Origin of the sequence: Paenibacillus sp. 37 (assembly GCF_008386395.1) — a bacterium.
Lineage (GTDB): Bacteria > Bacillota > Bacilli > Paenibacillales > Paenibacillaceae > Paenibacillus > Paenibacillus amylolyticus_B.
In genome coordinates this window covers 230,686-288,356 of the sequence record NZ_CP043762.1, presented here as the reverse complement: position 1 = coordinate 288,356, position 57,671 = coordinate 230,686, and the positions used below count along the sequence as shown (strand labels likewise).

At 36.4% G+C, this 57,671-nt stretch carries 32 protein-coding genes (1 of these 32 running past the window's edge); 10 read left to right on the top strand and 22 right to left on the bottom strand.

The features are described from left to right. Positions 1 to 450 precede the first annotated feature (450 nt). From F0220_RS31270 to F0220_RS31185, 18 genes are all read right to left on the bottom strand, one after another. Positions 451 to 1,728: a hypothetical protein gene (locus F0220_RS31270; protein WP_223200029.1), complete on the bottom strand. Its 1,278-nt coding sequence runs from the start codon at positions 1,726 to 1,728 to the stop codon at positions 451 to 453. 733 nt (positions 1,729 to 2,461) lie between these two features. Beyond that, positions 2,462 to 3,886 (bottom strand): hypothetical protein, encoded by a 1,425-nt coding sequence (locus F0220_RS31265; RefSeq protein WP_223200063.1) that lies wholly within the window; start codon positions 3,884 to 3,886, stop codon positions 2,462 to 2,464. An 814-nt stretch (positions 3,887 to 4,700) separates the two neighbouring features. After that, entirely contained in the window at positions 4,701 to 5,012 is a 312-nt protein-coding gene (locus F0220_RS31260) for a hypothetical protein (protein WP_100526647.1), read from the bottom strand. A gap of 434 nt (positions 5,013 to 5,446) precedes the next feature. Beyond that, positions 5,447 to 5,794 carry a DUF4257 domain-containing protein gene (locus F0220_RS31255; RefSeq protein WP_188310565.1) on the bottom strand — a complete coding sequence of 116 codons (348 nt, stop codon included), beginning with the start codon at positions 5,792 to 5,794 and terminating at the stop codon, positions 5,447 to 5,449. A 976-nt stretch (positions 5,795 to 6,770) separates the two neighbouring features. Beyond that, the gene (locus tag F0220_RS31250) at positions 6,771 to 7,808 is read right to left on the bottom strand and encodes a hypothetical protein (protein ID WP_149847067.1); all 1,038 of its coding nucleotides are present in this window, start codon (positions 7,806 to 7,808) and stop codon (positions 6,771 to 6,773) included. A gap of 135 nt (positions 7,809 to 7,943) precedes the next feature. After that, the gene (locus F0220_RS31245) at positions 7,944 to 11,327 is read right to left on the bottom strand and encodes a DUF5704 domain-containing protein (RefSeq protein WP_223200028.1); all 3,384 of its coding nucleotides are present in this window, start codon (positions 11,325 to 11,327) and stop codon (positions 7,944 to 7,946) included. 12 nt (positions 11,328 to 11,339) lie between these two features. After that, positions 11,340 to 12,617 carry an S-layer homology domain-containing protein gene (locus F0220_RS31240; RefSeq protein ID WP_149847066.1) on the bottom strand — a complete coding sequence of 426 codons (1,278 nt, stop codon included), beginning with the start codon at positions 12,615 to 12,617 and terminating at the stop codon, positions 11,340 to 11,342. A gap of 1,047 nt (positions 12,618 to 13,664) precedes the next feature. Continuing rightward, positions 13,665 to 14,657, bottom strand: a complete 993-nt coding sequence (locus tag F0220_RS31235; RefSeq protein WP_091036726.1) for a hypothetical protein — start codon at positions 14,655 to 14,657, stop codon at positions 13,665 to 13,667. Beyond that, positions 14,641 to 15,192, bottom strand: a complete 552-nt coding sequence (locus tag F0220_RS31230) for a hypothetical protein (protein WP_149847065.1) — start codon at positions 15,190 to 15,192, stop codon at positions 14,641 to 14,643. Before F0220_RS31230 ends, F0220_RS31235 begins: the two co-directional genes overlap by 17 nt. A 16-nt stretch (positions 15,193 to 15,208) precedes the next feature. Continuing rightward, positions 15,209 to 15,595: a hypothetical protein gene (locus tag F0220_RS31225; RefSeq protein WP_091036730.1), complete on the bottom strand. Its 387-nt coding sequence runs from the start codon at positions 15,593 to 15,595 to the stop codon at positions 15,209 to 15,211. Positions 15,596 to 15,661: 66 nt separating this feature from the next. Continuing rightward, entirely contained in the window at positions 15,662 to 16,144 is a 483-nt protein-coding gene (locus F0220_RS31220; protein WP_091036734.1) for an ABC transporter permease, read from the bottom strand. Between the two features lie 20 nt (positions 16,145 to 16,164). Continuing rightward, positions 16,165 to 18,255 (bottom strand): hypothetical protein, encoded by a 2,091-nt coding sequence (locus F0220_RS31215; protein ID WP_149847064.1) that lies wholly within the window; start codon positions 18,253 to 18,255, stop codon positions 16,165 to 16,167. A gap of 5 nt (positions 18,256 to 18,260) precedes the next feature. Beyond that, positions 18,261 to 20,141, bottom strand: coding sequence for a Flp pilus assembly complex ATPase component TadA (locus F0220_RS31210; protein WP_100526653.1), 1,881 nt, complete (start codon positions 20,139 to 20,141; stop codon positions 18,261 to 18,263). Between the two features lie 3 nt (positions 20,142 to 20,144). Continuing rightward, on the bottom strand, positions 20,145 to 20,966 hold the full coding sequence (locus F0220_RS31205) for a chromosome partitioning protein ParA (RefSeq protein ID WP_100526654.1): 822 nt from the start codon (positions 20,964 to 20,966) through the stop codon (positions 20,145 to 20,147). After that, positions 20,954 to 21,679, bottom strand: coding sequence for a hypothetical protein (locus F0220_RS31200; RefSeq protein ID WP_149847063.1), 726 nt, complete (start codon positions 21,677 to 21,679; stop codon positions 20,954 to 20,956). The genes F0220_RS31205 and F0220_RS31200 overlap by 13 nt, the downstream gene beginning before the upstream one ends. Before the next feature lie 14 nt (positions 21,680 to 21,693). Next, the gene (locus F0220_RS31195) at positions 21,694 to 22,800 is read right to left on the bottom strand and encodes an SAF domain-containing protein (protein WP_149847062.1); all 1,107 of its coding nucleotides are present in this window, start codon (positions 22,798 to 22,800) and stop codon (positions 21,694 to 21,696) included. 13 nt (positions 22,801 to 22,813) lie between these two features. Then, positions 22,814 to 24,274 (bottom strand): hypothetical protein, encoded by a 1,461-nt coding sequence (locus F0220_RS31190; protein WP_101314355.1) that lies wholly within the window; start codon positions 24,272 to 24,274, stop codon positions 22,814 to 22,816. Beyond that, entirely contained in the window at positions 24,264 to 24,482 is a 219-nt protein-coding gene (locus tag F0220_RS31185; RefSeq protein ID WP_100526658.1) for a helix-turn-helix domain-containing protein, read from the bottom strand. Before F0220_RS31185 ends, F0220_RS31190 begins: the two co-directional genes overlap by 11 nt. A 399-nt stretch (positions 24,483 to 24,881) precedes the next feature. Between F0220_RS31185 and F0220_RS31180 the strand changes: the two genes are divergently transcribed. Then, positions 24,882 to 25,658 (top strand): ParA family protein, encoded by a 777-nt coding sequence (locus F0220_RS31180; RefSeq protein WP_091036754.1) that lies wholly within the window; start codon positions 24,882 to 24,884, stop codon positions 25,656 to 25,658. Continuing rightward, positions 25,636 to 26,244: a hypothetical protein gene (locus tag F0220_RS31175; protein ID WP_149847061.1), complete on the top strand. Its 609-nt coding sequence runs from the start codon at positions 25,636 to 25,638 to the stop codon at positions 26,242 to 26,244. Before F0220_RS31180 ends, F0220_RS31175 begins: the two co-directional genes overlap by 23 nt. A 115-nt stretch (positions 26,245 to 26,359) precedes the next feature. Here the strand turns inward: F0220_RS31175 and F0220_RS31170 are convergent, their stop codons facing one another. Beyond that, positions 26,360 to 27,820: an FtsZ/tubulin family protein gene (locus F0220_RS31170; protein WP_180361806.1), complete on the bottom strand. Its 1,461-nt coding sequence runs from the start codon at positions 27,818 to 27,820 to the stop codon at positions 26,360 to 26,362. Then, positions 27,807 to 28,118 (bottom strand): hypothetical protein, encoded by a 312-nt coding sequence (locus tag F0220_RS31165; protein WP_091036763.1) that lies wholly within the window; start codon positions 28,116 to 28,118, stop codon positions 27,807 to 27,809. The genes F0220_RS31170 and F0220_RS31165 overlap by 14 nt, the downstream gene beginning before the upstream one ends. A 750-nt stretch (positions 28,119 to 28,868) precedes the next feature. Between F0220_RS31165 and F0220_RS31160 the strand changes: the two genes are divergently transcribed. Further along, complete coding sequence (locus tag F0220_RS31160; protein ID WP_149847060.1) at positions 28,869 to 30,173, top strand: replication-relaxation family protein; 1,305 nt, start codon at positions 28,869 to 28,871, stop codon at positions 30,171 to 30,173. A gap of 9,264 nt (positions 30,174 to 39,437) precedes the next feature. Next, positions 39,438 to 39,977, top strand: a complete 540-nt coding sequence (locus F0220_RS31155; RefSeq protein ID WP_091036767.1) for a hypothetical protein — start codon at positions 39,438 to 39,440, stop codon at positions 39,975 to 39,977. A 422-nt stretch (positions 39,978 to 40,399) separates the two neighbouring features. Here the strand turns inward: F0220_RS31155 and F0220_RS31150 are convergent, their stop codons facing one another. Continuing rightward, entirely contained in the window at positions 40,400 to 41,545 is a 1,146-nt protein-coding gene (locus F0220_RS31150; RefSeq protein ID WP_149847059.1) for a PDZ domain-containing protein, read from the bottom strand. A 186-nt stretch (positions 41,546 to 41,731) separates the two neighbouring features. Between F0220_RS31150 and F0220_RS31145 the strand changes: the two genes are divergently transcribed. From F0220_RS31145 to F0220_RS31130, 4 genes are all read left to right on the top strand, one after another. After that, positions 41,732 to 42,778, top strand: coding sequence for a hypothetical protein (locus F0220_RS31145; RefSeq protein WP_133120410.1), 1,047 nt, complete (start codon positions 41,732 to 41,734; stop codon positions 42,776 to 42,778). An 873-nt stretch (positions 42,779 to 43,651) separates the two neighbouring features. Beyond that, a complete protein-coding gene (locus F0220_RS31140) occupies positions 43,652 to 51,094 on the top strand; it encodes a fibronectin type III domain-containing protein (protein WP_149847058.1) in 7,443 nt (2,480 codons plus the stop codon). Between the two features lie 135 nt (positions 51,095 to 51,229). After that, positions 51,230 to 51,475, top strand: a complete 246-nt coding sequence (locus F0220_RS31135; RefSeq protein WP_101314347.1) for a hypothetical protein — start codon at positions 51,230 to 51,232, stop codon at positions 51,473 to 51,475. A gap of 315 nt (positions 51,476 to 51,790) precedes the next feature. Then, complete coding sequence (locus F0220_RS31130; RefSeq protein ID WP_149847057.1) at positions 51,791 to 53,173, top strand: helix-turn-helix domain-containing protein; 1,383 nt, start codon at positions 51,791 to 51,793, stop codon at positions 53,171 to 53,173. A gap of 132 nt (positions 53,174 to 53,305) precedes the next feature. Here F0220_RS31130 and F0220_RS31125 read toward each other — a convergent pair whose 3' ends face one another. Next, positions 53,306 to 53,659: a hypothetical protein gene (locus F0220_RS31125; RefSeq protein ID WP_100526668.1), complete on the bottom strand. Its 354-nt coding sequence runs from the start codon at positions 53,657 to 53,659 to the stop codon at positions 53,306 to 53,308. A gap of 255 nt (positions 53,660 to 53,914) precedes the next feature. Here F0220_RS31125 and F0220_RS31120 point away from each other — a divergent pair, with 255 nt between their 5' ends. Next, positions 53,915 to 57,043 carry a type IV secretory system conjugative DNA transfer family protein gene (locus tag F0220_RS31120; RefSeq protein ID WP_149847056.1) on the top strand — a complete coding sequence of 1,043 codons (3,129 nt, stop codon included), beginning with the start codon at positions 53,915 to 53,917 and terminating at the stop codon, positions 57,041 to 57,043. Between the two features lie 169 nt (positions 57,044 to 57,212). Continuing rightward, positions 57,213 to 57,671: the 5' portion of a S1 RNA-binding domain-containing protein gene (locus F0220_RS31115; protein WP_149847055.1), read on the top strand. Its footprint extends 420 nt past the window's final position; only the first 459 of its 879 coding nucleotides appear in the window; its start codon is at positions 57,213 to 57,215; the stop codon falls past the right edge of the window.

Sequence of the window (57,671 nt, the reverse complement as noted above, 5' to 3'; positions counted from 1 at the left end):
GCCAAAAAAAACGAATGAAACCCTTGATATATAAGGCTTCTAACATAAGCTTCATTTTCGAAAGAATAGACTAAAAGCTGAATACACTCTGCTGTAAGCTATGTCCACGAACCAACAAAACTTATCAACGTTTAGCCTAAAGTAATCCCTACTCTAATAAACGATATACCATTTGAAGAATTCATAATCAACAACGAGTATCACTTTATCAAAGATGATAAACACGTTATCCACAGGTATTTTATACAGTTAGTATTTAATTAGATGAAATATTTAGGATTGATTACTCTCTCGAAAGAAAACTCCTTAATGATTGTAAGTATTATTCATTTTATCTCATGACAAATAGCAGTCACTCTACGATTTGTAGAAGTCACTGCATTAAAATTTAGATGAATTAGGATTCAAAACAACTTAAAGAAGCCTAACTTTGGTTTCAAATTAGACCAATTAAACTACATTATTTTTTTGTTTTGAGATGAATTTTTCGATCTCAAGTTTTATCTCTAGAATAGGTGCGGGTAAGGTTTTTATCTGATAATAACGTTGAGCGAACCATTCAGGGTTTTGTCTAAAGCGACTAAGCCAGCAGTTATGTAGCAGACGAAGCTTATCCCAAATCTCGCGTTGTTGTTCCTCTGCTGTGACAATCAGATCTTGATTCAACTCTGAGAGTGCATCATTAACAAAAAGCTGAGTTTCTGCCATGTGTTTCTTCTGGTGTACTACTTCAAGGTCCATGGATAGCTGTACTGCATACTTCAGCTCGGCTGATTCCATCACAGACCGAAAGTAGGCACTGATCTCATCTAATTCATTCTTATCATCATTAACAATATACTCAGAGTCTTCTCGGTATATCATATTGAAGAAGGTTTGAGAGCGCATCTTATTTAGCTGAATATTAAACAGAGCTGTGTCAAAGATCTCAGTGGCATATTCATAGCCAAATTTAGCATAGTAGTCTTCCATAACTTTTGCGATCTGCCACACTGCTTTGCGTGATAGAAAGTCACAACAAAAACGATGCTTTTTAAGCTGTTTAAAGACCCACAGCTCAGCACCCTCAGAATAGACTTCCCCCATATCGATCCATTTTTGATGAACATGGAGTACTTGATAGTTTTCTGTATGTATTTTAATTTTCAGATACTTGGAAGCTTGGATAAGAATGTTTTTCGCTTCCTTAGGCGTTCGAATATTAAGAAGCCCAGTTGGACCATAAAGATCATTAATATAACCCCAGCGAAAGTTTCCGGGGATGTAGATCAATTCTTTACCGACATAATGGAGAACAAACCGTTGAACATTGCGATCTTCAGATAGGAACTCATCGCAATTGAAAAATGCAAAGTTCTTCGCATAGAGGTTTTCTTGGGAAGGCTCTGCTTGATCTCGAACAAAGACGTATCGATTAAAGAACAGGTTTCCAGAATCATTGTAGTGAACAATGCCCTCAAACTCTAACTTATTAAGAAGGATTCGGATACGGTATGTGGAGGTGCCCATACGTTTTGCAAGTGCTGTTATGGGAAGCGGAACTTCCCCACCATATGCACAAATTGTACCGAGCAGCAATTTAAGTTTGAATAACAAACGAGTATCATTGTGGAGTGTCCGTGCATCAAATAGATCAGGATGGTGTTTCATAGTGTGCCGCTCCTTAAATCCAACCGAAAAATGGTATGGGAAATAAGAGGTTTTGGCTTTTTTTTCTGAAAAAGACATGCTATAATTGAGGCATATCCATTTAAGAAGCAAGACCAAGACCCGATTTCTCGAATTCTATCTAAATGCCAGGTCGCCAAACTTAGCCATTTAGTAGAACTTTGTGGTTGGGTTCTTTTTTTATGCTGATTTTTATTTCGACAGTTAATTTCGAGCAATTCGTTTATGTATTAATAGATCTTCTAAGCTTTAAGCAATTATAGCACCGAAAAAATTGATGGTAAATAGAGGTAAGTTGAGCGGAGATTTGGGGGATTTATGGAATATCCCTTGAAGTATAAGGTCTATCAATAGAGCGGAGATTTGGAGAATTATTTCTGAACCCCTACTCAAACAGTGTTTTTTGGGAATAATAGATAAAAAAAATTATTTTCTCATCTATACAGCGGAAATTTGGAGAAGTTTATCTAACTATTTAACACCATTAGCGATTTATATATTGAATTATCCAAGTTAAGCGGAGATTTGGGGAATTATTCACTGTTTTACACTTCAAAAACTAGTTTTTTTCCCCCAACTGTCTTTAAAATAAAGATAGAAATGCGAACTTCGCTTATATTGAGCGGAGATTTAGGTAAGAAACCTTTTTCCAGCGGAGATATGGGGATTTTTTTAGGATCGAGCGGAGATTTGGAGTAATTTTTGTACCATTTTAAAAAATTCCCCCAAGTTTTGAGCGGAGATTTGGGGGAAATAAAAATAGAGTTAGTTATCTAACTCTATTGAGTGAATATTAGAAGGGTAAGGTCAGTTGCTCTGGCTCATTCATAAAATGATTGATTTGTTGATTCCCTAGCAAATCCTCAGCTTCGTAAGGTTTGACCGGGAGAAAAGTAATGTGAAAAACATCTTTCTTTCGTACATATGACTCAACGGTGACTCCATGGTTAACAAAGTCATTTAAACACTCTTCAATAAATGAGAGATTGATATCTTTCCTTTTACTGCGAAATTGTATTTTGTGGATAAAGTATGTGTAATCGAATTCAGCAGTATATCCTTGCTGGCGTAAGTAACAAAGAAATCTTTCCTTCTGCAAAGGGAAGATTAAATGCTCCGACATCCGATTTTCGAAATGAATTAACTTATCACTGTACGCACGAACGACCTGGCCCATCATGTAATTTTGGTGAATATCCTCTGCGATAGTGATCTCTGCCATTTCCCCGTCACCGAATTCAGTAATATGCAATCGATCGAAAATACCAAATACGAGTGTTTCATTATCCGAGATAACATTAAATTTAACGTTAGCGAGTTTAGTCAAACGGCTCTTTACGGAAAGATAGTTACTTTTATTATCAGAACCATGAGTTCTTCTCACTAAATCCCCGATCGTTACGTATATTTTGCGCTCTTCGAAAAATAGTTTACGATCTCGCATAGAGAGTACAGCTCTAAACAATTTTGAATCTGTTTCATCGATGGCACGTAAAATTTGGTCTTCATTAATGATTTCTTGATTCACAAGTGTCAGTAATGAATAATTCTCATCAGGTTGATATTCACTGATATAATGTAACTTGTTATCTATGATTACACTTTTCTTGGTTAATTTCATACGTGACCATCCTGGATTTACAGCGGCATGATCCGTATATACCAGAGGTTGATCAATGATAATTTTGTTGATGTTCCCGTCGAAATTTTTTATAAGTATGTCTGCGATGATTACAATCGTATCTGATTTAATTGCCTTTTTTATTTGTAAAGGCGTCTTGTCTTTAATATATAGGTAATCAATGAGTCTTGACGTTTTGTCATTTGCCCATGTTTTGACTTCTTGGACTCGTTTTGCATTTAACTCCTCTAGCGTATTAACTTCATAAATTTTTATGAATTGCTCCATGCCATACATCTCAATGAGTTCATTGGCAAGGTCAAGTTCCTTGACGACTTCAACACGCTTGTTTTTTACTTTAGATATATTTGAAAGCTCTTGAAGAGACTTGAGCCATCGTTTCTTTGTTTTTTGAAGTTCTTTAAATGTATTCCTTCTTACCTCATGTATGTTGGCAGGTGTGAGCTCAGAAGAAATGATGTCATGCAGGAAATCCCTGATGTTTCCTTCATTAAGTTTATTATAGAGCTCTTCACATCTAAGGCCTAACTCATCAACAACTTGATTGATAAAATATTGCGGTATATGCTCTTCCATCAAAGCTACTCACCTCCAGCACTATCATAACATAGAAACTCTTGGATTATATATTGGAATAAAAATCAATATAGTTCCCAGTTTTTGGTTCCAAAATACGATTCGATGTAGTCAAAGAGCCTCACAGACACTCAATGTTTGAATATAATAGCTATTCACACTTTGGGTCCTTTCTGAAAAGTAGTTTCTTTGAACTTACCGCTGTAACTGTCACTAATTTTCATCATATCGATCCATAAAAAATCAATATAAATCCTAAGGGAACCAAAGCTGAAAGACACCTTCTATTGTAGTTGCGAGAAGAGATTGGAGTTATGGAAGTACTAATCAAAAAGTAAAGGAAAACGGTATAACGTCTTATTTCTAATTGATTGCTCCACCTATATTTGTACAATCACTTTCAATTTTTTATTTTACTAATAATATATAATCTTAGATGAATTAACCCATATAGAAACTCTTTTTAGGAGAACAAATAAATCATACTGACATGGCTATAGGAAGAGAATATATTGGACACTTCATATATGTCTTGCACGTTTTATTGCCTTTAGTCCAGATAACTGAGAGTTTAGAAATAAGAGGCGACCAACAAATTGGTCGCCCCTCCTACAAATTTTGCTATGTAACCGCATGTAAATCCTCTTTAGTGCGACTTCAAATGGTATTGCATTATGGTGTGTGAATCGTATATCAAACTCAAATACCTTAACCTGGTTTTGTTTTATGAGTAGTGAACACTCCTAACAAAACAATCTACTTCATTCTTAGAATAGTTGCATCTACTAGGGTATTGGATGTCTCCAAAGCAACGTTACTTATTAACCTCATCATTAGCCTCAATATTCTTGAAAACTTCTTCAATCTCAGCCTTCCGAACAATACTACTTGTTGTTTGGTACTCTTCATAGAGTTCAGTATAGTGATTTAATCGTTCTAGCTGAGCCTTCTCTATTTCAGACAACGACTCTTCGTTATATTGCTGATATTGTGTTTCCAACTCAGTATACTTCAATTGCAATTCTTCTTTTTCAACAATACTATCCGTTAGATAATATAGTCGAAGTATCTTTGCCATTAGTGTTTTTGTTTCAATTAGTTTGTTAACAGATGAGCTATTTTCCATGTGAATCCCTCCTATATTAATATCATATCACAGACTAATTTCTCCCACAAAAACAAAAAAAGCCTAAGCAAATTTGCTTAGGCTTCTTCTTAATTAGTAAACGGTCCTACCTTCAGTAATGCTCGATAGACGCATGGTTTCTGACTCGATGTCTTTTTTTTTTTTCGTGCAATATAGTGTACTGCCATAACTAAATGCTCAAGTTCACTTTTATGTATAAACAATTTTTGCAATCGTTCTTCACATTCAGCCTTAATGACTATATTCGTAGAATTTATATATAGATAGTATGTTCTGTATATTAATTCTTTAAGTTCATCTATTTCTCTCGTAATTGATTTAGTTTCATTCATTATATGCACACCTCGGAAAAGTTATTGGTGAGACGTATTGGGCGTATGTACCTTAATGCACACACGCCATAAAGAAACCATTCACTTCTTCTCATCTTTGCCACCAACAAGTTTTTGGTATTCCTCATCAATGGCTTTTAAGTCAGTATCTGTTGCTTTGCTTAGAGCATTTTTTGCCAAATACGTTAAACCGTTAAACCCTGCAAGCACAGAGGTACCGACAATTTTAGCATAACCAGCTGGTTCAAAGAAGGAGAATGCTGCAAGTGCTGCTGCTCCACCGATGAAAAAATCAACTAGCAGGCCAGGAACAAAAAAACGTTTTTTACCCACCTTTTTAACGTAGGGTAGTAAAGTACCACCTTCCATTTTAGACGCAACAGCCAGATTCGTCATACCTCCGACGAGAAAAGCAATTAATAATTCCATCAGAATCTCTCCTTTATAATTGGATAAATAAAAAAACCACCAAAATGTAGTGTGATTTACACTCATCCTGGTGGGATACATTTAAAAGTCTCAACAAAAAAGGCCAGAACAACAACCGATTCTAAAATTAAGACACAAGTAAAAAACTCGAGTCAATAGATCCAATAGATCTTTAGAATGCGGATAGTCGCCTGACCTTCCGAAAGTTTTTAAGATATAAGTAAATGATATACCTCTATTATACTTCATATGATAAATAATTTCTACATAAAAATAACGTGTTATTAAACTTTAGACCTTGTCCCAACTGCTATGATTGTCAACAACTTTTAATCTGGTTAGTATCTTCATTAGCAATAAAATAATAGAAAAATTTAGTAAGGGTTACTTGATTATAGGTCGTGATCTAGTATTCTTTAGACAGATCCTAATATTTCATACTTATACTAACCGTCTAAAAATCTTTTATAAATACTCAACTGCAAAAAAGCCGCCAATATTGACGACTTAATTGCTATACTAAGGTGTTCTTACTCGTTTTCATCAGATTCCCTAATTAGTATAGGTTCAATGGACTCCCATTCACAGGCCAATGACATATACATGAATCTCCAGTGAATGAGCATCAGCACAAGAGTTGATTTGTATGAGAGCATAGATCTTGTTCTCTAAGTGAGTGTACACTTGTTCAACCTTTGCACACGAAATGGTCAACACATAGATTTTGTATCAATTATTCTGTTTGACAAAAGGCTTAAAAGTGAGACTCCCCCAGCAACATGTGGTTAACTGCAGAGTGACTTTTGCATACAGTCCTGTGGAGGCAAAGTAATCAAAAAGATTAAGAAATTCATTGTACTCTTCCGTTATTGTATAACAATAACACCTTAAGGATGAATTGCTACATTTAAGCTCTATCCCATCACGTAATGAAGGTCAAAAACTAGAATAGAGGTCAGGAATAACCTGTTCAAGGTTATTCATAATCATCCCAGAAAAATGGTCTCTGATCTCCTACTTTTACAACGACTCTAGTGTCATCGGGATTACTGGTGACGTCATCCATCCATAAACCCACGTTAGGATTTCCATTCTTCCATTCTTGAAGTAACTCAGGATCAATTACATTCTTTACGCTCTCGTGATTAAGATCGATATCAGAGTCCTCTGTCTGAAAAAACAACTTGAAGCGTAGCTTCAATTCAGGTGCAGGATACAACATTTCTGATGAGAGAATAATAGAAGTTGTGGTGACGATCGAAACATATTTCAAAATTTTCAAAGTTTCTATGACTATCTTTTCAATTACTGGATCTACATCATGACGAAGTAATTCTTTTGGTAACTCAACGACTAGTAACATTTGTTGAGGATCATCCATTTGACAGGTCATGCTCCAGAAAGACCAAGCAGCAGTTAGAAAGGATAGTGCCTGTTCATAAACACTCCCCGTAGCTTCAATGTAATATCTTTTTCCGTGATCCTTCAATTGAACCCAAGGGATCTTTCCGATCTTTAACTGGTGATCCATAAGCAATTCTTTATAGATCACATCATCGCTAAGAGACTCAATAGCTCTCTTGTAACCTTGTAGTGGTCCCTCAATATGCGGTTTAAAACTAATGGGTGGCAATAGTTGGCTTCGTGGGACATCTAGTATCTTTGCCAACAGGTTGAAATAAGAGTTCGAAAAAAAGTGTCTGGTTTCAATAAATACACTTCGATCCTCGAAGAATTCAGGTGGATCGGGATAGCCTTCCACCCATGGAATAGACTCAATTGTACATGCCTCGCCAAGCTGAGGAGCCTCTGTTGAAATCATAAAAACTGCCTGAGGATCTCGCTTGCTAATTTCATTCGTGATATGGGAAACAAGCTGCCTACGTGGTGAGAGTGTTTTATCGCCTATAATTGCTAGTTCAGCTTGATTATATTGCCACCATGCCCAAGCCATTTCTCCATCTCCATAGTAGTAATTTCCCATGACTAAAGGTTTTTGAATGCTTTTATTCATAAATGCCTCCTACAATAAAAAAACACCGCCAATCCATAAGGGTATCCTTAAGATGACGGTGCTTCCGTTTAATTGTGTATTTGATTAACTTCATTATAAATGATACAAAACTGTTTCACAATGCAGACAGATCTTCTAATGTGTACCGTTAGGAGTATAGTCATCATATGAGCTCTTACTCGCGTCGTAGTACATTACATCTCCATCCTCTAGAAGGAATTGAACTCCATACGGATCAGTGATCTTGTGGTCACGCGAACCATCTGTACCGTCATAACCCTCCATGTCCCACCATTGGTTGTTCAATGGACCATGAATATATTGAAGATATGGATTATTCAAATCTGCATTTCGAATGGTCTCAATGTTGAAGTTGACCGTGATATAACCGTTTTTTAAGAAGATAGGTGACTTTTCATCCAATCTATTCTTTTTACCATACGTTGCTAAATCGGTTCCAGCCGGTACAACATATACAGCAGCAGGTAAACTATATTCACCATACCATTGTTGAACCGATGCATTTACTCGCGCTGGTGTGGCGTTTGCATTGTTTGGGCGGTCAAATGTATTAATGAAGGTCCGAAGTGGCGAAGGCAGGACCTGAACATCATATCCTCCAACATACGTGGCTTCTTTAGCACGTTTTAGATATGAATTCAAATACTGATTTCGCGTCACTGACCAGCCTGTATTCAGATCATAAACGGATCCGGCAGAATTCACGATATCTGCATAAGGTACATTTCGAAGTCTAGTGTTAAGTGTAATGTTCCTACGCTCTACATCTGCACTCGATCCGATCTTAACAAATTTCTGTTTGTCTGAATGATAATACAGATCAACAGGTATCCGTTTAGCGGTTGTACTCGCATTATTATCCTGGAAGTAGAATGTTGGTGTGATTCGGATAGCATCCTTATCTCCATACATATTTCCCTTCGTCTTCAGATCAAACTTGAAATGGTAACCGGTCTTTACCGCAACGCTTTTAAAGTTCGCTAATGGATGACTTCCTCTCCGAATAGGCAATTGATAAGGAGAGAATGAACCGTTCGATCCCCCATCAATCCCTTTAATGCCGACCCAATAGGATGTCCCTTTTGAAGTACTGCTGCCTTTTGCTGTCCGGAATACAGTTTCCCAATTCGGGTCCGCAATATCAGTTACTCTGAAATCATACACACGTCCAATAACCTGTACAGGAACTGTATTTACAGCAACATGATTCACAAGGTTAAGGTTAGCCTTGTCCTCCCATGTAAATCCGGTGGCTGGTGAATTTTCAGCAAAGGATCTATAGGACACAGTATAATTTCCTTCTTCTACCCATAAGGGTAAATAGAATGCTTTCTCGATCTGACTTACAGGGACATCAATCCATGTGTTCGCAGGATAGAATGTAGATTTGTCAGCTGTATACACATCGAATTCAAAGAGAACCTGCTTGAGTTTGATGTACTTTGCGTAATCCCTGTTGCCATAACCAAGTATGTTTCGGTGCTGCCCACTTGTAGGAAGACTTACAGTGAATGGACGATCTAAAATAAAGGCACGACGTGACGCATCGGGCTTTGTCCGCTGATTGTGCTCTTTGTCGTCTGATGCATTGGAATAGATAACTGTTGGAGTATGTACTGTAACAGTGTTGATTCCATTGATCGGTAACACTTTGTTTGCACCACCGTTGATGTTGCCAGGCAACAAGTCGTAGTAGATGTCACCGGAACTAGTGGTATTTAGATCATTAAGCAATGTTTTACTAATCATGTTATTTGGCTTATACAGAACATCTCGTCCAATGGTTGTTGGATTAGGGATGTTTGATGGAGTTGGACCATCTTTAGTAGCTTCAGCATCGTCCATAACCTTAGTACTGTTAAAATTCACAAGGTCATTGTTTACTTTACTTTGTGGCGTGTTTGATTCAGCCATTCCTTTTAAACGTCCCGTGTCATCAGGTACATCTGGTGGAGAATTCAATCCCCCTGTTAATTTTGGTGGTGTATACGAAATTGCAGCTGTTGGTGCTGGTCGTACATGACTTTCCACTGCTTCATCATTTTTAGATTCAAGCGTCGGTGGTGTGTAGCCAGCAGGTGTCATGGTTACCTTTTTACCTGGAAGAGCGTAATTCTCCATGGTTGCTTTAGCAATTTTGTATACTTCAAGATTGTTGATCTTCCAGTAAGAATAGTCTCTTGTAATCTGGAAGTTGTAAGGTTTAGGTACTGTATCCCCTGTTTTCACCGGAGGTCCTGGTGAACAAGCTCCTCTAGGTGGACAAATTTCTGGACCAGGTATAGTCCATTCTCTTACATAGGATATCGTTACGTTACAATCATACGTTGTTTTACCACTCATTTTTGCCCAAGCTTGTTTGAACAGATAGTTGTCTGCGAATGCATTAGTGTAAAGTGATTCAGATGTCGGGATCCCTTTTAGCACATCGAATTTCTCAGCGTCCCTATTGTCTGCTTTAATTACTCCATTCGCATTTGGATCCAGATCACTCATGTTCATCGTAGTTCCCTGGGAAGGTGGTCCGATGTTTGGGGTGCAGGATCCTCCTCCGCCCCCAGTGTCATCATCTCCTCCACCACCGGGTTCTTCTTCTACTCCGACATTTGTTGTGGTTGTTAACTGAAAGTCATCCTTCTCCCACAATACTGTTATAGTTGTTGTTCCTTTAGCTACAGCTGTCACGAGTCCAGAAGATCCTACTGTCGCCACTGAAGGGTTGGAAGAGGTCCAGGTTGTTTTACCATTGCCGCTGTTGACATTCGTTTCAGCACCGAAGCTTCCATCACCAGTTTTGGTCTTCACAGTTGCATTTAACTGTTTTCGATCATTGATCTCGAGTTGCCCACCGTTTGTGAGATTGATTTCTTTAGTGATTTCAGCTAATGCTTTCCAGTATAGATCTGTGTTGAATCGATAGTCAGCATTCCATTTGGGCGGATTATATTCTTCCGTTTTTATAGGTGGAATTGCTCCACCAATTTGAGTGGTGAATTTAGTTTTACGACCAGTAAATGATTCAACAGAAACTAAAATGGGGAGTCCTGGATAATAATAGCTTGTATTATCCATGTAGTGAGGCTCATTAGATTTATCAGTTATTTCCGCAAACGAATGAGGTTCACCTGATTTATCAAAGTACTCAGTCGGTATATAAACATCTTTATTTAAATTTAGGTCGACACAGATTGTTGAAGATACCGGAAGGTTTTTTGTACTATCGTTTTCTAGTTCGATGTCATTGCACTGACCATCAACTTTCCATCTTAGGCTATCAATCTGGTAAATATAGACACCAATGTTTGTTTTTTTTGTCCCTTCAACAGGGATAACCTTTTTTTGTAACTTCGCAGGTGTAGAAGGCTCCATATGGAATGTTTTCAATTCTGGTTTAATCCCTGGCCCCCCACCTGCATGGACTTGTCCTACTGATGATACAAATACTACAAGTGACAGCACGAAAATAATCACTTTATTAATAGATGTTTTTTGCCCCAAACCTTATCCCCTCTAATCTGTGGCTATTACGCTGTAGGTAGGACCTTCTTTAGTCACAAGGCTGACAGCAGAAATCAACTTTTTATCGAAATGTAAAAGTCCTACACTCCAGTAAACTGGATCATTAACAGCAAATACACCTCTATTTTTCGTGACATCATTAATACTAGGTCCAGCAAATGCAGCAAATGCATCTGAATTTGGAGAAGTCATAGGATTAATTGTTGGTGAATTAAGCAAACTTCCAGCTTGAAGTGCATTCATGGTAGCACTTTTCACATTCAATTCAACTTCTGCAAAAGAAAAGTATGCTCCCCGTAAAAGAGTAAATCCTTCATCCACAAAGGCAGGATAATAAATACTTCTTTCAGCCCCCTTAGCAAAGGTATTAACAATAATCCAATTCTTTATCTTAAGATCAGCATAATTGGTATCCGTGATAATATTTTTATTGCGAACCTTCGAGAATTCGTCTGTAACCTTGCTGTAATCAATTGAAAGTGAAACCCTATCCTTTGGTGTCTTCTTATATTTAGGCGCAATAATATTAATGTTTGTTCCAGTCAAACCAACTTGGCGAAGTTCATTTAAACCCTTGTAGTTGGAAGGTTTAGTTTTTGCCACAGTGTTATAACGCGTAATCAATACAGCAACCTCAGCTCGAGTTGTCGTCCGATCTGCTCCAAACATTTTGTCATTATAAACACTCATTAACCCGGTTCCCATGGCTACAGCTACAGCATTTTTTTGAGATGTAGCAAGATTACCAGTAAAGTATTCTTTAGCAGGTATAACCGTGTTTTTTACGTCAGATAGGGCTTGTTTGTAGTCTAAATCTACTGTAGCTAAACCTTGAGTCAACCAAATTGCCATTTCACCACGTTTGAGAGAGGCTTTTGCATCCAGTTTTCCTTGGTAGCTTGTAGGGTTGATAAAGCCTTTTTGTATAGCAGCGGAAACCCCACCTTTTGCCCACTCAGGAACATCCGTGAAATTATTAATTCCTGGGCTAGAAGCATTGGGCTGATCTGAGAGTCTACCAAGGATGCTAGCCATTTCAGCCTTAGTTACAGGTGAGCTTGGTTTGAACGTTCCGTCTGTGTACCCTTTAAAATAGCCTTGTTCCACAGCTGAGTTGATAGCTCCAGCGGCCCAGTGTGTAGAAGGAACGTCTTTGAATTTCAGGGTAGTTTGAGCTGCCTCTACCGAGCTCCCTACACCTCCTACACCTACAACGCCCCCAGTCAACAAAGCTAAAGCAGTAACTCCTGAAATAAACATCTTCTTCATTAATTTTTTCCTCCATCATTAAATTATTTTCAACTGAGTGATATATGAACTCAGCTCCTGTTCCTTCAATCATATTAGAAGTCAAAAAGGAACGCGAATATTGAACAATATAATTTTATATCGGAAGAAATGGATATCTTTATTATATTTTAGAATATTTACAACACTACTCACCCCTTTCAAATCCAAACAAAAAAAGCACGCAAAATGCCTGATGGCATTAAGCGTGCTTCGCTTTTGTGACCTTTGATAAAAGATCATATTTGATTTAATTATACTTAATATAAAGGGTAAGGGTGTATATTGTCAACCACATAGACTGAGACCTCTGCAAGAGCCTGATATTGTGTGAATTGTGCTATGGTTTCAATTCACGCACTCATATAAAGTACGACAAGGAACAAATCCGTTGTACTATGTTGTTCAAAATGTTTCAATCCACGCACTCATATAGAGTACGGCGTATCTCCGTATGACAGTAAGCGGTGTGTCTAGGGGTTTCAATCCACGCACTCATATAGAGTACGGCTACTAAAAATGACGTAATACAAGCATAATAAAAGAAATTAATAACGTGCTTCTGTGTTATTGTAATGAGAATAATCATATATTATTACCAAAAGGCAACAAATAACATCGTTTCGACAAAATTCGAGGTGCGAGTCTTCCAGGAAAATCATGTGTACTTGGCATTCGCACCTCAAATTTAGTTTCGACAGTAAAACCTGATCTCCTTTATTGGTAATAAATCATCTTATATACACCCATGGCATAGATCCACTGTTGAAAAATATAACTACGAGTTATCAATCAGGGATCTAAGTGAGAGGCTGAAATTTATATATGTAGTATATCTTCCATATTTAAATGAAATTCTTTCATCAAATCTACTACTTACCTTCTCCACTTTGTCTGGACCGATCTTAATTTCTACTAATAACTTATTTGCTCCCTCGCGTACCTTTTATATTATAATGACAAATCCTAATAGAAGCTAATCAAAAAGCATACCTAATGGACAAACACATTAAGTATGCCTCACTATAACTAATTTCTATTACCAACAGTACAGTCAAGTGGAATATATCCATTACTTGCAGCATCCTTTTCTGAAGAGAAAACCTCTTCCGTAGTGAATGAGGAAGTACATGAATTCCTGGAATAATAATACTTACGGCCATTAGCTATAATCCCATTATAAATAGGCTTTTTCACAACACGGCTTCCACCCAAAGCGTAATTATTATAGTATTTTTCGCCCATTGGCATGCCTTGAACAAAAGAGAGTACTCCGACATCATTAATGGTATTGTTCCATTCTTCTTGACTGATGAGGGGCAATGTAAAGGTGTAGGCTACACCGTTGCGTTTCGCAAAGTTATTGTACATATTAATATAGTGTTCCAAATCTTTCTGAATCGGATTGACAATAGATGCCCTTCTAACTTGATCAAACGTACTTGCGTCATTTAATAGTGGTATAGATGCAGTACCTGCAATCTCTCCGCGGAATCCTTCGAACCATTGTTGGTCCGTATTACGATTTACCGTGACAAAATCATCAAGTGTAAACCCAAACGTGTTTCCGTTCTGATCAGAGTGAGCATAGGGTTTCTTAGGGCTCCAAACATGCTTAAGTTCTTTTTCCCCAGTAGCATTCGTAAATTCGTCCATATAGTAAACGTAGTAACCGTCATAACCAACAATAAGGATAACAGGTACGTAGCTATTGATTACACCTTGACCGGCCGAATTATCAAAAACATCAAAGTTCAAGTAGAGTGAATTGAAGAACGTTTGCACTGCCTCTTCTTTATTGATTCTAAGTCGTTTTTGAAACTCATACTGAGATTCAGCGCCTTGTGAACCATTGATAATAAGGGCTTTGGCTGCGTCCTGGGTTGCAGTATCCATGGCATGGTTATAACGCGTCTCAAGAATTACATTCTGCCGATTATGCGTTACATTGATATTATTAATAATGAAATAAGGAAGTAAAATGAGAACGAACACTAGCGTGAGATTAGTTGTAATCTTCATTGAGGACCATTCCTCCATAAGGGATGACAATCTTTTCATTCGGAGTATTGATGGTCCCAGTAAGGACATCGTTAATGAGGGTTCCAGATGTACGGTTCGTGTTCTTAACCACTACGGAGAAAAAATCTCCCGTCGCTAACTTATAAACACGAGTCGGACTTTCAGTATTCTCGGTCGAGTTCCTTGGAAAAAGCTTGTCATTAATCTGAGCATTATAAAAGGATTCGTAATTGACATTAAATCCACCCAAATAATCCCCTGCATCATTATATATTGGGTCGTAACGCTTATGGCGATGTTCCATTTGGATGTCGTATGTATTTGTGGTTAGTGCCATTTGATCAACAAATTCATTATACATCGTTGGAGTAATGTAACCTTTATCTCTAACAGAATCTACAAACTGAGTCACAGAATTCAAGACCACAATTTCAGAGATGTCATCCTGCTTATTTAACCCAGATGAAATCGGCCATAAAAAGATAAGTACGAGGGCCACTACAACCATAAAGACTTTTAAAAAGGGATTACCCATCCTCTACATCCTTTCTCTAATTAAATCTTAATAATATCAGGTCGCCCTTTGTATCTCGAACGTATGTAGGAGTATAGTTTTTATTTACATTAATTCCTGAAACATTAACCTCCGTTGGATCCAATGTTTTGTAGTAAGTAACACCATCTACTATGATATCAACGCCGATGTCTTTAATTTTAAATATGGATTGTCTAACTTCGGCACCAGAAACCTTATAAGAGGTAGGTATTTTCAAAGTTGAAGTAATACTTTTGTCAGACTGGGACGTCATTTTGTAAGTCATATCATTCGTATCGGAAACAGTTTTAAAGAAAAACAGAAATATTGTTAGAGCAGTAATGAACATAAGTGCTGCAACGCTCATATACAAAGCAGATCTTGTATTCTCACCTAATCCCATAATAATCACCCTTAATTACTTGAAAGGGGACGACTTGAGTAAGTCTATCCCCAGTCAGTGATTTAATTAGTTTTGTGTAAAAATGATACCGCGAATAACGTTACTGTTGTCTTTGATCAGTTGAGCTTTGAATTTTCCGGACGGATTAACGTAATCATTGTTTGCTTCATCCATAGCTTTAGCAAGAGTTCCTGCTGGCGTACCTGTACCAATCGAACCGTAACCCTGACCACCTACTGGCACAGTTGTGTTCACTGTTTTGAAGTACCAAGAGCCAGTTGGATTTTTACCAGTGATTACTTGGATACCGAATTCACCTTTGTCTTGGAACTTTCTAAGTGCATTGATTGCTTGGCTACCAGAAACCGTGGTGCCATCATAGACAGTGTATGCTGTTTGAGAAAGCTCTGTTTGGATATCTGCGAAACTTGTTTGTGCAGTTTTGGTGGCGTCTTGAGCAGAAATAAACAAAATTACAGCTGTAGTGATCAGTGCGATTGCCAGGAAAAGTCCCGCAGCCATTTTTAAAGCGCTTTGTGCATTACCCATTTTTAATAATCCCCTTTAAATTATAATTTTTGCATAAGTTCGTAATACGTAGACATCTGTGTAAAAGCCATAAAGACAAATGGAAACACGAGATACAAAAAGATGATCATGTACATTGGAGTGAAACCGATCATGCGACCCCAGCCTGCTTTTGCATTGATCATTTCCTCGTAATCCTGTTTTCTTTGTTCGAAATAGTAATTACGTTCAGTTTCAAGATCATCAAAAGCTTGTTTGACTGGAATTTTTTCTACAGCTAACTGAAGTTTTTCAATGGTTCTCACGAGTGGAGCAAATGGCGCATCGATCATCAGTTGCTCAAGAGCAAGTTCAGCACCACTCTCATAGTTCATAAGGCACTTATGTAGTGGAGCCTTGAAAATTGAAGCGAATCTTTCCATCCATTCAAGAATGACCTCAACCGATACTCGATCGATTTCACTGAGCATCGCAATGATGGTATGAAATTGGTCCACTTCATTTTGCATATCCATTGCTCTCATTCTCTTCTGGAAGAGAAGTACCCAATAGGGTAATTGATAACCCACCCAACCCATTAATAAACATATAAGGATTTCCCACCACTTCATGTATTCGGAATTAATCCGATCCATTTTTGCTAGGATCCTTTCTGTTGAAGCATTGAGTAGAGTATCGTTTGTTGCAACTTCGGGGTCTTGCTTAATCATCTGAACTACACGATCCTGCAGATTATTGTCTTTCACCTCCTTCATATGTTTAATGATAGTACTATCAAAATCAGTGATGGATTTTGCCTCACGCAACTCCTCTTCGGACATTCGACCAAACATAGAATTGTTTTGCGTGGGTGACTCCAGCACATCTTTGATTGCGATGTGATGCATTAATACGAATGAGAACACCAGGCCAATAGAAAGAATGATCGTCAGAACAAAACGATGAAGGTAATGCCACTCCATGGGATAACCCGCATTAGCATCCTTAATTAACTTACTTATTTTGAAATGCTGTGCTGTTCTTTTGGCTGGTTCAAGACGGTCTACTATCCATGAAACAATTTTTGATTTCAAAAGAAGTTTTTCCCAAGAACGTTTTTTTGTTTTCGCTACATAGGTCCCTTCTTGTTGATCCTGCATTTTTTTTAAGAGGATATATGATAACAAAACAGATGCAAATACAACTATTTTCGTTATGAATCCTAACTTGCTAGAATAGAAAGCCTCCATCGCAGGAAATTGCTGACTTGCCCAAAGTTCTATTGGTTTTGTGAAGATAATAGGTGTAACTGCAATGACGGTAAGACCTTTGAACAAGTAATTTAATCGAGTTCTCTTTAGAATTTCAAGGTTAACCTCACTGGCTAACTTATTGAGATTACTGAGATATAGAGATCCATCCTTGATTGTTTTATCACCGAATTCTTTTATTAGAAAGGACATGCCTGCAAATGCCTTCAAGAAACGGTTTGGAGCTTGCTCATAGTATACGGTTAGGCTCTCTTCTGGATTTACAGAGACTAAGACCTCATGAATTTTTTTAGCGTGTAGTGCAGCTTCATACGATGAAGATTCTGATGCTTGACGAAGAGCCTCTTCTACACTGCCATGCTGATGATAGTGATGTCGTACATCTTTGAAGAGTTGATCTCGTAATTGAATTAACAATCGATCATCCACTTTATGTACAAGGGTATCGATTAACATGCCATTCACTACGATAGCTGCAAGGAACAGCATGAAGATGAATGTGAAATCATGATTCATTAATAACAAAACTAGAACGACAGCAGCAATTGTTCCAAGTGTGTAAAAAACAATTCTCATGGTTTCTCTTCGCATTGTGAATTCATCATACGAATGGATGGCTTGCAATCTCTTTCGAATCTTTTGGATATAATTTCGCAAGAATGGTACTTTATTGTACGCGATGTACGAATCTTGCATAAATCGATGAATCATCTGTTTACGATTTGATTTCTTATTCCCGGTGAGCATCTCATAGCTCTTATAATGTTCCTGGGAACCATCGCGCTCGGATCTTCTTGAAATGATCTTCATTACGATATAGAGTACGATGCTTAGGACCACTGAGGTTAAAAGAATACTGACTGCAATAGCCTTCAAATCCATCCTTCTTACCCCCAGTTTTCCTGCATAAATTGTTTAAAGCCTGCTTGATCAACTTCCGTAAGATTTTCAAGCATTTCTTTGACATTGTGATCAGAGATTGGATGAACTGCAACATAACCACCATCACGATATTCAATAATATTTCGTTCATCGAATACTTTCCGATTTGTAGATCTCTTCATATACTTAATGAATGTTTCCATGAATGTAATTTTTCTCTCTTCTGAATCACTCATAGTCCGGATATCGAATGGAATATCTTCATCATCATGAAGTGGTGTACATTCTGTGATTCTCTCAATAAATCGATGTCCGTTACGCTTACGAACTAAATGAATATCGAAATTTAGGACATTCACAACTTGTTCTTCAGCTATTTTCTCATCACTGAAAACATTCATTTTGAGCAATGAATTTCGGAGGTAATGAACGAGCTTTTTAAATGTTCTCGCATGGTGTGTAAAAAACATATCTGCTTGCTGTGCCATTTGAATCATATAAGGTACCGCAGCATCTGTTGCTACTTCTCCCAAAATAAATGCTGTTCCGTCTGTTTTCTTTTGAATATCCAAACCTTGTTGTCCAGTAATAGAGTCGGTTTCTCTAAAAGTGAGGATATTTCGATTGCCGAAAATCTTCCTCAAATGCAGCTCAAATGCCATCTCGTGGACACGAATTGCATGAGTTTTATACATTTCAAGAACCATAGCCATAAGTAACGTTGTTTTACCAGAACCTTGTGACCCGGTTACAGCTGTTACACGCCCTCCTCTAACTAGATACCTGATGAGAAGAATAACTAACATCCGATTTTTTTCTTCTTGGCTGATGAGTTGCTCGAGTGATGCTTTTTGTGTATCAAACTTACGATTGAAAAATGCCCAAGACTCAGAGAAACCAGGACGGACAACAACGATCCGTGAACCGTCTTTCATTTCATTTACTTTGTAACCATTCGATTCTGAGAGTTGTCCTGGATTATTGTAACGATAGATATTTTGGCAGACACGTTTAAGTTCAGCTTCAGATCCGAAACTCAAAAACGACATATGGATCGGTTTACCTTTATACAAAATCCAAACACTGTCATGACTATAGGGTGTAGGTTTCTTATTAACACGATCCGCAAAGAAAGCCATATCATCGAAAGGTTCAATCTGATCAATGGGTACACCAGAAACCCCACCTGACACTCCATCAATCTTCATGTCTCTTATTTCATCAATTACTGAGAAACCTTTATATTGCTGATAGATTCTTTGGACAATAATCATGAGCTTATCCTCAAAAGAAAGTCCCTTGGATTCCTTACGATAAACCTCTTCAATTTCTTGAGGTGTAATAACGTAATATTCGTCTTCTACTTCTTCTTCAGGATTCTTCAGCTCATCTAACTTGTATCTATCAATGATCTGACCTAAAGCATTTACCCCATGTTTTTGTTTGTTTTGAAACAACATAATTTCAAACTTATCTTGTAGGGAGAGAGTTTTCTTATTATCAAACGGAATAATACGATTGATATTTTCATCATTTAAGTCATATGTTTTCAAGAGAAGATCAAAAATCGTATTTTTGACATAGTTTTTATCACGAATATCTCCATCTGTGCATCCCTTTAATGATTTTTGCAACATCAAACGCTGATTCATCCGTCGATCAAATTCTTCTTCAGTTAACCCCAAATGCTCCATGTTACTTGTTGTCAGATCATTAATGGCTGTTTTTACATATTCGGTAATTCCAGCTAAAGTGTACTTCTGATCTATCTCACGAGGGTCGCGTTTGGGTTGACGTTTTTCAGTCATTTTAAAATAGACGTAAACACCAACAAGAAATAGCATTACTAGAATTAATCCAAGATTCACAAGATGACTAATACTCATACCTTAAGCCCCCTGCTCACTATATATCTTTGTATCAACTCCAGCGGCTTCAAATATCCCTTTAGCCAGTTTTCGAACTTCACTCAGAAAGAAGTGATTTTCATGTTGGATTCCGATATTTTTATTTCGAAAGAAAAATTGAACTACTGACTTATCATTAAGAGCATCCATGTAACCTGTGCAGTGAGGAACGGTATATATAGGTGCTTTTGGTTTATACATTCGTTTAATGTTGGAAACAGAATATTTGGAATGACGATCATATTGACCAAGAACAATTACAACTTTTTTCTCTTTGAGGAACTCTGGTTCATCAGTGAAGAACTCATCTAAGACCGCTTTATTTTGGTTGAGATTAACTACGATTACATCTGAGGTCGTCAGGACCGAATTCGTTAACTTGTTTCGCATCCCACTACTCACATCAATCAGAGTGAGATTATAGTAATTCTTTGCCGCATCGAAAATACTTCCGATTACTTCATGAATCATGGAGAACATTTCTTCATTAGGTTTCACTGTTCCACGCAGTAGTTCTAAACGATCCCGCAGAACGGTGTCGGTGTAGTCTTTTACGATCTTTGGAGCCAAGCGATTACTGCGAGCTAGTCTCTCTAAGGCGTCGATGCCTAAGCTCGAATACTCTGAACTATCAAGATCCTTTTCGTTCAGAAAAGTAGATTCCAAAGACGACATACTCCAATGTGTGTGACTCACAAGCGTTTTGGTTAAATACTCCATCCCAATGAGTGTGGCCACAGCAATCAAATTGGATGAGTTTCCTGACTGACCATGACGGTTACTCCAAAATGCTACTTGCCCCATGCAAAGGACCTCCTCGTAAGTTCTTTCATAGAACTTTTTATTAAATTCGTTTCAAGTTCCGAAATTTCCGCCGTTAATTTCTTAATAATCCCTTTATAGTTCTTTGAGAGACGTCGAATGTTTATTTTTCCTTGGTGTTGGTTATTTATTTTTGTTACATAATCAATTTCATCATGTAGTAATTCAAATGGCTCTTCAGACCAACTGATAGGGAGGTCTGTCAGAATTGTCTCGAGGTAATCCTCGGCAATATTGCCTTCTACATGATTAACCGAGATTTTAGTAACATCTGTTTTTGGACTTTTACCGTCAGAATGTTCTTTTCCGAATAAAACCTTTACTAAATCAACTGTTTTATCTATGCTCATTTTTTCTGGCGTAGCGGCAATATATTTGGTATGAAACGAATTGAACTCCTCTTTGTTCAAAAATGAAATATCACTGCAGTGAACAATGAGTTGCTCATAATCATTTTTTGCAATTAAGGTTTCGATTTCATCAAAAGTTTCGTAGCCAACTGCTACGTCAAACCCATCAAACTCTACTACTTTCATTTGCGATGTCGTCATTGGTGTTGGTGTGTTGTTCTGTATGTACTTTTCTGTTGTGCCATCAACTAAAAGTACTTTCCTCCCAGAAATTGAAATGACTTTACCTACATATTGAAGCAAATCACTTATATCTGCTGATCCAAGAAATAATGATCTTTTCATGCTGCCCCTCCGTTCTATTTCACTAATGGCTGCCCAAAAACGTCTTTCTGTTTTTCTTCGCTTGTAGAAGTATCCAGTCCGGACTCTATCGGCTGAACAATTTCCTCTTTACTTGCTTCCGTAGATTGAGTTGTTGGAGATGAATCTATAGAACTACCTGGTGTTGTACTCGGTTCTGCACTTGTATCGGGTATAGGTGCCCCCTGTGTTCCGGTTACTGCTTCGTTATTTTGCTGATTCGTAATTTGGTTGTTAGCAACCTCTTGTTGTAAGATCACACTTCCATTTTGGATTTTCATTTTATCTGCTTCATCCATTTGAGAGAGATTGTTTTCTAGTACTTGTCTTACATTTCTTTTTAATTGCTCTTTTGCGAATGTCAGAACATTCGGATCGGATTGAATAAGGTCAATTACTTTCAGGTTAGCTGGATAGTTTGGAATTGCTTTTTCTTGCATATATGGATCAGAATAAGTAACGGCATAAAGTTTGGCACCGTTAAGGTATGCATCAACGATCGCACTAGTCATTACTAACAATTCAGCTTCATTAATTTTGTACCAAACAGTTGTGCCGGAAAGATCTTCAACTTTTTTCTTTGATAGAACGATAAAATCTTCACCTGTCGGGAAGGTTAACCGTACGTCTACAAATTGACCTTTTTTCAGTTTAGTTGGAAGTAACATCACATTGTACTCTTGTATCCGTTGATCACGAGGGGTTGGACCGTTATCAAATACCATTGAATTGATTACGGGTGTATTCTCACCTACATCAATTTTAACGATCTTTCCATATAGATCATCTGGTGTCTGTACCATGTTAGTTGGAGCATCTGTTTCAGGAATTTGAATAACTTTCAAATTTTCCTTCTTAAGCTTGTCCCCTTCTTTTAGCGGTTTGGATGCTACTACGACTGTTTTCATAGTTGATTGTTGGTGCTGGAGTAATGCCTCTGCTTCAACGAGTTGAGACTCATAATGCATCCTTAACACTTTTTGCTCTTTAGCTTGCTGCTTAATGAGGTAGATGGCGCCACCAGTTGATAAAACTCCCATAGATAGAGCCCCTACAACACCAGCTATAATCAAATTTTTTGTACGCTGCCTTACTTTGGACAATTACATACACCCCTTATCTTGAAATAAAGAAAATTAACAAAAACATAAGTATAATTGTTGCTAGTAAAAGAATGGATCTCTTTATCATTTTCTTCTTCTTTGTAAAGCCTCGATCAAACACTAGATCAAATTGTTCATTCGTATCATCCTGAGAGTCAAAAGGATCAGAGTGAAAAGGGATTTCTAATGCATGGATTCCCTCATTATCTTTTTCGATATCGGCAATGCTTTGTTTGCTGACAAGAGGGACCATAAAGATGCATCTTTCGAGATCAACATGATTGGATGACAGAAATCTTTTGATGTTGTGCTGTTTCCACTCACTACCTGATGCAACTACAACTTGGGTACTTGCCCGGTGAAATTCAGATATGTGTTCAGTGGTTTCATAAGTCCCCATATCTAGAACAATATGTGTATGTTCTGAATTCAGATGGTCAGCCATTTCAAATTCATCTGCTGATTTTACGTAAGTTACGCCTTCAATTATGAATTCATCATTAAGACGGGTGTCTACGTTTTTACCTTCGTAGGCTTTTTCGATATAAACAAGTTCGTTATTTCCGCTCAGTTCTAATAACTTAACTGAATATCCATGACTTGCCAGATAATTTGCTATCAATATAGAAGAGTGGGTTGTTCCTACGCCTTTTTCGATACCGACTACCGAGATGACTGATTTACCGACAATTCGGTCTCTGACTACGATCTTCTGCTTCAGATCAGGTAGCGTCCAAAAATCTGATTCTTCTAATTCTTCTTCCATGATGTCGGGTAAGATTGTTTTGTTTGTTTGCTTGTTACTCTTCACCAGATGTTCTTCATCTTCATCCATTTCTTTAGAAGAAGAATTTATTTCATTTGATGTATTGGTACTAACCTCACCTTCCTTCACATTTTGTTTATCCTGTCGTCTGTGGGCCTTATCTTTGTTATGTCCCTCAATATTAATGGTTATAGATTGAGCACCATTTACAAATCTTCTCCACGGTATTCCTTGATCATAATTCCGATACTTTTTAACTTCACTATAAGGTAAAGGGTGGTCTATACATTTAATTAACTGTTTAATATTCAAGGGTTCAGATTTTTGTGATTTTAAAAATATATTGTAAATCCCCATGGATACTAGTTCAGCAAGTAAAGGATGACCTTGCTTTTCATCCGATAAAAAAATTATCGAGCTTTTACTGAAATCTTCTCGAATTCTATCGATTACATCTGCGAGGAACTCGTGCCTTTTATCAGATTGCTTTACAGCGAGAGAGCTTGAGATAATGACTGCATCTAAAGTGGTTGAAGGGTCTTCTTTGATTAGATGAAGCCTCTCCACAAGATGATCAACTACAACGCACACTTCTAATACATGAATGTTTTCATTTTCAAAATGTTTTTTTAAAGCCTCTGCAAAAGCAGGATTAGGAATGGCAATAATAATTTTTTTCTTATTGAGTTGCTCAAAATCAGGTGCCATTCATTGCATCTCCCCTTTGTTGGCTCCAAATAATAGTTCCAAGAACCTTCTCTATCTTCTTTATCTCGTCAGGTGTGGGTGGCTTAAGTCCATTTTCCAATCTACTGACTCTCACTTGAAATGATCCTATGTAGTTTGCAAGATCTTTTTGAGTCATATCTTTTCTTGTTCTATGGATACGCATCAGTTCCCCAGGTGTATAATCCAATCACTATCACCCCTTTCCTTCAGGGTAAGAAAACAAAAAAAAGCACGCTTAATGCCTAAGGCATTGAGCGTGCTTCGCTTTTTTTGAGGACCCGTCCGGATCATATTTGGTTTATTTATACACAATATAGATTATTAACTGGTTTGTGTCAACAACTTTGATTTCAATTTTTTCACTGTATCCTCTTTTCTCTAGTAAATCGTAGTACTAGTTAAGTCGCATAATCTTCATGCAGTGTAATATTTATATAGTTAAAAATATATTATGTAATATAAAACTGAATACTATATTGTTCATTTAACACTTAAGTATTCAGTTTTGTGTGTATTACACTTGACTCTTTCTCTACTATCCACCAAAATAGAGTATAAGTATATTTATACCGAACTGGAGGATATCATGGGTATCACAGTATCTATAGGAGTACAAAAAGGCGGAGTGGGTAAAAGCTCTACTACATGCATTACGAGTTATCTTTTAGCTGAAAGAGGATTTAAAGTTTTAACTGTTGATTTTGATTCGCAGGGTAACACTACACAAATATTATCAGGAAAAGACATTTACTCTTTTGAAGATAATACAGTACTAAACGCAATTATCGATTTAGATCCTGCTAAGTACATTGTTAAAGTGAATGAGAACCTGGATTTATTGCCGGCCGATGACATCCTATCGACATTAGGCAGAGCTTTAGGAAATGTAAACAGAGTTGTTCCTACCTCTCTAAAAGAAACATTGGATATCATAAAAGACCAGTATGATTTTATCCTTATTGACCAGCCACCTAACTTAGGCGATCTTTCAGTATCTGCATTATCTGCTAGCGACTATGTGGTAGTTATGCTACAATCGGAACCTTTATGTTTTAAAGCTATCCCAAGGTACCTTCAATTGGTGGAACTTATTAAAGAAAGAATTACGCCTACATTAAAGTTAGCTGGCATTCTACCAAGTATGTCGGATTCCAGAACTCGAATTGACTCTTCAATTATTGATCAAGCTAGGGAAGATTATGAGGACTGGGTATTTGATACTGTAATTAAAAGACGTAATCGAATTAAAGAGTATTCTATTCTTGGTATCCAAAACACAACAAAAGAGGACCGAGATGCTCTTGAGCAATATCAACAATTTTTAGAGGAGTTGCTAAACCGTGTCCAAAAAGGATCAGTTTAAAAAATTGTTGGGTGATAGTGGTACTACCGGATCAGATCAAAAAAATCGTATATTGAATGATACTCTTATAAGTGGTAATAATTCTTTGCCACCTGTTTCAGATGAGAATAAACATTCAAGTACTGATTCGGATATATCTACAATTAATCCAGCAGAGGAACAACCAATACAAGAACAAGCAACACAACAACAGCAACAACCACCAACACAACAACAATCACTACCAGTACAACAACCTTTAGTACAGCAATACCAACAACCAGTACAACAAGATCCTGCTAAAGAGTTAATTCAACAAGAAACTCAAGAGGCGAAACAGAACAATGAGCAAGCACCTGTTAGTTCTCATCCACAAGTTTCAGCTGTTAACGGGATATCAAGTATTATTTCATCTTTGTCAAACACAGTTGATTTAAAAGTAGAAGAAACACATACGCGTAAAACGTATCTAATCGAAAATGAATTGTTGGCTGAATTAGATAAGTTATGTGTTGGTAAGAAAAAAGGCTACAAAACGAAAATGATTAACTCTGGTCTAAGAATTGTGCTAGAATTAGTGAATGAAAATAAGGAATTTAAATTATAAACTTACTGATTTTCAAAATAAGAAAGAGGTACAAAGAGCAAATAAGCCCTTTGTACCTCTTTTTAGTATTTTATGCTATAAACAATTTAAACCGTTTAGTGATTTGAGTGAGAACCTATTTACGGTTTTGAATTTTATTCCAAACATTTGTAGGTTTAGTATCATCCGAGTTGCTTCCAAATCTGTTATTAGGCTCTGAAATTTCTTCAGTGGTTGAAGCAACTTCTTCTTCAATTTGATTTTCTTGCTTTCGATTGAATACAGATCCCCCAAAGCCTCCAGAAGCGCCACCACCAAATTTGTTGGCTCCTCGTTTTTGATATGGATTAAAAGTGGATTGTTTTACAGATTCCATTACACCTGAGATATTCAGTTCGATATCTTTGTTTTTCACCTGTTTTTGTTTTTCTAACATTTCATCATATTCTATAGTCATTTCAACGACTCGGCTTGGTAAAGTCATCCCACTAAAAATAGTATAGACAACCGCGTATTCATCAAACCAGATAGGATCTCCATATTTTCCTTGAGCTGTATCATTAAACTCTGATATTACTTGTTTAATAGTCTGCTCTGTTTTGACATCTTTGAATATTGATGCACTTGATGGTCTAAGTACAAAACCACCATACATTGTTGCAGTTTCATAATCATGACCACAAGAAAAGTAGCCCAACTGAATACTATTTCTCATTTTACTATTCAAAGTATTACTTTCGTAAGGGGCTTCAATGCTAGCTTTGTGAATACTCAAGAAACCACCTGACAGTTGTACGATTTTAATAAAGTCCGAAGGATCATAAGTACTATTGTCTGATCCAAAGTTAGCAGGAATCAAGTTAGCCTCATGGATAGTACTTATAATCGCATCGTTCCCTTCATCTTTCCAAGAAATCAAAGTACTACTGTTCAGTCTATTCTCTTTTTTGGTTGTAAAGTCGTTAAATAGTTTCTTGTTATCAGTAAGAATTACACTACCAAGTGGTTTTTCTTGACCTGGACTAAATAGCTCATTTTGAAGTTCAATGAATTCTTTGATTTCTGCGAGGAGAAGAATTGCATTAGACATTTCAGTGAAATCATCAAATGGACTTGAGAGCAAAAGAGTTATAGGGACCGGAAAAAACTGTTCTTTTATTAAACTTAACACTAGTGAAATAAAGCCTGTACCAAAGCCCCCACCAGCTCCAGCGCAAATAAACAAATGATCAACATCCATGAATTTTCTTTCCATTGCTTCAATCAATTGATTACGCATCTTGTCTGCATTTGGGTTCAATTGTGGATCGAAATTCTCAACAACAAGAGAAGGTGTTCGGGCAGCACCTCTGAAATCTTCAAAATGTATGCGATCTTCGACCGGAATGTTCTTAAGATGAAGCATGTCATTTTTAGAAAAATTCACGGCAAGGCTAGGATATATTTGTTTTCCATTTGCATATGTATAACCTGCAAAAATATCTGCATCTTTGTTACCTTTCTGCCCTGCTCCAATTACACCAAATCTTAGAGAGACGTCATTGATTAGTGCATTTTCGTTCATGAATGTAAGTACTTTACTATTAGATAGACCCATTAGAATTTTCCTCCTCATATTGTTTTGCTACATATTCTGTGAATGCTTTACCGTCATCAGAAAGAAAGAACTTATGTTGCCTTTTGCTATACTCGAATGATATTAAACCAGCGAACAAAAGAGCATCTATTGCTGCAACAACTGGATTTTTAGAATAATCCTCACTCATCATAGAGATGATGTCTTTTTTTGGGATGAGATTGTTGTCTGTAATAATGCTCAATACCGATATGTGAGCCTCACTTAATTTATCAAGAAATGCTCGATAATGCACCTCTGTATAAAGTTTTTCTGACATGCTCAGTCTTCACCTCCCCCTGATTAGAGGTCACCTTAAGGTCACCTCTGGGTTACCTTAAGTATATCGCTTTAATATTAATTTAGCAAATATATCTAAATATTATTTTAAGAATGCTATCTTATCTAATATGAATTCTGTAATACTCTATCTGTTATAACGATTTCTCGTGTGAGACATTTTTATTAAAGCTGTTAATTTAGAGTGACCCTAGGGTGACTCTATTTTATTTAAATATAGTCATATTATCATTATTTACATTAGGGGAGAGTATAAACGCTTTTCTACTCTTCTTAATGGTCTGTTGGAGAGTATCCACAATAGTAGTGTGATTTCTCTCATTTATTTTTATAATATTTCGTTTCTGAAAAATATTACACTCAAACAATATTATGATGATTTTAATGACTACATTAATGATTGATTCAGTGATAACTTTGGTGACTGAGTCACTATTGTTATCACTGAACTTGTCACGATGTCTGTCATTGCATATATCGACCACAAAAGGTCGACAAATTCGTTGTCACATAAGGTTTTTTTCTGTTAATCTCGACATACTGCTTTATGTGACAAGAAATTAGGGTTCATAAAGGTTAGTAAATATGTATCATATTCAAGCAAATTTATAAAGGAGTTGTCATCAAATTGGATGTTCGAACAATACATAAACTTTCTCCGACCAAGTGTAAGATAATTGAATGTCTCTTTATTTATAGAAGTCTTACCCCGTATCAAGTGTTTTTTCTTTTGGATCCGGATAATATTCCTTTAACCTATCCTCATTTCTCATGGGAACTACTTAACTTATCAAAAATGAGAAGCACATGGAATCAGTTGGCTCAAATGCAGAAGACCGGTATTATTCAGGTGGCAGCTAAACTTAATAATGATACGAAGGTTTTAACTTTATCAGAAGAAGGATTATCTATAGCTTACAGCCTTTTAGATATCCCTGAGATTGAAGGTTATCGAAATACAGGTTGGAATAATCAACACGGTTATTTTCCATATGAACTTTATCGCGCTCCAAAAGAGAGACTGCAAAAACATCATAACTTGGGTATTGATTTCAATGTTTTAATGGAACTCTTATCTTTAAAACATAATTTCACATATGATTTTATTGATAATAGATACGCTTCAGTTGAGTTCTCCTCTATGGATGAAAATACTAAAATAGAAACTAAGAAAATTTTCAGGCCCGATGGAGAGTTTATTATTCGACCTAATGGTACTGACAAGGAATTTCACTGTTGGGTTGAGTTTGATATGGGAACGGAGAAAGGCAAACTTTTATATGAGAAGTTTTCTAAGTACAATCAATATCTGTCATATATAAGCCAAGGGGTTGAGAGAGATTCTTTAGCCACATCTATACCTAGTACTATTTTTTTTGTAACGACTGCGCGTCAAAGTATTTGGTCTCGATGGCTGAATATTCAGCGGAATTATTTGAACACCATTAAAAACTGGAGCACATTTTTAAATTTGTATGTAGGAAATATTGAATCACTTGAAAGTTTGGTGCTTTCCTTTATAAATGAAGGAGACTTATTTAAAAATAAACTGAATTTAAACTTAAGACCACTCCTTAATGATCAAGCTTTTATTGGACAACCTAAGCCCTCCAAAAATCTCACGAATGCCTCCTCCCTTTCAAGTTTTTGTTATCTTTATGGTAACGAAATGAAGATATTAGGTTGGGAGCCGTATTTTACAGTAACTCGTCTTAAAAGCAATGAACATCAGGTTTTTCTTTATGTTAAGTTCGACGAATATGAAACTGGTGGTATTTGTAAGGCAATAGATTTCGCTTCAAAATTCGAAACTATTGAATCCATGAAAAGGATTAATGCAATTGAGGTTATCCCTGTTTTACTTTACTCGGATAAAAAGCCACACTCTCTTGATTTTATTGGTTGTGATCAGAAGGTTAAATTCGATTCTATCTTTAAGAAGTATCTTTGGCATAATGTTTCTGAGAATAAGTGGTTCGATAAAAACGGGAAACATATTCAATCCAACCCCTTAAATTTATTTCTTGTTGAATAAATTTTTTGTGTCTTATAGATAACTACAGTCTAGACGCTCTGCGTCACGATTAAATCCTCAAATTCTTATACTGAATATTTTTCGAATTCTACCCATTCTTCAATATAATATTGACTTACCTTGTGTACTTTTAGAATCTTTTTTATAGGATTCAGTCACTTATTCAGAAATATATTACAAAACTTAATACTTGAATGAATATATTACGTAACACTAAAATATTTAAGTTAAATTTATTATTATACTGAATATATTATGTAATAGTACGTTTGTGTTAATGAACAAATTAGCTTGTTTGTTACAAATACGTTTTTGATCCCCACATAGGAGTTAAACTTGTAACCTTTTGCTTGTAGTATATTCAACTTTAGTAACTTGAATATATAACTGAATATATTCATATTATTTGGATTGGATAAAAATCACAGGTTACTTATAAACAATTCAAAACATATTCGATTTTAGTTATAAATATTCTGCTTGGTGATAAAAACTATTTAGTAATCTCAACAGATAAATGTATGTACTCGGGTTCAGTAATTTGAGTAGGCATTATATATCGCCAACTATGAGTACTCATTGGAGCACTATAAATCATTTTTCTTTGAATATATAACTGAATATATTATGTAATATATAATAATCTTTTAGGATTCTCATAAGATCACTACAAGCCATAAAATGGAAATTTTTACTCTCGGTGGCCTTTCGCATTCTCCTGTATAGCTTGACCCTATACTGAACATACATAAAGTGAAAGCCCTCAGCTTAAATCGACATAAGCTGAGGGGCTAGTTGTGTAATCAATAGTTTCAAGTAACAGTAAACTGAATACGTTAGTGTTAATGAACAAATTAGCTTGTTCATTATAAATACAGTGTTATCTCCACAGAGAAGTTACCTTTTGCTTCTGATTATGATACTTGTATTTCAGTGTAGTAACCTTAATATATAACTGAATATATTCAGGTTATTTTATTGGTTGCATCTCATTATCCTTCTTTAACGTATAGAATCAAAACATAGTCGCTTCTTGCGATAAATCAGAGTGGTTATATAAAACTATTCAGTAAATTCAATATTTGATTGAATATATTCAAGTTTAGTAATCTGAATAGCAGTATATATTACTAAGCACGAATACATTTTGATTATGTATGATCACCCACTGATTGTTGAGCTACATACAAAAAATTATATTACTGAATACTTATATATTACGTAATATACAACGTAACAGTTTATGTAGTTTCAAAGAGTTATAACTTTTTTGATACAATGATTCTTCATATTGAGTGTTCAATACGTTACTGAATATATTATGTAATATATAAGTTAACTTTTAGAGTTCTCATAAGACCGCTACAAAGCATCCAATGGTTGCCCTATACCCCCTGTGTCCTCTAAAATTCACTGTCTTACTCCGAACGTAACTAAAAATCCTCAGCTTAATCCACCATAAACTGAGGGGCTAACCATATAATCAATAATTTCAAGTAACAGTAATCTGAATACGTTTATATTAATTAAGAATTCAGCATGTTTATTACAAATACGTTGTTGATCCCCACAGAGGTAGTAATAATATAAACTTCTGCTTCAACTATGTTAAGTATATTCAGATGTAGGAACCTGAATATATAACTGAATATATTTATATTATTTGGGTTGAGTGTCACATACGTATTCTTCTTTACGTATAGAATCAAGACATATCCGTTTTAGTGATAAATGACCTGGTGTGGTGCTGTAACCTGAATAAGCATTACATACTGCCTAGCATGAATACTCTTTGATTATTTATAATCATCTTTTGAATAGTAGTGTTATATTTGAAATGGAATAATAACTGAATACTTAAATATTACGTAATATACAACGTAATAGATGATGTAATTTATAATTCCAAAAGAAATACTGCTGTTTTTGATACAATGTTCTTCTCAGCATCTATATAATATGTTACTGAATATATTATGTAATATAAGTAACAGTTAGTATTCTTATAAGACCACTAACAAGCCACCCAAAGGAGATTTATACTCTTTGTGCCTCTTCGAATTCTCCTGTACGACTTCACCGTATACTAGACATACATAGAGTGTCGTAACTAAAACCCCACGGCTTAATCCACCATAAGCGGTGGGGATGACTGTATAATCAATAGTTCCAAGTAACAGTAAACTGAATGTGTTTATATTAAGCAAGAATACAGCTTGTATGTTACTAATACGTTGTTTATCCCCGTAGAGATGTTATTCGAATAAACTTCTGCTTTTAGTATGTGATGTATATTCATATGTAGTAACCTGAATATATAACTGAATATATTCAGGTTAACTTATTTGAAAGTTGCATACTAAGCCTTCTTTAACGCATAAAATCAAGATATGTTCGCTTTTGGCGATAGATGACCTGTGTGGTGTAGTAACTAATCAGTAAACTCAATACTAAATTGAATATGTTTAAGTTCAGTAATCTGAATAATGTTTTTCTACTGTCAAGCATGAATATTCATTGATGACTTATAATCATCTATTGAATTGCAGTGCTTCATATAAAATTTATCAAAACTGAATAATCATTTATTACGTAATATACAAAGTAATAGATTATGTAATATATATTATCAAAAGAATACTAATCTTCTCGATACAAAGGTTCTTCTGAGATTGTATTTAATACGTTACTGAATATATTATGTAATTTACAATTTACCTTTCAGTATTCAGACAAGATCTATAAGCCTCAAAATAAAATCAATGGCATTTCGAATTCTCTTGTAAAGCATAATATATAAAGTATGGTAGCTAAAACTCCTCTGCTTAATCCACCATAAACTTGAGGGGCGGACTATATAATAATTTGTTCAAAGTAACAGTAAACTGAATATGTTTATATTAAGCAAGGATTGAGCTTGATTATTACAAATACGTTGTTGATCTCCACAAAGGCAGTAATAATATAAACTTTTGCTTCAGCTATGTTAAGTATATTCAGATGTAGGAACCTGAATATACAACTGAATATATTTATATTATTTAGTTTGAATGTCACATACGTATCCTTATTTAACGTATAGAATCAAGACATATCCCGTTTTAGTGATAAATGATCTGGTGTTGTAACCTGAATAAGCAGTACATACTGCCAAGAATGAATACTCATTGATGATGTATAATCATCTATTGCATAGTAGTGTTCCATTTCAAATGGAATACTAACTGAATACTTAAATATTACGTAATATACAACGTAATAGATGATGTAATTTGTAATTTCAAAATAAGTATTGATCTTTTGATACAATTTATCAGCAAGTATATAATACGTTACTGAATATATATTAAGTAATATAAATAATAGTTAGTATTCTTAGGAGACCACTACAAGCCACCCAAAGGAGATTTATACTCTCTACGGCTTTTCGAATTCTCTTGTACGACTTCACCGTATACTAGACATACATAGGGCGTCGTAACTAAAACCCCACGGTTTAATTCACCATAAGCGGTGGGGATGACTGTACAATCAATAGTTCCAAGTAACTGAATGCGTTTATGTTAAGCAAGATTTTAGCGCTTGTATGTTACTAATACGTTGTTTATCCCCGTAGTGGTGTTATTCGAATAAACTTCTGTGTTTAGTATGTGATGTTTATTCATATGTAGGAACCTGAATATATAACTGAATATATTCATATTACTTTATTTGAATATCAAATATGTATCCTTCTTTATAACGTATAGAATCAAGACATATCTGCTTTTAGCGATTAATGACTCGGTGTAGTGCTATAAAATATTTAGTAAACTAAATACTAAATTGAATATATTTAAGTTCAGTAATCTGAATAATGTGTATCTACTGTCAAGCATGAATACTCATTGATGACTTATAAATCATCTATTAAATTATAGTGTTACATTCCAATGTAATACTAACTGAATACTTATATATTACGTAATACACAACGTAATATATGATGTAATTTATAATTTCGAAAGAAATACTGATCTTTTCAATACAATGTTCTTCTCAGCAAGTATTTAATACGTTACTGAATATATTATGTAATATAGTTAACTGTTAGTATTCTTATAAGACCATTAAAAGCCACCCAAAGTAGATTTATACTCTAGGTGGCTTTTCGAATTCTCCTGTACAATTTCACCGTAAACTAAACATACATAGGGTGTCGTAATTAAAACCCCACGGCTTAAACCACCATAAGCGGTGGGGATGACTGTATAATCAATAGGTCCAAGTAACAGTAAACTGAATGCGTTTATATTAAGCATTGCTTGTATGTTACTAATACGTTATTTATCTCCGTAGAGGTGTTATTCAAATAAACTTCTGCTTTTAGTTTAGTATGTGATGTATATTCATATGAAGTAACATGAATATATAACTGAATATATTCATATTAAATTATTTGAATGTTACATACGTAGCCTTCTTTAACGCATAGAATCAATGCATATTCGCTTTTTAACGATAAATGAGCGACTGTGATGTTATAAACTATTCAGTAAACTCAATACTTGATTAAATATATTCAAGTTCATTAAATTAAATAAACAGTTTATACTACCAAGCATGAATACAAATTGATGACTTATAATCATCTATTGAATTGTGTTTCCACATTCCAATTTAGTTTCTACTGAATACTTATCTATTACGTAATATGCAACGTAATAGATGATGTAATTTCAAGAACCCATTAATCTTTCTGATACAATGATTCTTCATTATCATTGTATAATATGTTACTGAATATATTATTTAATACTACCAGTGAGTATTCACACGAGGCCAACAAGCCACAAGATAGGGATATCTACTCTCGGTGGCCTTTCGAAATCTCCTGTACAGCTTAACGGTACAGTTAACATACATTAAAGTATGCTCACTATAAACTGAGGGGCTAACTGTAACAGTAAACTGAATACGTTTGTATTAAGGAAGAAATTAGCTGGTTCAAACTAATACGTTGTTGATACCCACAGAGGAGTTAATCGAGTTAACGTTCTTCTAGTATCTGGTGTCTATTCATGCGTAGGAACCTGAATATATAACTGAATATATTCATATTACTTTATTTGAATATCACATATGTATCCTTCTTTATAACGTATAGAATCAAGACATATTTCCTTTTAGCGATTAATGACTCGGTGTAGTGTTATAAAATATTCAGTAAACTAAATACTAAATTGAATAAATCCAAGTTCAATAATATGAAAAAGCAGTATAGATTGCCAAGAATAGATTCTGATTGATCCCTTATAATCTTCTATTGATTGTAGTGCTTAATTTCAAATGTAATATTAACTGAATACTTATATATTACGTAATATACAACGTAATATATGATTTAATTTGTTATTTCAAAAGAGATACTGATCGTTCTGATTGAATAATTTTACATATTGAATAGTGAATAAGTTACTGAATATATTATGTAATATATAAGTTAACCCTGTACACTCATAAGATCATATCAAGCCACGTACTGGAGATTTATACTCATGATGGTATTTCGAATTCTCCTGTACAGCTTGACCGATACTGAACATACATGGGGTGTCGTAGCTAAAACCCCTCGACATAATCCAGCATAAGCAGTGGGGCTGCCTGTGTAATCATTAGTTTCAACTAACAGTAAACGGAATACGTTTGTTTAAGCAAGAATCTGGCTTGTTCATGACGAGTACCTGTTGATCCCGTCAGAGGTATTATTGAGTTATCTTGTGCTTGTAGTATGGGATGATTATTCACGTTTAGTAACCTGAATATATAACTGAATATATTCAGGTTATCTGACTTGAAAGTTATTTACTTATCCTTCTTTAACGCATAGAAAAAGGATAAAGCGACAAAATGATCAGTTGTGGTGTCATCAAGTATTAAGTAACCTCAGTACTTGAATGAATATATTCAAGTTCAGTAATCTGAATAAGAAGTATACATTACTAAGCACGAATACTCATTGATTATGTATAATCATCTATTGATTGTTGTGCTACACCCCAAATATGATATTACTGAATACTTATATATTACGTAATATACAACGTAACAGTTTATGTAATTTTAATGAGAGAGTAACTTTTTGATACAATGATTCTTCATATTGAGTGTTCAATACGTTACTGAATTTATTATGTGATTTATAAGCTAACATGTAGTATTCTCATAAGATCACTTCATGCCATCCATTGGAGATTTATATTGTCGGTGGCCTTTGAAATTCGCTTTTCTTACGTACACTGTACATTCATGGAGTGTGGTAACTAAAACCCCTAAGCTTAATCTACCATGAACTGAGGGGTTGCTTGTATAATCATTATTTAGAAGTAATAGTAAACTGAATACGTTTGTATTAAGTAAGAATATGGCTTGTTCACACAAATACGTTGTTGATGCCAACAGACTAGTTAATTGAGTTAACTTCCGCTAGGATATGGTGTGAATTGACACTTAAAATCGAATATAAAACTGAATACTCATATATTACGTAATATATGTTGTAATAAATAAGGTGCATTATGTCTTGTAAAACACTGTTATGATCTATTATGGAAATTTGACTCGATTCGTTTGATAGTCTTTCGCAGAGCATAACCGCACTTTGAATAAACATATAGTTTGGGATAAACAACCACATCATCTTATTCCGATAAGATCTGATATATTAAACAATGTTTTTAAAGTAATAATAAACTGAATACTTTAGTATTATGAAAAAAATCTAGTGCGTTTACATGTACAGCTCATGTGACCTGGCAGAATAGCTAATCCCTAAGAGACGCTAAATTCAGGTGTAGTTATTTGATTATAATCATAATATGTAATTTATAAACAACTCACCAATCCATCGCATGTTGCATTAACACAGCGTATTGCTTTATTCAAAAATATAATGTCTGAATTTCAAAAATGTTCAGTAAACTAAATACTTTGTTGAATATATTTATATTATGTAAATTTCATATGACGCTTACGCTTATACTGCGAATTAAAAGCTCCCTATTAATAGTATTAACACATTAAGGATTTGCTATACACGAGATTTCGTATATTTCTTAAAATTTGTTTAGCTGTTTTCAGTAGTATTGAGTAGCGACAACATTTTTTGGAACTCAACTTAATGAGTAATGTGAACATTTACCCGTTTCAATAGAGTTGAAGATTATCAAGGAGGAAAGACTAAGTAATCCGTTTTGTGAAATACAGTGTTCCTTCGCTGTAATCACCTAGACGTATTAGTTAAGATAATGCTTACTTACATATTAAGGTCTCTATAAAAAGTATACGAATCATATAGAATCTCCGTAAAAAAAGTTTTAATTAGCTACTCAATCTTAATTAAGCTATCAAGTGTGTTTTCTCCTTCAAGTATATTATTTCGCCACCTTAATCTTTAATTGTTTGAAGTATATCATCTAGCTAATTTGGAGATGCTGTTGATGGGTACTTTAAAATTAGTCGAATCGATAATGTAATTTGGGTGCACTTACATCTTGTCCCTACGAATCTAGGCAATCTCATATTATGATTATGAATTCTATAAAATATCTACGAAAAGTCAGTATTATCAAGGGTTTAGCTTATCCTTTTTTTGAAAAGGGGAAGGATAAAACTTAAGAAAGCTATAGATTATAACATGATTGAATGATATAAAATGCGATAACGCACCAAATCTTCACTCACAAATTATCAGTCAATAATAAATTTCTTCTTCCGAGTTTAGATCGCTAGTAAACCCAGTGTTATCAAGGATTTGAGAGCTACTTCAGATCAAGAAGAGAAAGAATAAAACAGAAAAATCGATAAATAATTAAATGATTGAATAATCAAATCTACGATAACGTATCAATTCATTGCAAATAACTATTCAGTATCTGATTTATCTATGTACCACGCAACTTGTAACTTATTCAGCATATAAATGATCGATGAAATGAAATATCTGATACCAGCTTAATATACATATTTTTTATCTTAAGTAGTATCGAAACACTGAAGAAACTTATATACCGTTAGTCTCCAGGGAATATGAACTATGTAAACTGCGATTACTTAGACAACGATCGAAAATGTGAACGCGTTGGGAAGCGGTACCGATTGAATGAATTTCTCGTAACAATCAGTTAAGAGTTTAGGCTCGTACTTACATCCTCAATCTTCATGAGAATGAATTTATGCAGACCGCTATATGAATGTGTAAAGTATTTCTGTATCTATTCCACAGAATGAAATAATTTCGCTTGTTGGACCCATTGCCCCAATTAAACAAGTTGTTTCCCATACCATTTTACTTTCTTAACAGACATCACGAGTAAACCTCTCTTCTGTATGATTTGTAACCAGCGTTATGATATTTAGTGACTCTATGTATTCTTATGCGTTTTTTATTGCTCCGTCTTGAAGATGGTGCAATTTCGTCGGCAGAATGCCGTGTGATGTTTTTCGCTGATTGGTTGAAGTATTATTGATTATTTTCCGTACTTTCCTATTTGAGTTCAGTAAGTTTGCATTGTGTAACAAATACCTCCTTACTAAATTCCTTACTTTGCCTTTCTACATGAACAACAGTCAAAATTAATAAGAGCTGGACATTTCTTAGTTGTGCGATTAATAGAAGTATTAAGTTTAAATAATATATTAATATTACTGAACAATAATACTTACTATTTAAGCTGTAGACGATATTCTATAGAGCAAAGTGATTTGAGTATTAAGTTTTATATTCAGTAATATATTATTATTCATTAACCATAAGATGAATTTACCTTGCTCCGGGAAAATAGTAATGCATTTAAATGTTTAGCATTCGCTTCCTTATCTCATAAAGATAATCTAATGAACCCGATTAATATACGGAAATTTGAACTCGATAAAATAGTACATAATTGAACAATTAAATATTACATAATATATTCAGTAATATAAGTATTTTATTTAACCTTTGATAAGCAGACCCATTTTGGGGGAAGGTTGTTGGGAGTAAGATTCCGTTCATCTCTTCACTTAGAAATGAATAGGTGTATCTATTAATTATTTGACCTTTCTGATTCAAGACCTTTTCCAACATCCAGTGTTGAGAAACACATTAAATAATGTTATCTTTATGAGAATCAAATAATCCATATGCGAAGTACGCATCTACCCAATCTTGGGCAAGGTGCGTTTTTTTTGTGTTTAACCATTCACTAGTTTCTAACTCAGTTTAGGGCTTAAGGAGTTGAATTCATGGACCCGATATTACGAGGCCCACAAGAGGTTCGAGATCAAGCAGAGCAAGACATCGAATCCATCTCTAGTCAGTCAATAATAGCAATACAAGATACGATGTATTATTTACGTGCAGAAAAGCTTATCCCAGGTATTCATATATCCATTAGGATTAAAATAGACTCTTATGATTTAGGATTTTGGAACCGAATGATTTTAGATCGAGTGAATTGTGCTAAAGAATGGTTGAGGTCTACTGATAATTACGATAGCCAAGAGTCTGATTTAAGCATATTCTCAACTATTTATAAGGAATTAACAATTCACAAAACTAATAGTACCTCTAATGATCTGTATCTTAGTATGTCACTCTATATAATCCATTCAGTTATCGCTGCGTTAGAAATAGAATCTCATGTGATGATGTACGATGGAAACAAAAAGGGGCATCAAACTGCTCAGAAATATTCTCAATTAATTGCTGAAGCTATAGAACCATATCAGTTGGTAATGAATAAAATTGATGAGGTTTTGTATGGGAAAATTCGAGAGAGGTAATAACATCAGGAAGAAAAAAACGGAGGAAATAAATGAACCTTACTAATGTATGGGGGGAGAGAAGAAAATACTCTTCACATGCCAATAAGATTATAGAAGAAATCCATGTTCAAACGGGCCACAAATGTTACATTACAAGAGGTGTTGGCGAAGCAGAAAATATGGGGAGTTGAGTCCTGGTTTTGCTTGACTTGAGAGTCTACTTTATTTCTTAAGAATATCTATTTTGTACAATTGAGAAACTCCATTCAGGTCTCTCAATTGTACTGAGTTATGTCACGGCTATTTCTATAGTTATATACGGACATGGCAGACTCACAGATGTAAGTCACTTTACCAGAGTTTCAATTAATATCAGATAATCGGTTTATTTAGCTTGATATTAACGTTCTTAATTTGGAAAGGGATCTATAACAATTCAGTTATTGACTGAGGTAGTTTATAGCCTCTTGTAAGTTTCTTACCCCTACTAGTTTAATGTTTTCTAAATTGTAGCTATTTTTTGCTTTGGCAACCTCTTGTTCTTGATATTTAGGATAGATAAAAATATCTACTTCTTCATTCTTTGCAGTAAGCAATTTGAGATCCAGGTTACTTATTGACTGAATATCACCACCCCTAGTTATGCCTCCTGTGCCAGCAACCTTCCTTCCTCTAGCCAAATCGACATTCGGATCGAGTTGCTGTATTAAACCCAATGCCAACATGAAACCTCCTGACTCGCCTGAATAGTTGTTGTCCAAATGGATAACGTCATCAACAGATAACCCTTTGAAAACAAATTGGTTTTTTAAATAAACTCCTAACGTTGCTTTTCCTTGGCGATCCAGTTCCTTTATAGTCACTGGAATCTCTACGTTGCTAGTATCACGATGAACGATTACGTTTACGGTATCTCCGATTTTAAAATCCTCTAGATAAAGATTAATATCTTCTGGTGAGTCGACCTCTATATCATCTATGAATAGAATTTCATCTCCAACCTTAAGATCTTGACCTGTTTTAAACTTCTCTGGATGAAAAACCACAACTGGCTTAGATATTTCTTCTGGTAAATCAATCTCCTCATGTACCATTGCAGCCTTTACGATAGTGTGTTTCATATAAGGTAAAAGTTCTTTATCTAAAATAGTCAAATCTCTTTCGGTAAAGTCACTAGTGCTTTCAGAAGCTGAAGCATAGAACTTTGTAACAGAAGTTCTTGTATAACCCTCAGACCCGAGGTATATTTTCTCCCATACAGAATTAATTTGTGTTTTTTTTACATAAGTCATGTAAAGATTAGTAGGATGGGCTTGAGCGCTTTCGCGAATTGGTTTTGCATCAATAATGGGGTCAACTGAAAGAATACTCCCAGGTGCTGTCCAAACCTCTGGCACCTTTAAAGGCTTAAGCAGCAACAAACCCAAAAATATGATAACAACAATCAAGGGAGCTATATAAAGAATAATCACCTTGTAATCTTTTATGTCCAAGAGAATCACCTCAGTATTATAAACTAGCAATGGAACTAATATACCAAAATAACTATTTGATATAGAAGGAATGAGAAGAACCCGATTTTTCATGTCATTAATGATTAACTACATAATACTATAGATGAATTACGATATGCTTTATTAGATGAGTTATTAACACGGTTAAGGAACAGTAAAAGAAGCCAATCATTTAACTGCTTCATTTCTAGTTGGTGCGTTTTCGAATATAATATATGCAATAGTGAACCTTAGAGATGGGGGAGATATATGCATATAATGGATGATTATGAACAACGCCTAAAAGATCTTCGAGCCACACTTGGAACCCTTATAGATAATTATGACTTACTCCCGGATGCCTCCTATCAGATATTTAGTATCGAAGGAGAGATTAGAAGCTTTGAGCAGAGAAAAGAAAGACTAAACCTCAGATTTTCTCGGATAGACTGCCATTTATGCAAGCAGCCTATTTGGAATGAAGATGAACCAGCTAAACTTGGGGACAAAGGTAGCATCCTGATATGTCCAAGGTGTTTATGTACGATTAAGCAGGTGAAAGGTACTACTGAAATGGAACGAGATCTTGACATTAAAAGTCCCGGGACTGTAAAACAAGATTGTGAAGGTCCCCTTAAAATGCTGCAATCGCAGTTTCTCATACGTAAATCGGAGAAATTCTGGCTTATACATGAGGTAGTAGGTGAGATCTACTATCGAGCCGGCCGGCGTAAAACTAACCTACTACATTCTTGGATCGATGAATTGATTAATCGCTTGAATCACCTTCAAGAGCAAAAAAAATTTATGGAAGGGATGCGAACCTTAATCCCGGATTTGCATACTCAAATCTTTAGCTTACAAGCACAAATCCAAGATTTACAGAGTAAAGTAGATCGAATTAAAGGTGGGCGGCTACCTTATCGTTGCTCTCAATGTAATGTTTGGTTGAAAGAGAACGGTATTCCAACGTTTTTTGGAAACTACACAATTTGTGATCAGTGCAAAAAAATAATTTCAGAAGTGATGACTACATCTGAAGCTGAGAAGAAATATGGTCTACCTAAGGGAACAATACGCCGGGATAACTCACGAGGATCCCTAGAGAGATATAAGAAATTAGGATTACTAAGACAATCAGGAAGTTTATGGTTGCTTCACGACATAGTTATTTTGGACAAATATAAAAGAATCGAAACAAAAGAGGAAGTGTTACCAGTTCACTCTCCTACAACAATGAGTGAAGAAGGAATACCTTCAGATCTTCTCAGAAGATCTGCTTCCATATACAAACAACTTATGGAACGAAAACAATTGGAGAAATGACATATAACTCAATAATGAAGTTTAATTGAATACAACCCAAAGTTGCGCGAGAATTAAAACATTGTTCAATATTTTGTGAAGGTTCAGTTGATAGGCTGTATGAAGGATGATAGAGTAAAAGATAACTTAATAAAATATATGCGAAGCACGCATCTGCCCGTATTGGGTAGGTGCGTTTTCTTATTTTTAAAGAAAGGTAGGATCATATGAGTTATCTGTTAATGAATTTTCTTTATATCTCATATCGGTTGATTAAGGCTTTATCGAGAGTTACCTTGTATGTACTTGGGTATGGGGTTGTCTTCGCAGTGGTATTATTGTTGGTCATAAGTATTGCCAATGCAATCTAAGGACCGATTGTTACAGAAATAGAACTATAGGAGATCCGATGAGTGGCCTTGAAAAAGATTACTTGTATAAAACCTCGTGAAGGCACTCATTTCTATGATGCCATTACTGCTGCTAAATAACTTAAATGATGTAGAGTTTCGTACCGTGCATCTTAGTAGTGTTCATTTATCATCACGGATATTAGTGCCAAAGCAGTACTTGAAACTTTATATCGATTTTCTAAGAAAATGACTTAGGTAGTTGTGTAAAAGCAATCTCATTCCTTAAGATCATAGCATCATTAGTTTTTTTAAAATCGTATATCAGGTTGGTTTCAATGTAATAAGCACTGAGATGAAGTGTTAATACAATTTCAGTTCATAAAAATCAACATGAGTTTAAGGCAATATATTTACAGCAGTATGACCATGGCTTATAATACAAATAACTTAATAGTAGAAACGGGGAAGCACCTCGATATTGGTTAACCACCAATATTGAGGTGCTTTTTTTGTTTTTACAGTTAGAAGGGTAGGGAGACTATTGAAGAAGAGAAAGAAAGTTAGGGAGGCAGCACAAAAAGCAACTAAAGTTGTACTAGCGTTAGCTTTACTTGCACCCCCATTAGTGGCAAACGGTGTATTTACACCTGCGGCCTATGCAGCAGTAGATACTATTTCTGTTGTTTCCAACACGACATCATTAAAAGCTGTTCAATCTTCCGTAGTAAAAGTGGAGATGAACGATCAGGGTAATTACCGTATCATTTTATTACCAAACACCAACGTATTTTATGGTAGCAATGCCGGGAATGTTTCAACGTTCCTGGATTATAACGGGGAACGAATCAATTTCAACTCGCTGCCTTTAAATTACTTTAGAATTAATGACAATATCATTGAAATGTCACGTCAGAAAGATAATGTTGAATTCATCCTTCGTGTGTCGATTGTTAATGCAACATCACAAGGTGGGTACATGAAGGTTGAGTTAGAGGCAGTCAATCGAGGTAGTGGTAATCAAAATCTAGGTGGAACCTTTTACTGGGATACTATGGTGAACGGTAATGATGCTTCACCGTTTGAAGTTATTCAAAATGGCTGGAGAAATTATAGTGGTGGGGTGCAGATCACTGCTTTTTATGCAAACACATATAACGTAGTAAACGCAGATCGAATTTTTATGGGAGCTTATCAGAGCCCAGGGAACGCCAGCTTGACAGGCGGAAGTCCTCCTTCCTCTTTTTACGTGGGACAACAGATTACTGCAGGGGACACAGCTGCACAGTTTTGGTGGGATAAACAAACCGTTTCGAGCGGCGGATCGAGGAAAGTTTCAACCATTGTGGGAATTGGCCCACAGAATACACCGCCCTCATTTGCTTTAAGTTCTCCAGCTGCTAACCAATCCTACTACAAAGGTCAAACACTTCAGATTGCCGGTACTACCAAAGATACGGATATCGGTGATCTTCTGACTGTGAAGTGGTCTATAGATGGGGGGGCCGAAAATGTTCTTTCTACATTGACGGCCAATGGATCTAATCAACAATTTAGCAGTAATTATACACTGCCTTCAACCCTATCGGATGGCGCTCACTCCTTACAGGTGTGGGTTATGGATGATAAAGGTGGCGTTTCTACAGCAAACACAGTCAATTTTAATATAAGAAGTTTTGTTGTTCCGGGTCAGCCCGTAATCAGTTCAACTTCTACCAATGGTCTTACGGTCACCTGGGACAAAAAAGAGAACGAGTCAGCTGTGACCTATGAGTTACTCAATGTCACGACGAACCAAACGATTAATGCAGGTTCTGCTAATACAGCAACGGTTACTGGATTATCACCTAATACCAATTATGTCTTTAAAGTTAGAGCTAAAAATTCTAGTGGTTCTTACACGGATTATTCTACTCAAACTAGCAGTTATACCTATGCTAATACTCCAACTTCAGCAACTGTCACGCAGACAGGAAACTCACCAACCGTAAAATGGTCAGCGAATGGAAACCCAACTGGGACTACATACAAATATGAATTACGTGATGCAGATAGCAAAGTTGTAAAATCTGGGACAACGACAGCGACAACGCTGAATATTCCATTGGACGGAGTTGCAGATGGGAAATATAACGTGTTTGTCAGTGCGGTAAATGGAGGGGGAATTGCAACAGCATATACTGCGGCGGGCCAAATCATTAAGGATACCACGGCACCGACTGCACCTGAAGTATCGGTTGCTCCTTCAAGTTGGACTAATACATCTGCAATAGTGACCGTAAAAAACGGAACAGATGACTTAAGTGGTGTACAGAAAAGTCAATACAAAGTCGGATCAACCGGTGAATGGGTGGATTATAAAGAGCCATTTGAAGTTTCTAAAGAAGGTCTTCAGGATATCTATGCTAGAACAATAGACAACTTTGGAAATACAAGCATTGTTTCCTCTTCAACAGCTCGTATAGACAAAACTGCTCCGGAAGCACCTATTTTCTCATTGGATCCTTCTAGCTGGACCAATAAAGATGTAAATGTGACGTTATCTCCTGGTACGGATAATCTCAGTGGTGTTCAAAAAATCCAGTATAAAATCGGTCCCGGGGGTGAATGGAAAGACTATACAAAAGGCTTTTCCATTACTACGGAAGGACGAAGTGAAATTTACGGACGTTCCATCGATAATGCTTCAAATATAAGTGTTGAAGCAGTAGTTGAAGCTAAAATCGATAAAACTGGTCCAACAGCACCGAAGTTAACATTGAGTGATTTGGAGTGGACCAACAAAAACGTGACATTCACTATTACCGATGGGGTAGATGAGGGTAGCGGAGTTGCTAAGACGCAATATCGGTTTGGAGCTACAGGAGCCTGGGTTGATTATGTAGCCGAAGAAACCATTTCAGCAGAAGGTGAAACTGAAATATTTGCAAGAACGGTGGACAACGTAGGTAATGTTGGAGCATTGTCATCAGCTCTGGCAAAGATTGATAAGACGGCTCCGTCAACTCCTCAAGTCTTGTTGAGTGAATCATCCTGGACACAGGATTCGGTTATGTTCTCTATTAATGGAAGTACAGATCATAATCCAATCCATTACGAATATAAAATCAATGATACCGAGTTCGTGAAAGGAAGTACTGGAACAATTCATGATAACGGTATTACTACTTTAACGGTAAGAGCACGTGATGCAGTCGGCAATGTAGGAGAAGAAGTTGTCAAAAAAGTATTTATTGATAACCTTGACCCGTCAATTTCAATTACTCCGAATACTACAGATTGGACGGATAAAAACATTGACGTTTCTATTACTTACTCTGATGTACACTCAGGAGTGGATCCAAATCAACGATATTTTAAAATCACTAACAGTGCAGAAGCACCCGTAAGTTGGGATTCTGCTGATGAAAATGAAAAAATAGTTACTATTGATTCTGAAGGGACATGGTACGTGCATGCCAAAGTACAAGATAATGCAGGGAATTCAGTCACTACCGTGACTTCCCCGCTCAGGCTACAAAGGCTGCCCGAAGTACCTGAACATTTAAAGGTAACTAATGTCTCTGAAGGGACCGCAAAAGTTTCTTTTGATCTACCTGAAGATGTACTCACAGATGGGTATCAATTTGAAATTGAAAACACAACAACAGGTCAGACTTGGAGTCTAGACTACCCTTCAAATGAGATTTTAGATGAAGCTCTATACGGTGGAAACAGGTATGAATACAGAGTACGTGCCATGAATCATGTTGGACACAGTGACTTCTCAAGTACTGTTTCTACGCTCACACTACCACTTGCTCCAGAAAATGTTGTAATTCAAAAGGTTGGGACTGATTATAGTCAGGCGAGTGTTTCCTTTGATCCCGTGACGAGCGCTTCTTCCTATAGAATCATAGCGAGAGATAGGAACAATCAAATTGTTTCTGATCAAATCGTACATGGTACAAGTGCACAGTTAATAAGTGGACTTTCTGCAGGGACGGTCTATTCCGTAAGTGTAATTGCCATAAATGAATCCGGAGAAGGCTCTAGTCGAAATGCTGGTTTCTTATCTTTACCATCTGCTCCTGGTCATTTTGCAAGTGTACAAATAGAGGAAACGAAAATAACACTCGGTTGGGATACGGTCACTTCAGCAACCTATTACTCATTGAATAGAGATGGTGAATCGCTATTTGAAGGACCTAAACTGACCTTTACAGACTCTGGTCTTGAATCAGGGACGTTATATCAATATGGACTAAGTGCTTCCAATGAAACAGGAACGGGCGAGACAGTTACTTTAAATGGACTGATGACACTACCTGGTAAAATACAAGGTTTACAAATCGTGAATCCGACTCAGCATTCGTTGGGCTTAACATGGCAGGCAGTTCAAGGAGCTGACCACTATGTGATTGTTCAAGAAGGCAGAGAGTATTTAACCGTCCCTAGTGAACAAACCACAGCTGTTGTCCAAGATCTTGCTCCGGGAACATCGTATTCCTTTGAAGTTTTTGCAGTGAATGAGAGTGGACAAGGTTCATCTGTTTCGGCAAGCTCTATCACCGTCCCTGATCAAGTACAAGAATTAAAGTTAGATTCAATAACTGAAACAAGTGCTACCGTTTCATGGCTTCCCGTACCTGGGGCAGATAGATATCGACTTAAGATTGGAGACCGTTCATTTGAAGTTGCGGGGACTCATCTAGAACTTACGGGGCTTTCAGGTAGTAATGTGTACAACTACACAGTGGAAGCAGGCAACAACTCTGGTTATAGTGATTCTGTAGGAGGCGAATTCTTAACCAATCCTCACTCGCCTAATCAAGTTGAAGTGACTGAGACGACTGAGACGACTATAAGCCTTCGCTGGGAAACAGTAGCAACCGCTAATTCGTACATTGTCTCTATGGATGGACAAATTGTCGGAACTCCGACTTCAGCAGAATTCGAAGTCAATGATCTTATTCCAGGTTCAAAGCATACATTTACTGTTCAGGCTATAAATCAAACAGGTGAAAGTCAGAAGACAGCTTATGTATGGATGACTAAACCTTCATTCGTTACAAATGTTCAGTCATCCCCAGCAACGTATAAAGCAGAAGTGAATTGGGAACCCGTAACCGGAGCTATTGAATATATTATTGAACACGACGACAACGTATTGTATCAAGGGACGGAGACTTCTCTCGAAATAACCGGACTTTCGGATGGAACGAATTATGAATATGTGATTCATGCTGTCAATGAGTTTGGTGTCAGTTCCCAGAATTCAAAATTTGGATTTAAGACGCTGCCACGAAAACCCGTTAACGTGAATACGGTAGACATCGAGAAAGAGTCACTAACGCTTGATCTCTCTGATACACAAGTAACAGGAGCTGACACATATGTGATTAAACGCAATGGGGTACTTATTGCGAAGATTCCTTCATCAGATATCAGATACACAGATAAAGGACTTCTTCCAGGTACTAAATACAGTTATTCGATTCACGGGGAGAACACTAGTGGAGCAGGAGAAGTTAGGACGGTTCAAGTTACGACAAAGACAGAAGTCGTAAATGAGAACTCTATTGTAGTTCATCCTGAAACGAATCAAATTAACGTGACATGGTCTCCAGTCAAGGGAGCTGTTTCTTATCAAATTTTAAATAATGAAACGGGCGATAAATATTCAACTTCGAATTTGGAGAGTATCATTCCTAGCTTAAGTGCGGGTTCAATTTATTCGTTTACCATCACTTCTTTTAATGTAGAAGGTATTGAATCCGAGCCTCTTACATTTACAAGCTTAACAAAACCGACAGCACCATCTACAGCCACTATTAGTGGTATAACGGATACCTCCCTAACTATCGATTTATCCATGAGTGCTGTTCGCGGAGCTGAAGAGTATATCATTGAACGTGACGGTAAGGAAGTTGGACGAATCCCGTTGAATGAAACTTCATTTAAAGAAGATGGACTAGAAGCTGGAGAAGAATACACTTATGTTATTAAAACTTCAAATAAGTCAGGTGAGAGTGTAACAGGATTTGCACTAACAGCAAGAACCGTTCCAGCTACATCTTCAAAACTAGCTGAAGTTCTGTCTGTATCAGATAATAGCGTATCGATCTCGTGGGATAAAATTCAGGGGGCAGAGGGGTACAAAGTTTATTTTGACTCAGAATTAATTACTATAACGACCGAATTTAGTGCATCAGTGGACAATTTAATCAGTGCACAAACGTACAATAATATTCGTGTTGTTCCATTTAACAATGCAGGCGACGCCATAGCATTCTCGGTAAAAGAATTTACGACGCTTCCAGTAATTAAAGGGTTGATCGTGAATTCAAAACCTAAAACAACGGAAGCTGAGCTTTCATGGACTCTTCCATTGAAGAATGAAATGATGGTCATTGAGTATCAGGGCGAGGAAGTTTACCGAGGACAAGAAACTAACTTCACTCTAACTGAATTAAGAGCGGGAACAAACGAAGAGGTTTCATTTATCACGGAGAACAGCCAAGGAGATCGATCAGAAGAATTTACTCATTCTCTACTTACATTACCTGCAGCTCCTCCAACTGTGAGTTACACATCTACATCGAATGGAGTATCTCTAGATTTTGCTTTAAGTAAGGTAAAAGGGGCTACAGCTTACATTGTTCAACGAGGTGGAGAGGAAATCGGCCAAGTCACAGTGACGGAGTCTGTATATAATGATGAAAACCTTGAGCCAGGAAAGACATATAAATACTTCATTAGAACCTTAAATGACACGGGTATAAGTGAGGAAGGTTTTGCATTAGATGCAACAACACTACCCGCTGATATGACCATCTCTCCATCTATTGATAAAAGAGATGTCGATGGAGTAGAGATTTCTTGGGAGCCTATTATAGGTGCAACAGGATACAACCTATATGATGATGATACAATCATTACATCCACGGAGAACACATCATTCTCATTGACTGGACTTCGCAGCTCTACGAAATACGGAACATACCGAATAGTTCCATTTAATGAAGTTGGTGAAGCTAAGGGGATCGATGTGCCGATCTTTGAGACGCTACCAAGTGGAGATTTCGAGGTAAAAGCTGTAGGTAAAACCACGAATGAAGTTGATTTCACCTGGACGCTCCCATCCGCCAACGAAATTTTCGTTCTTGCTCATCATGGGACAGAAGTATATAGAGGAAAGGATCAGCACTTTACGCTGAAAAATCTTAGTGGGGGAACAGTGTATTTGATGGAAGCTTGGACAGAGAACGAGAATTCTGACCGGAGTGAAGTTAAAGAGATCACTGCTCGGACTTTGGGCTTCCTCGCACCTTCTGGAGGAAATTTCAGCGGGCAACCTGTATCAAAACCTACAGAATCAATTAAAGATGTACCTGCTGATCTTGAGGTAGTACCAACTCCGCCTGTAAAACAAGTGTTCTTTGAAGACATAGACAGTACTTTTAATAAGGAACAGATCATATTCTTGGCGCAACAAGGAGTAATCTCAGGGATTAGCGAAACTAAATTCGAGCCGCAACGTGCGATCACAAGAGCGGAATTCACTGCATTAATCGTCCGTTTAATGGGAATTGAGTCGGCAGAATACAAAGGGACTTTTAAGGATGTAAGCCCAGAAGACTGGTTTGCAGAATATATTGCAGCCGGCATTAAAAATAAGGTTATAGCCGGTATGGGAAACCAAGTGTTCGCACCACATGAACTTATAACAAGAGAACAAGCATCGGTGATCTTAGCTAATGTGTTGAGAGGAATGAACGCTTCAGGAACTAGTGAACAGCAGAGATTTGTGGATGAGACCAAAATTTCAGGATGGGCAGCTGATAAAGTAAACTACCTATCTGAATTAGGATTAGTCAACGGGTATCAAGATGGTTCGTTTCGTCCGTTGAAAGATCTCACTCGGTCTGAGGCAGCAGCACTAATTTTCAGATTGATGGAAGTGGTCCACAAGGATTTGGAGAATAATAACAAGAAGTCACAATAGGAAGGTTAACATTTCCTAATGCACCAAAAGTATGAAAATGGTAAAATGAAAATTCATTAGGTTACGACAAGGAGCACCTTGAAATGGTTTTTTCAATTTCTGGGTGCTCCACCTATTGAATTAGGAGGTAATCACTTGACCCTACATAAAGTTCCATCAAACCATAAGGAAGAACTTAGCGAAATTGAGTTTCTCCAATTAGTACTTAGTCTTCTAGAATCAGAATTGAGCTATTTTGCCTCATACTACTCAGATGATCGTATCTCATGCAATCAGAGAGAAGATGAAGAACAGTTGAACTTAGAAATACAAAATATCCAATGTAGAATTCAAACGTTAATCGATGATCAACCTATGATTAATATAAAAGTAAGGAAATAAATATTTCCGAGATTAATGTTTGACTATCTCGAGTGATATCGTTAGATACAATAGGGTCTATGAAAATAATAAATCGAAAGCAATTGCCACCTTAGAACATTCATACCTGTACCAAACGGCATAATTCCACGTTCCTCCAATTTATTTATGAGGTTTTCCCACAGAATTCTCCTTGGTTCCTCAAGTGGTGCCTTTGAAGACTATTTTGATCAGAGAGAACTTCTAAAATATGAGCATAAGTGGATGACAGTTACAGAAAAAACGATAAGCGCTATAATGATAAAATAGTGATCTGTTTGTTGGAGGATGAATTAAATGCTGGAAAGAGAGAGAGCTCTTGATCCCGAATCAGTAGGGAGAAAAATCCGTGAAATTAGGAAAATAAAAGAATATACACTTATCGATCTCGCCAATAAACTAGGTTATGCTACAGGTAAACTGAGCAACATCGAAAAGGGTAAACGAGCTAAATTTCCCTTTGAAGAATTAGTTGACATTGCAGGTGCATTAGAAGAACCGGTTGAGTTATTTATTATAGATGAATCGGATCAATATATAACGGAACAAGAAAATATTAGACAGCAAATAAGCTTAGCGAAACATCGTCTCAGCGTAGGTTTATTGGACGGGTTGAAAACTTCTCTTCATGAACTGCAAGAAAATATAGAAATACTATCATTTAAGAAAATGATAATACACATTAACTTTCTTTGGGGAGAATACTATAGAGAGCTGTTGGATTATGACATGGCCTCGGAGTATTATAATGAAGTAATTAATGCTGAAGTCTATGATAAAGATAGCGTTGAAGTAAAGATACGCACCTATAATGCTCTTGCGTCGCTTCAGTTACAGGAGCGTCATATTAAAGATGCGATCACAACACTTAAAAAAGCTTTAAACTTCGTTGAAAAAGATGACAGGGTTCTTAGTTTAGATATTTCGAATGTACATTATAACTTAACTCTTATCTATATACACATCGGTTATATGGATCTTGCCGAATATCACGTACAAACTTGTATTGAAACAATTGAAGGAAGAAGCGAACAGGCTTATTATCATGCACTCTACCTATTATCCATAACCTATTGGCTCAAAGAAGAATATGAGAATGCTAGAAAATTGTTATTTCGTTCGATGAACTGGTTTCAAAGACAACGCGACTTAGCAAGTCTATTTAATTCACTAGAGTTCATTTTTGTAATGTATCGTGTTAAACCACATCTTATTATTGAAGATATGTTTCAATATTTAAGAGAGGTTACTGCTGTTACAGTTCCCGAAAACATTGTGTCCCAGAAAGTAAGATGTCTTTTCATGTTAGTAGAGCTGGAAATAGAAAAAAAAGAATATCTCGTAGCGGAGAGTATACTTGCCACATGTAAGGAATACATTAAGGAATATTCGTTCTCTGAAGGATACCGAGCATATGTACTAGAAGCGTTGCTTATTAGAGAAGTTAGCAAAGATGCGATAAAGGAGCGCTGTGCTCTTGAGAAGGCACTCAGCTTTTTTCAAGGGTCTGATCGCTCACCTCAAAAAGCACATATTTTATATCAACTCGGGAAGTTAAACAGTTCTGACAATAGGGGTACGATGTATGAAGAGGCTCTTAGCATTTTTAATGATAATCTTCATGAACAGGCGTATTTTAGTCAGAATAGTTTTTCGATTCTCCCTCACTTACGGTATTAAGGAAATCCATTGGACTTAGAGAATGACTCAAGATCTCGTTTTTAAATGTTGGTGTACTCACTAACCAACCTAGCGACAAAAAATAGAAGCATCTTGGTGAGATAACCCCTAAGGTGCTTCTACTGTCAATTATCATTCGTTTGATCGCCAAACTTGTGTACGTGATTTAGCACGACTTTTTTGCTTCTGTTTGTCTTCTTTAAGTTTTTGGCCAAGATAGGTAACTAATTGATTTTTCTCTTGTAGTGTAATTTGTAAATCATTGAATAGCAATTCTTCAAGTTGTTCCCAAGCTTGTTGTAGTGCTTTAACTTCAACTTCTTTCTTCTCATCCAAGCTAGCTATGTATTCAGCATCTACATTTGGATTTAGAGCAGGATTGATTTCACTATAATCCATAGGCTCACGTGCTTTTAAAATTTCAGTTAATTCGTTCAGTATTACAATTTTCCTGGAGTTATTGTTATCCATGTTACGTTCAGACATTACTGGACCGCCTTTCTAAATACGTTCCTAATGTATAAACTAACCCATTCTCTATTCAATTGTCAAAACATTGAGTAACATACTCTTGTCTATCATTTAGCAAGGGGCTATAATGAAACTAGAAATTGAATATTCGGAAACTGGAAGCACCAGTTATAGCGAGCCTTCGCTATAGCTGGTGCTTCTTTTTTTGTTTTAACAGGTTTTCAAGGTTTCAATTTCATAATCAGAATAAGAGGTAGAAGGAGGATGCCAATGGAAAAGGTTGCTAACAACAATACAGATGAAAGAATGCCTCCCCAATTAAGATCGTTCATAAGGAAGTGGTGGATCGACAACCGAGAGCGACTGGATGAGTGGTATCGTATTTATTTTCATACGATTATAGTCACAATGATGATTGTCATCAATATGTGGCTCGGATTTTCATCATTTCTTATTTTTTTTGCACAATGGTTTAATGTGGATTCCGGGACTATGGGTTTTTTAAGCGTTTTCTTTGAAGAACCTCCTACACTGTTAATCATGTTACTTGATTTCATTTATGTTCCACTTCATCATTATGAAACGTTGTGGATACTGATCGTGTTAAATTTTCCTATCTTAACTTGGATCTATTCCACGGTAACCCAACCCATTATGCGGGGGTATAAGACTTTAATTAGCTGGACTTCCAAAAAAGGAAGAATAGCTGCTGCAATTCTGTCTGGAATACCTTTCTTATGCTCATTCACAGCTGTTTTTTCTTGGTATGTGCGAAACTACCTCTTCGACTTCTTTGTGACTGTTCAATCGGACAAAGACTATTTAGTCGTTAGGTCTATGGAGAGCTTTGGGTTTGTTCTTATGTGTATTCCTGTTTTCATCTCCCTCTTTGCAGTGTACATAGTTGCAAAAGAATTCTATCGAAATGAAGATCTCCAGTTACTGTTTTACAACTGGGAGTTTTCTTTACTTGCAAGCCAGTCCTTCACGCTGCGTGGTAAATCATCTGACGTGATTGTCGGATGGGAGAAGGATACGAACAAACCTATCGTATTGACTGAAGGCTCACGATATTTACACGAGTTGATTGTTGGTGCTACCGGTACTGGTAAAACCTCTACATCTATTCTAATACGTATCGTTCAAGACTTAATTCGAATCGCAAGAGGTAGGAAGTTAGGTGTTGTTGTTCTCGAACCCAAAGGTGATTTGATCCGAGATGTGCAAAAGCTTTGCAGAGAACTAGGGATACCTGACCATAAAATTAAAATTGTCGATCCAACCGATTTGGTAAGATCTATTAAGTTTAACCCTTTTGTTGGACCACTAGAGTCAGCTGCTGAAACGTTTAGAGGCGTATTAGATGCGTTGGCAGGTGACCAAGATGAATTCTTTAAAGGTCAGCAAAGTGAAACGGCAAGTTTGTATACGATGTTAGGAAAAATCCGTTATGGAGATTTATTTTCCATTGTACAAATGCAGCAGATGTACACGGATCCTCGGTACCTTGCGAATATCACGGAGGAAGTTCGTAAAGCAATCGATAGCGAACAAGCTGATCCAGAACTTGACCCAAACAAGAAATCTGTTCTCCAGCGCTACGACAGGATCGTATCATACTTTGAAAGTGAGGTCCTGGATTATAAAACGTTCCGAGACAAAGAACAAAACGTTCATCCGGTGACTTATCCATCAGGGCACAAATACGAAGGTAAACAAATCATTGAAAACAAAAAAGACAAGTACGTTGCCGGTGGTAAAAAGTATCTAAACGATATCGTCATGAATGAAATGTTATCCCAACTCATGGTGGCTAATGAAGGGGAAGAGGCATTAAATATAGATCAATTCCTTCAAGATGGAGGCGTGCTTCTGGTTAATACCGCACTTGGTGAATTAGAAGAACTAAGTCTATCTTTTGGACAGTTCTTTATTCGTCAATTTCAATCCTCTGTATTTCGACGTCCACCAGAAGAAAATGGGTATAAACGCTGTCCTGTTTTCCTCAATATCGATGAATTCCCACTATACATTAACGAAGCTTTTGTGCGTTTGTTAACACTTGGTCGTTCATTTAAAGTCGGAACGCTTATTGCAATTCAGTCACTGGGTCAGCTGAAAGCTGTTGTGCAGGGATATGACAACACTGTGCTGAATTCTGCGCGGAATAAGACCGTATTTGGGGGAGGGGAATATGAGGATAATGAGCGCTTCTCTAATAACTTTGGTGAAGAAGTGCAGGTCGAAGAATCTTCCAATGAGTCAATGACACCGGTCAGTATGCCTAACCAGTCCTGGGGGATGCGGCATAATATGCAAAGAACCCTTGCAGCGAGATTCACTCCAACGGATATAAAGGAGCAAGAATTCAAACACTTCATTGTTGATTTCGTTGATGCAGATGGTAGTGTGAAAGCCCCTACCCGTGCGTACGGTAAGTTTATTACCGAAACTAAATACCTTTCGAAGTTTATGAATATCGGTAAAATTGAATTCGAGACGAAAGACCACAAACCTTTGGCTATTGCAGCTCACAAACTGGCTCACATCCACTTATTAAAGCCGTTGTTCAACGATAAAGCAGCAGACGATACGGGTGAACGTGAATCTGCGGACATCTCAGAGCAGCCAGTGCAACAGAAAGAAGAAGATCTGGTGGAACTGTTACCGACTTCCCCATCCATGATGACACGTGAATACAATGAAACGGAGCAGTCCGCAGCTATGCTTGATTCATCAGTAGCTAACGTGGTAGCCATGGATGATTTCTTAAGGAATCGGGGTCAAACTACAACCAATCCTTTAGAAGAAAAAGAGTCAGAACCTGCATTGATTCCAGTGGATGAAGAGGAGACGTTCAACCTAACGAGTTCAAGTACTACACCTCCGAAATCAATCAATTTATTACTGGAGGATGAAGAGGATTATCGTTTTTATTCAGAAACATTACAGGATATTAGTATGAAGCCCATGACAGATAAGGTTGTTTCAGAAAACACTGATTCGAAAGATGATCAACAGTCCGCAGACCTGAGCCTTTCACTGCCTTCAGGTGTTGAAAGTTCATTGAATGACTTATTCATAAAACTAGGTCACAAGAACATGGATCCGCAAGATCTAGGTAGCGAACCAGAACTAATAGATTCAGATGAAGGCTGGGGGATTCAGGATATCGAAATAGATCAAGTGACTGAACAGAACACAACTGATCAAACAAAAAAATACATTGAACATCAGTTACCCACTAGGACAGGTCAAGCGGATCAACTTTCTAACACCTTTATTGATCCGGAACTTAGCGACTTAGTTGCTACGGGGAGGGGTGCCCGAACTAAGCAAAAAGAAATAGCTCAGTCCCGAATAACCAAATTGGACAGCACTGTTATAGACGATGATTGATAGTTGACAATATGGAAGATTGTCATTACTATTATAAGTAATTGAATAAGTTCGGATCGGGGAAGCACCTCGCACACATGTCATCGACATGTGTACGAGGTGCTTCTTTTTTTGTTTTCCGGGCGAACATGTATATTCTCAAATAGATTAGGAAAGCTGAGGGGTAACTATGCGCCAAATTGAACAACGCTTTGATAATGTTGGGGATGAAAAACTAGGATGGGCTGATATTAAAGAATCGCAGCGTGTGAAACAAGTTCTTTATGCTGAAGCTATCGGATTAGAAACATTGAGTTTGGGTGACAAAAAGGAAGAAATGTTAAAACTCAACTACAAAGGAGTTTTTGGTTATCTTCCTAAGTCCCGGATTGATAATTACGAATTCAAAGGACTTCATCATTTTCTGGGAAAAGAATTCGAATTTGTTGTAGAGACGGTGGATATCGAGGGCCATTGGTTTTTAGCTGATCGGATTCAAGCACTTGAGGTTTCTGCAAGGCGTTTTTGGAAGTCTGCTAAAGTAGGACAAGTTATGGTCGGATTTATTCGTGGTATTGATATGTCTCGCCTGTATCTACTCGTTGAAGGTGTTCCAGTCGTGATGAACAGTGAGGAAGTTAGTTACTCT

Excerpts from the sequence above, each read along its gene's own strand:
- F0220_RS31170 (WP_180361806.1), bottom strand. The coding sequence starts at position 27,820 with ATGGGTCTATCTAATAGTAAAGTACTTACATTCATGAACGAAAATGCA.
- F0220_RS31260 (WP_100526647.1), bottom strand. The coding sequence starts at position 5,012 with ATGGAAAATAGCTCATCTGTTAACAAACTAATTGAAACAAAAACACTA.
- F0220_RS31255 (WP_188310565.1), bottom strand. The coding sequence starts at position 5,794 with ATGGAATTATTAATTGCTTTTCTCGTCGGAGGTATGACGAATCTGGCT.
- F0220_RS31215 (WP_149847064.1), bottom strand. The coding sequence starts at position 18,255 with ATGGATTTGAAGGCTATTGCAGTCAGTATTCTTTTAACCTCAGTGGTC.
- F0220_RS31120 (WP_149847056.1), top strand. The coding sequence starts at position 53,915 with ATGGAAAAGGTTGCTAACAACAATACAGATGAAAGAATGCCTCCCCAA.
- F0220_RS31130 (WP_149847057.1), top strand. The coding sequence starts at position 51,791 with ATGCTGGAAAGAGAGAGAGCTCTTGATCCCGAATCAGTAGGGAGAAAA.
- F0220_RS31165 (WP_091036763.1), bottom strand. The coding sequence starts at position 28,118 with ATGTCAGAAAAACTTTATACAGAGGTGCATTATCGAGCATTTCTTGAT.
- F0220_RS31235 (WP_091036726.1), bottom strand. The coding sequence starts at position 14,657 with ATGAAGATTACAACTAATCTCACGCTAGTGTTCGTTCTCATTTTACTT.
- F0220_RS31230 (WP_149847065.1), bottom strand. The coding sequence starts at position 15,192 with ATGGGTAATCCCTTTTTAAAAGTCTTTATGGTTGTAGTGGCCCTCGTA.
- F0220_RS31210 (WP_100526653.1), bottom strand. The coding sequence starts at position 20,141 with ATGAGTATTAGTCATCTTGTGAATCTTGGATTAATTCTAGTAATGCTA.
- F0220_RS31155 (WP_091036767.1), top strand. The coding sequence starts at position 39,438 with ATGGACCCGATATTACGAGGCCCACAAGAGGTTCGAGATCAAGCAGAG.
- F0220_RS31145 (WP_133120410.1), top strand. The coding sequence starts at position 41,732 with ATGGATGATTATGAACAACGCCTAAAAGATCTTCGAGCCACACTTGGA.
- F0220_RS31250 (WP_149847067.1), bottom strand. The coding sequence starts at position 7,808 with ATGAATAAAAGCATTCAAAAACCTTTAGTCATGGGAAATTACTACTAT.
- F0220_RS31125 (WP_100526668.1), bottom strand. The coding sequence starts at position 53,659 with ATGTCTGAACGTAACATGGATAACAATAACTCCAGGAAAATTGTAATA.
- F0220_RS31265 (WP_223200063.1), bottom strand. The coding sequence starts at position 3,886 with ATGGAAGAGCATATACCGCAATATTTTATCAATCAAGTTGTTGATGAG.
- F0220_RS31270 (WP_223200029.1), bottom strand. The coding sequence starts at position 1,728 with ATGTCTTTTTCAGAAAAAAAAGCCAAAACCTCTTATTTCCCATACCAT.
- F0220_RS31225 (WP_091036730.1), bottom strand. The coding sequence starts at position 15,595 with ATGGGATTAGGTGAGAATACAAGATCTGCTTTGTATATGAGCGTTGCA.
- F0220_RS31190 (WP_101314355.1), bottom strand. The coding sequence starts at position 24,274 with ATGGCACCTGATTTTGAGCAACTCAATAAGAAAAAAATTATTATTGCC.
- F0220_RS31200 (WP_149847063.1), bottom strand. The coding sequence starts at position 21,679 with ATGAAAAGATCATTATTTCTTGGATCAGCAGATATAAGTGATTTGCTT.
- F0220_RS31220 (WP_091036734.1), bottom strand. The coding sequence starts at position 16,144 with ATGGGTAATGCACAAAGCGCTTTAAAAATGGCTGCGGGACTTTTCCTG.
- F0220_RS31150 (WP_149847059.1), bottom strand. The coding sequence starts at position 41,545 with ATGAAAAATCGGGTTCTTCTCATTCCTTCTATATCAAATAGTTATTTT.
- F0220_RS31240 (WP_149847066.1), bottom strand. The coding sequence starts at position 12,617 with ATGAAGAAGATGTTTATTTCAGGAGTTACTGCTTTAGCTTTGTTGACT.
- F0220_RS31205 (WP_100526654.1), bottom strand. The coding sequence starts at position 20,966 with ATGGGGCAAGTAGCATTTTGGAGTAACCGTCATGGTCAGTCAGGAAAC.
- F0220_RS31180 (WP_091036754.1), top strand. The coding sequence starts at position 24,882 with ATGGGTATCACAGTATCTATAGGAGTACAAAAAGGCGGAGTGGGTAAA.